Source organism: Streptomyces sp. AC602_WCS936 (assembly GCF_019049125.1).
In the GTDB taxonomy this organism is placed as follows: Bacteria; Actinomycetota; Actinomycetes; order Streptomycetales; family Streptomycetaceae; genus Streptomyces.
Genome location: NZ_JAGMUF010000003.1, coordinates 1 through 57,096 on the forward strand (window position 1 = coordinate 1; position 57,096 = coordinate 57,096).

A 57,096-nucleotide genomic window follows, 5' to 3' on the forward strand; every position below is an offset into this window, starting at 1 on the left:
CCCCCCCCCCCCCCCGAGCCCGACCCCGCCTGTCACCTCGGTCAGGCCGTCGCCGCGCCGGTCGCCGGCGGGGTCAGGTGCCGGGCCAGCCATGTCGGCACCCCGCCCAGCAGCCGGAACAGGCGTCGTGCCTCCTCTCGGAGCCGGGACGCCTCCGGTTCCGACTCCGCGTCGGCGAGCGACACCAGTGCCGGTGCCGTACCGACGAGGTAGCCCAGTTCCTCGCGGATGCGCAGAGACTCGGTGAAGCCGTGCCGGGCCTCGGCCAACTCCCCTTCCCGCAGGGCGAGTCCGGCCAGGTGCCGCCAGGTGAAGGACTGCAGGAGCGGGTCGGTGTGCGCGGTCGCGCCGGCGTGGGCCCGCCGGTACGCCGCGCGGGCGGCCTGCGGCGACCGGGTCAGGTTCTCCGCGAGCAGCCCGCGCCGGAAGTCCAGCAGCGCCCGCCCCGCCGCCCCCGGAGGGATGAGCGCCGCCGCCCGGCCCAGCGCGGCCCGCGCCTCGTCGGAGCGGTCGCGCACCCCGTGCACGGTCGCGGCGTACGCGAGCTGACCGCGCTCGCAGGCGGCGGCGCCGCGTTCGTCGTCGCTGTGGGCCAGCGCCTCGGCGGTGCGCAGCGCGTCCTCGGCGTCCGCCCAGCCCTGCTCGGTGTACAGACACCGCTCCACCAGCAGCGCCGTGCGCTGCAGCGCGGTCGCCGCCGTCGCCGGCTCCAGCAGTGCCGCCGCGTCGGCCCAGCAGGCGCGCGAACGCAACCGCCACACGGCCGTCTGGAGCGGATCGTCACCTTCGGTCGTTCCCCAACCAGAACCAGCCATGGCGGAATGCGCCACGTCGCCCTCCCCTTAGCACGCCATCGAGCTCTCGAGTGGTGGCGGCATCTCAGCACGGATACGGCGGCCCGGCCAAGGGGGTGGGTGAAAGATTTCACAAAGTCGTGGGACTTCCCGGCGCCGAGGTTTGGCGCCGGGAAGGGGCGTCGTGCGGCTCGCGCCTCAGCTCATGCGCAGGGCGAGGAAGAAATCCAGCTTGTCCTCGAGGCGCGACAGGTCACGCCCCGTCAACTGCTCGATCCGGCCGACGCGGTAGCGCAACGTGTTGACGTGCAGGTGGAGCCGGGTGGCGCAGCGCGTCCAGGAGCCGTCGCTGTCGAGGAAGGCCTCCAGCGTCGGGATCAGCTCGGCGCGGTGGCGGCGGTCGTAGTCCCGCAGCGGGTCCAGCAGCCGGGCGGTGAAGGCCCGTCGGACGTCGTCGGGGACGAAGGGCAGGAGCAGGACGTGCGACGCCAGTTCCTGGTGGCCGGCCGCGCAGACCCGGCCGGGGCGCGCCGCGGCGACCCGGCGCGCGTGCCGGGCCTCCTCCAGCGCGCCGCGCAGCCCTTCCGCCGAGTGCACGGCCGCGCTGACACCGAGGGTGACCCGCCCGTCGCCGTCCAGCCCGGCCGACAGCGGTTCCCGTACGGACTCCAGCAGCGCGTCCGCGAGGATGCCGGTCTCCGAGCCGTCGTGCTCGGTGGAGACCGCCGGCAGCGGCACCAGGGCGACGGCCTCGCCGCCGGTGTGCGCCACCGCGATGCGGTCGGAGTGCTCGGGGCCGGTGGCGAGCGGGTCGACGAGGATCTCCTCCAGCAGCGTCTGGGCGACCGCCCCGGTCTCCGCGTCCTCCTCCTCCCACTCGACGCGGGCCACGACCACCTGCCAGTGCGGGGCCGCGCCCAGGCCCGGCAGCAGCACCGGCGCCGCCACCCGCAGCCGGGCCGCGATCTCGGCCGGCGCCGCGCCCGTCTGCACCAGCTCCAGCACCTCCTGCGCGAGGCGCCGCCGCACCGTGCGCGCCGCGTCCCGCCGGTCCCGTTCGACGGCGATCAGCTGGGTGACGCCGTACAGCAGGTCGAGCCGTTCCTCGGCCCAGTCCCCGGCGTCCGCCTCCACCACCAGCAGCCAGTCGGAGAGCACCGTCTCCCGCACGTCCCGCCCGGGCACGGCCGCCTGCGGCGCGCGCCCCGCGGCGGCCGTCGCCGGGGGGTGCCCCGAGCCGCGCACCGGGAAGAGGCTGTACGTCGTCCCGCCCAGCGGCACCCGGTGCGGCGCCCGCCGGCCCGCGCGGGTGGCGGCGAGATGCTCCGCGGCCAGCTTCGCGCACACCTCGGCGGGCAGGGCCGGGCCCGCGTCCTTCGGTCCGGCCACCGGCCGCCCGGTCGGCGACAGCACCCAGGCACGCAGGTCCAGGTCGGAGCCGAGCAGGTCCAGGACCACGTCCGGGCCGCCGCCCGCCGGGCCCGAGGTCATCATCCGGCGGTGCCGGTCCACCACGGCCGCCAGGTCCCCGGCCCGCTCGCCCGAGACCTGCCGGACCACGTGCTCGGTGATGGTCGCGAAGGCCACCGACTCGTTCACCGCGAACAGCGGCAGCCGGTGCCGCGCGCACGCCGCCACCAGGTCCTCGGGCACGCTCCCCAGCTCCGCCTCACCGGCGGCGAGCGCGGCCACACCGGCCTGCACCAGGATGCGCACGAAAGGCTCGGAGTCGTCGGCGTCCCGGCGCCAGGCCAGGCCGGACAGGACCAGCTCGCCGCCCGACAGGTAGCGGCTGGGGTCCCGCAGGTCGGTGGTCATCACGCCCCGCACGGAGCGGTCCAGCTCGCCCTCGCCGCCGAGCAGCTTGAGGCCCAGCGCGTCGGTGTCCAGCAGTGCGCGCAGCCGCATTCTCGTCGCCGCCGTTCTTTGTCTCGAAGTGTTCCAGGTCACGCGGCTGTGTCGCCCGTTTCCGGAGGAAAGCGAGGAGGTTTCCGAGAGCCTCCGTTCATACGAATCTACAAGATGACCTCCCTGGCCAGCCAACTCCTTCAGTGTTTCTGCGACTGACCCTGGTGGAGCAGCGGGCGGTGTACTGGGCCCATTCCACGTGAACAGCACATGAACGAGCCGGGCCCGCAGCACAGGGATTGGCTTGATCCGTACGACCCGCCAGACGACGATGAAGAGAGCCGGTCATGGACTTCCTTCGCCCCGCCAGCTGGGAGGAGGCGCTCGCCGCGAAGGCCGAGCACCCCACCGCTGTGCCGATCGCGGGTGGCACCGACGTGATGGTGGAGATCAACTTCGACCACCGCCGGCCCGAGTACCTGATGGACCTGAACCGCGTCGGCGACCTCTTCGACTGGGAGGTCGGCGAGGACTCCGTACGGCTCGGCGCCTCCGTGCCCTACACCAGGATCATGGAGGACCTGCGCGCCGAGCTGCCGGGTCTCGCCCTCGCCTCGCACACGGTCGCCTCCCCGCAGATCCGTAACCGCGGCGGCGTGGGCGGGAACCTCGGCACCGCCTCCCCGGCCGGCGACGCCCACCCCGCGCTGCTCGCCGCCGGGGCGGAGGTGGAGGCGGAGTCGGTGCGCGGCAGGCGCATGATCCCGATCGACGCCTTCTACACCGGCGTGAAGCGCAACGCTCTGGAGCCCGACGAGCTGATCCGCGCCGTGCACGTGAGGAAGGCCGACGGGCCGCAGCAGTTCTCCAAGGTCGGCACCCGCAACGCCATGGTCATCGCCGTGTGCGCCTTCGGCCTCGCCCTGCACCCGGAGAGCCGCACCGTGCGCACCGGCATCGGCTCGGCGGCGCCCACCCCGTTCCGGGCGACGGCCGCCGAGGAGTTCCTGACCGCGGCGCTCGACGAGGGCGGCTTCTGGGACAACGGAAAGGTCGTCGCCCCGGCCGTCGCCAAGCAGTTCGCCGACCTGTGCTCGGCCGCCTGCAACCCGATCGACGACGTCCGCGGCACCGCGGACTACCGCCGCCACGCGGTCGGCGTCATGGCCCGCCGGACGCTCACCTGGACCTGGGAGTCGTACCGCTCCACCCGCCGCACCACGGAAGGAGCCGCGTGATGCGCGTCAACCTCACCGTCAACGGACGGCCGCAGGAAGCCGACGACGTGTGGGAGGGCGAGTCCCTGCTGTACGTGCTGCGCGAGCGGCTCGGCCTGCCCGGCTCCAAGAACGCCTGCGAACAGGGCGAGTGCGGCTCCTGCACGGTCCGTCTGGACGGCGTCCCGGTGTGCGCCTGCCTGGTCGCCGCCGGCCAGGCCGAGGGCCGCGAGGTCGTCACCGTCGAGGGCCTGGCGGACCACGCCGGGCAGCACTCCGAGGGCACCGGACTGGCCCCCGTACAGCAGGCGTTCATCGACGCGGGCGCGGTCCAGTGCGGTTTCTGCACGCCGGGTCTGCTGGTCGCCGCCGACGAGATGCTGGAGCGCAACCCGAGCCCGTCCGACGCGGACATCCGCGAGGCGCTCTCGGGCAACCTCTGCCGCTGCACGGGCTACGAGAAGATCATGGACGCGGTCCGCCTGGCCGCCGCCCGCCGGTCCGAGGGGGTCTGAGCATGGCTGCCAACGGCGCGCCCACCACGATCACCCAGGGCTCACGGACCAGGGGCGGCATCGGCGAGTCCACGCTCCGCCCGGACGGCGTCCTCAAGGTCACCGGCGAGTTCGCGTACTCGTCCGACATGTGGCACGAGGACATGCTCTGGGGCCAGATCCTGCGCTCCACCGTCGCGCACGCCGAGATCGTCTCCATCGACACGAGCGAGGCGCTCGCCACCGCGGGCGTGTACGCCGTCATGACGTACGACGACCTGCCGACCGGCGTGCGCCACTACGGCCTGGAGATCCAGGACACCCCGGTCCTCGCCCACGGCAAGGTCCGCCACCACGGCGAGCCGGTGGCGATCGTCGCCGCCGACCACCCGGAGACCGCCCGCCGCGCCGCCGCCAAGATCAAGGTGGAGTACCGGGAGCTGCCCGTCGTCACGGACGAGGCCTCGGCGACCGCCGACGGCGCGATCCTCGTCCACGAGAACCGCACCGACCTCCACTCCGGCCACGTCCCGCACCCGAACATCGTGCACCGCCAGCCGATCGGGCGCGGCGACGCCGACGAGGCCGCGAAGCGCGCGGACGTCATCGTCGAGGGCGACTACTACTTCGGCATGCAGGACCAGGCCTTCCTCGGCCCGGAGTCCGGCCTCGCGGTCCCCGCCGAGGACGGCGGCGTCGACCTCTACATCGCCACCCAGTGGCTCCACTCCGACCTGCGCCAGATCGCCCCCGTGCTCGGCCTGCCCGAGGACAGGGTGCGGATGACGCTGTCCGGCGTCGGCGGCGCCTTCGGCGGGCGCGAGGACCTGTCCATGCAGATCCACGCCTGTCTGCTGGCCCTGCGCACCGGAAAGCCCGTCAAGATCGTCTACAACCGCTTCGAGTCCTTCTTCGGCCACGTCCACCGCCACCCGGCCAGGCTCCACTACGAGCACGGCGCCACCCGCGACGGCAGGCTCACGCACATGAAGTGCCGGATCGTCCTGGACGGCGGCGCCTACGCCTCCGCCTCCCCGGCCGTCGTCGGCAACGCCGCCTCACTGTCGGCCGGCCCGTACGTCATCGACGACGTGGACATCGAGGCGCTCGCCCTCTACTCCAACAACCCGCCCTGCGGCGCCATGCGCGGCTTCGGCGCGGTCCAGGCGTGCTTCGCCTACGAGGCGCAGATGGACAAGGTGGCGGGGGAACTCGGCATGGACCCGGTGGAGTTCCGCCGGATCAACGCCATGGAGCAGGGCACGCTCATGCCGACCGGCCAGCCCGTCGACTCACCGGCCCCGGTCGCCGAACTCCTGCGCCGCGTCAAGGCGATGCCGATGCCGCCGGAGCGCCAGTGGGAGTCCAGCGAGGGCGCCGACGTACGGCAGCTGCCCGGCGGCCTGTCCAACACCACGCACGGCGAGGGCGTCGTACGCGGCGTCGGCTACGCGGTCGGCATCAAGAACGTCGGCTTCTCCGAGGGCTTCGACGACTACTCCACCGCCAAGGTCCGCCTGGAGGTCCTCGGCGGCGAGCCGGTCGCCACCGTGCACACCGCCATGGCGGAGGTCGGCCAGGGCGGCGTCACCGTCCACGCCCAGATCGCCCGCACGGAGCTGGGCGTCACCCAGGTGACCATCAACCCGGCCGACACCCAGGTCGGCTCGGCCGGCTCCACCTCCGCCTCCCGGCAGACGTACGTCACCGGCGGCGCGGTGAAGAACGCCTGCGAGCTGGTCCGCGACAAGGTCCTGGACCTCGGCCGCCGCAAGTTCGGCACCTACCACCCGGCCTGGGCGAGCGCCGAACTCCTCCTGGAGGGCGGCAAGGTCGTCACCGACGGCGGCGAGGCCCTGGCCGATCTCGCGGACGTCCTGGAGGACGAGGCCGTCGAGGTCGAGGAGGAGTGGCGGCACCGCCCGACCGAACCCTTCGACCCGCGCACCGGCCAGGGCAACGGCCACGTCCAGTACTCCTTCGCCGCGCACCGCGCCGTCGTCGAGGTGGACACCGAGCTGGGCCTGGTCAAGGTGGTCGAGCTGGCCTGCGCGCAGGACGTGGGCAAGGCGCTCAATCCGCTCTCCGTCCTCGGCCAGATCCAGGGCGGCACCGTCCAGGGCCTGGGCATCGCCGTGATGGAGGAGATCGTCGTCGACCCGAAGACCGCCAAGGTGCGGAACCCCTCCTTCACGGACTACCTGCTCCCCACGATCCTCGACACGCCGACGATCCCGGTCGACGTGCTCGAACTCGCCGACGACCACGCGCCGTACGGGCTGCGCGGCGTCGGCGAGGCCCCCACCCTGTCGTCCACCCCGGCGGTCCTCGCGGCCATCCGGGACGCGACCGGGCTGGCGCTCGACCGCACGCCGGTACGGCCGGAACACCTGACCGGTACGGCGTGAACAGACCTCCGGGCGGCGCACGGAACGTCACACACTCCGCGCCGTCCGGAGCACAACCCGGGTCCGCACCGCTCGCGGGCCCAGCAGCACCACACCATGCGTTCGTCTCGGGCCGTCCCCCGGGTCGTCGTGCACATCCCAAATCCCGCGGCCGCCCCAGCGGCTCGCGCGGGTGCCCCTATGAACCTTGGGAGACGGCCCCATGACCCAGCAGTCCGTGGAGCCCAAGACCACCGCCGAGGACGCGGGCGCGGGTTCCCGCGTCCCCTCCGGCCGGTCTTGGCTCGACCGGTACTTCCACATAACCCACCGGGGATCGACGGTCGCGCGTGAGGTGCGCGGCGGCATCACCACCTTCATGGCGATGGCGTACATCGTCCTGCTCAACCCCATCCTGCTCGGCGGCGAGGACGTCGCGGGCGACACGCTCAGCCAGAAGGCCGTGATCACCGCGACGGCGCTCGCCGCGGCGGTCACCACGCTCCTCATGGGCTTCATCGGCAAGGTGCCGCTCGCCCTGGCCGCCGGACTCTCGGTGTCCGGAGTGCTCGCCGGCCAGGTCGTCCCCCAGATGACCTGGGGGCAGGCCATGGCCATGTGCGTGATGTACGGCGTGGTCATCATGTTGCTCGTGGTCACCGGGCTGCGCGAGATGATCATGAATGCGATCCCGCTGGCGCTCAAGCACGGCATCACCATGGGCATCGGTCTGTTCATCGCCATCATCGGCTTCGTGAAGGGCGGTTTCGTCCACGCCGGCAAGGCGACCCCGCTCCAGCTCGGCCCCGTCGGTGAGCTCGCGGGCTGGCCCGTGCTGCTCTTCGCGGGCACCCTGCTCCTGATCTTCATGCTCCAGGCGCGGAACACCCCGGGCGCGATCCTGATCGGCATCGTCGCAGGCACCATCGTCGCCGCCCTGCTCAATGCCACCGGCGTCATCGACCCGAAGCAGTGGGCCAACGGCGCGCCCGAGCTGCACGGCAGCGCGGTCTCCATGCCGGACTTCTCGCTCTTCGGCGAAGTGGAGTTCAGCGGCTGGGGCGACGTCGGCGCGATGACGGTCGGCATGATCGTCTTCACGCTGGTGCTGGCCGGGTTCTTCGACGCGATGGCCACCATCATCGGCGTCGGCACCGAGGCCAAGCTCGCCGACGAGAAGGGCCGCATGCCGGGCCTGTCCAAGGCGCTGTTCATCGACGGCGCCGGCGGTGCCATCGGCGGTGTCGCGGGCGGCTCCGGCCAGACCGTCTTCGTGGAGTCCGCGACCGGCGTCGGCGAGGGAGCCCGCACCGGGCTCGCCTCGGTCGTCACCGGCCTGTTCTTCGCGGCCTGCCTCTTCTTCACGCCGATCACCGCGATCGTGCCGCAGGAGGTCGCCTCGGCCGCGCTGGTCGTCATCGGCGCGATGATGATGATGAACGCCCGGCACGTGGACTGGGCCGACCGGGCCACCGCGATCCCGGTCTTCCTGACCGTCGTCCTGATGCCGTTCACGTACACCATCACGACCGGTGTCGCCGCCGGTGTCATCTCCTACGTCGCCATCAAGGTCGCCCAGGGCAAGGCGCGGGAGATCGGCGCGTTCATGTGGGGCCTGACGGTGATCTTCATCGTCTACTTCGCCCTGAACCCGATCGAGAGCTGGATGGGGGTGCACTAGCCGCCGCGGCGGGAACCCTTCCACCACCGCCGTACGAGCAGTACGAGCAGTACGAGGAGACCGACGGATGCTGGACATCGCCGAAGAGCTGAACCGGTGGGTCGAGCAGGGACGCGACTTCGCCGTGGCCACCGTGGTGGCCGTCGACGGCAGCGCCCCGCGCCTGCCCGGCGCCGCCCTCGCGGTGGACGCCGACGGCACGGCGGTCGGCTCGGTCTCCGGCGGCTGCGTGGAGGGGGCCGTGTACGAGCTGTGCCGGCAGTCCCTCCAGGACGGCCGGACCGTGCTCGAGCGTTTCGGATACAGCGACGAGGACGCCTTCGCCGTCGGCCTGACCTGCGGTGGGGCCGTCGACATCCTGGTCGTGCCGGTGCGGGCGGACGATCCCGTCAGGCCGGTGCTCGCGGCCGCGCTGTCCGCCGCCGCCCGGTCGGAGGCGGCGGCTCTGGCGCGGATCGTGAGCGGTCCGGCGGAGCTGACGGGCCGCGCGCTCGTCGTCCGTCCGGACGGCTCCCACGAGGGCGGTTTCGGCGCCCACCCGGAGCTGGACCGCACGGTGGCCGCCGAGGCGGGCGCCTACCTGGACGCCGGCCGCACCGGCACGCTGGAGATCGGGGAGCGGGGCTCGCGCTGCGGCGCACCGCTCACCCTGCTGGTCGAGTCCTCGGTCCCAGCTCCCCGCATGATCGTCTTCGGTGCGATCGACTTCGCCTCCGCCCTGGTACGGGCCGGCAAGTTCCTCGGCCACCACGTCACCGTGTGCGACGCCCGCCCCGTCTTCGCGACGCGGGCCCGTTTTCCGGACGCGGACGAGATCGTCGCCGAGTGGCCGCACGAGTACCTGGCGCGCACCCCCGTGGACGCCCGTACGGTGCTGTGCGTCCTGACCCACGACGCCAAGTTCGACGTACCGCTGCTGAAGCTGGCGCTGCGGCTGCCGGTGGCGTACGTCGGCGCGATGGGCTCCCGCCGCACCCACCTGGACCGGGAGGCACGCCTGCGGGAGGTCGGCGTGAGCGACCTGGAGCTGGCCCGCCTCAGGTCCCCGATCGGCCTCGACCTCGGCGCCCGCACCCCCGAGGAGACGGCCCTGTCCATCGCCGCCGAGATCGTCGCGGCCCGCCGGGGCGGCACGGGCGCCTCACTGACCGGCGCCCACACCGCCATCCACCACGACGGTCCGTCGTCCCCGGCGGGCCGCATCGGCTCGGTGGCCTGAACCGGCCCGTCAGTCCCGCCCCGGTCCCCTCCTGCTGAGGGACACGTCCGCGACCACCGGCCGGTGGTCCGAGGCCACCGCTTCCTCCGGCACGGCGGCGTCCCGCACCCGCACGCCCTCGCCCACCGCCACGTAGTCGATCCGCTTCACGGGAGCCGCGGCCGGATACGTGCCGCCGGTTCCGGTCCCGGCGTCGTCCAGCTCCCGCCACAGCGGCCGGAGTTCCGGCGCCGACGGCTCGGCGTTGAAGTCGCCGAGCAGCACCTGCCGGGCACCTGGCAGCTCCGCCCGCTCCCGCGCCATGATCCGCCGCGTGTCGGCGACCTGCGCCACCCGCACCGCCGGGTCGGCCCGGTAGTCGAGGTGCGTCACGAACACCTGCACCGGCACCCCGCGCACCTTGAGGGTGACCTCCCCGAAACCGGGCGCCGGGGCCGGCACCGGGTTCTCGTCCTGCGTGGACAGGCGGGTGATCTCGTGGTTCTCCGCGGAGCGGACCGGGAAGCGGGACAGCACCGCCACGCCGTACTCGCGCCGCGGGCCGCCGGCCTCCACCGGGTCGAGGCTGTAGATCGGCGCGAAGGACACCCGCATGCCGAGCCGCCGCGCGAGCTCCTCGGCGACGTCGAGGTCCTGACTGCGCGCACCCCAGTGCACGTCGACCTCCTGGAGGCCGATCACGTCCGCGTCGAGGGCACGCAGCGCGGCGGCCTGACGGTCGAGGTCGAAGACGCCGTCCGAGCCCGTCCCGGCGTGGATGTTGTACGTGGCGATGCGCAACGGCACGGCGTGCCCCTGTCCGGCCGAGGCGGGCGGCGCCGCCACCGCCAGGCTCAACAGGGCACCCGAGAGAGACAGTTGGACGCAAGTGCGCGCTCTGAGAGACATGCCGGCACGGTACGCGGGAAACGGCCGTCGCGGGGCGTGCGGCGCCGTTCCGACCGCGTTCCGTCCCCCATACGCAATCAGTGGTTCACGGGTGCCGCAGCAGCCGGTTCACCGTGCGGCCGAAGACGTAGCGTCCCGCCCGGCCCAGGACACCGTCGAAGGCGGACGGAAGGAGACGGACCGTCAGCTCCTCGCGCCACACGACCCGGCTGCGGCCGCCTGGCCCCGGCCGCACCTCGATCTCCGCCCAGCCGCCGACCAGCCGGCCGCGCTTGTCCAGCCGGCACCGGCCGGGGGAGTCGTCCTCCGGCGGCTCCCAGACGGTCACCTCCATCCGGTCGTCGAAGGCGAGCGGGCCGGCGCCCGTGCGGGCCACGATCACCGTGCCCGCTCGGGTGGGGCCGGGCGTGGCGACGGTGACGCGGGTCAGCGGCACGGAGTCGCCGTGCCGCTGCCACGCGGTGAGCCTGCGCCAGGCCTCGTCCAGCGGGAGCGGGGCGGTGCGTTCGATCGAGAAGGTGACCACGCGACGATCGTAGGGAACGCGACCGGCGAACCTGGGCCCTGTCCGGCGTGCCCTACCGGTAGACCTTGCCCGGTTCGGCCTTCCCGGGCGCCAGCAGCTGGGGCACCGTCACGAACACGTAGCCCCGCTCCTTGAGCGCGTCGATGATCCCGGGCACCGCCGGAACCGTGCCGTCGTAGATGTCGTGCAGCAGGATGATGCCGTCCCGGGACGACTGGTCCAGCACCCGCTCCGTGATCAGGTCGGAGTCGTTCGTCTTGTAGTCCTTGGCGGTCACGCTCCACAGCACCTCCGCCAGCCCCAGCTCGCGGCAGATCTCGTGGACCGTGTCGTCCGTGCGGCCCTGCGGCGGGCGCATGAGGGTGGGGCGTTTCCCGGTCAGGCGCTCTATCTCCTTGTTCGGGCGCTCCAGTTCCTCACGTATCTCGTCCGGCTCGGCGTCCGTGAGGATCTTGTGGGTCCAGGTGTGGCTGGCCACCTCGTGACCCTCGTCAGCCATGCGCCTGACAAGTTCGGGATAGGTGTCGATGTGCCGCTTGCCGAGCAGGAAGAAGGTCGCCGGGACCTGCTTCTCCTTGAGTATGTCGAGCAGCCTGGCGGAGTTCTCGCTCGGTCCGGCGTCGAAGGTCAGCGCGATGCACTTGGTGTGGCGGCAGTCGACGGTGCCGAATTCGGCCGCCCGCGCCTGAGCGCCGGCCGCGCCCCGGACGGAGCTGGGCGAGGTCGTCTCGAGTTTCGTGCAGCCGCTCAGCGCGAGCGTCAGTGAGGCGGCTGCCGCGAGGGTCACGGCGGCACGCAACCCGGTCCCCGTTTTCGTCATCTTCCTGGTCAGCGAAAGCATGCGAGGACTATACACAGCGTGTATATACGCGGTTTATAGTGGCCCTCTCGAATGCGTATTCGAGGTAGTGGGGGTCCTCACCGGGTTACTCAGCCGACACGCAAGTGACGCTGAGAGTGAGGAGGACCCCGTGAGCGAGAGCCCCTTGGGCGACAGCCCCCTGAGCGGACGCGTCTGGCGCCGGGCCCTGGTGACCGGCGGCGCCGGATTCGTGGGGTCCCACCTGTGCGGCCGGCTGCTCGACTCCGGCACGGACGTCGTGTGCCTCGACAACCTGGCCACCGGCTCCCGGGCCAACGTGGCCGACCTGGAGCGGCACCGCGGCTTCCGGTTCGTCCACGCCGACGCGACCGACCCGGCCGCGCTGCGCCGCCTGCCCGGACGCTTCGACCTGGTCCTGCACTTCGCCTGCCCGGCCTCGCCCGCCGACTACCTGCGGCTGCCGCTGGAGACCCTCGACGTCGGCAGCACCGGCACCCGCAACGCCCTGGAGCGGGCTCGCGCCGACGGCGCCCGCTTCCTGCTCGCCTCCACCTCCGAGGTCTACGGCGACCCGCTGGAGCACCCGCAGCGCGAGACGTACTGGGGCAACGTCAACCCGATCGGCCCGCGCAGCGTCTACGACGAGTCCAAGCGCTTCGCCGAGGCCCTGGTCACCGCCCACCGCCAGGTTCACGGCACCGACGCCGCCATCGTCCGCATCTTCAACACCTACGGCCCCCGCATGCGCACCGGCGACGGCCGCGCCGTGCCCACCTTCGTCGCCCAGGCCCTGGACGGCATGCCGCTCACTGTCGCCGGCGACGGCGGCCAGACCCGCTCCCTGTGCTACGTCGACGACACCGTCGAGGGCGTCCTGGCCCTCGCCGCGTCCGGCGAGACCGGGCCGGTGAACATCGGCGGCGCCGACGAGATCACCATGCTGGAGCTGGCCCGTCGCGTCGTCGAGCTCACCGGCTCCGGCTCCCGCATCCGCTTCGTCGACCGCCCCGTGGACGACCCCGGCCGGCGCAAGCCCGACACCACCCTGGCCCGGGACCGGCTCGGCTGGCAGCCGCGGGTCGGGTGGAGCGAAGGGCTGGAGCGGACCATCGGCTGGTTCGCGCACTCCGTCGCCGCATAGCCCCCGAGAGCGGACCCGCAGACCATCACACTCCGTGATATGTCCGCTCATTCCTGGAACTGAGTTGTCTCCAAGTGTTTGACCCAGCTGCACTGCGGCACCCGCGAGACCGGAGTGACCACAGAAGCCGGAGAGCCCCCAGCAGTCGCCCGGGACGGAGCACCACCCATGCGCATCCTTGGTATCAACGCCCTGTTCCACGACCCGGCCGCCGCACTCGTCGTCGACGGCCGGACCGTCGCGGCCGCCGAGGAAGAGCGTTTCAGCCGCCGCAAGCACGGCAAGCGGCCGGTGCCGTTCTCGGCGTGGGAGGTGCCGGAGCTGTCGGCGCGGTGGTGCCTGGAGCACGCCGGGGTGCGGCCCGAGGAGCTGGACGCCGTCGCGTACTCCTTCGACCCGGGGCTCGCCCGGCCCGCCCGGGACATGGGCCTCGACGACCCCTGGGACCCGCTGCGGCTGGAGTACGCCCGCCGGGCGCCCGAGTTCCTCGCCGAGGCGCTGCCCGGACTCGACCCCGACCAGGTGGTCTTCGTCCCGCACCACGTGGCGCACGCCGCCTCCGCCGGACCGGCCTCACCGCACCCCGACAACGACGTCCTCGTCCTCGACGGACGCGGCGAGTCCGCCTCCCACCTGGCCGGCCGCTACCGCGACGGCAAGCTCGACACCCTCGCCACGCAGGCGCTCCCGCACTCGCTGGGCCTCGTCTACGAGGAACTGACCGAGCACCTCGGCTTCCTGCGCAGCAGCGACGAGTACAAGGTGATGGCCCTCGCCTCCTACGGGAAACCCCGGTTCGTGGACCGACTGCGCGAGCACGTCCACGCCACCGGCGACGGCGGCTTCCGCGCCCACGGCGTCGACTGGGCGGCCCTCGCGCCGCCGCGCGCCAAGGGCGAGGACTGGACCAGGGACCACGCGGACCTCGCCGCGAGCACCCAGGCCGTGCTGGAGGAACTGCTCCTCGAACTCGTCCACTGGCTGCACCGCGAGGCCGGCGGCCAGGCGCTCACCATGGCCGGCGGTGTCGCCCTGAACTGCGTCGCCAACTCGAAGATCGCCGCGCGCGGCCCGTACCGCCACGTGTGGGTGCAGCCCGCTGCCGGTGACGCGGGCACCGCCCTCGGCGGCGCCCTGCACGTCGCCGCCGCCCAGGAGGGCGCCGCCCCCGAGCCGATGCCCGGCGCCGATCTCGGCCGCGGCTGGAGCGACGACGAGATCCGGGCCTGGCTGGAGACGGCCGCGATCCCGTACGAGGAGCCGGACGACATCGCCGAGACGGTCGCCGAGGAACTGGCCCGGGACGGCGTCGTCGCCTGGTTCCAGGGCCGCAGCGAGTTCGGCCCGCGCGCCCTCGGGCACCGCTCCCTGATGGCCCACCCGGGCCGCGCCGAGAACCTGGAACGCCTCAACCACGTCAAGGGACGCGAGGAGTTCCGGCCCGTCGCGCCGATGGTGCTGGCCGACCGCGCCGCCGACATCTTCACCGGCCCGATCCCCAGCCCGTACATGCTCTTCGTGCACGACGTCGCCCCCGCCTGGCGGGACCGCATCCCGGCCGTCGCCCACGTCGACGGCACCGCCCGCATCCAGACCGTCGAGGAGCGCCGCGAGCCGCTGGTCGCGCGGATGCTGGCCTCCTTCGAGAAGCGCACCGGACTGCCCGTCGTCGTCAACACCAGCCTCAACACCGCCGGGCGACCCATGGTCGACGACCCGCGCGACGCCCTGGAGTGCTTCGGCTCCGCGCCCGTGGACCTGCTGGCCATCGGCCCGTTCGCGGTGCGCCGGGGGAGGGCGTTCGGATGAGCGGCGATCCCGTGACCGGTGGCGCCATGACGGGCTACGCCGTGGTCGTCCCCACGCTCGCCCGCGCGACGCTGGCCGACTGCCTGGCCGCGCTCGCCGCCGCGACCGGCCCCGGCCCCGACGAGATCGTCCTCGTCGACGACCGGCCCGGCCCCGACGCCGACCCGCAGGCGCTGGAACACGCCCTGACCGTCCTCGGCGACCTGCGCGAGCGCACGGTGGTACTGCGCAGCGGGGGCCGGGGCCCCGCCGCCGCCCGCAACACCGGCATCCGCGCGGTGACCTCGCCCTGGACCGCCTTCCTCGACGACGACGTCCAGGTCGGCCCGCACTGGTGCGACCAGCTGGTGCAGGACCTCGCCGAGGCGGCCCCCGACACCGGCGCCGTGCAGGGCGTGATCGCCGTGCCGCTGCCCGGCGAACGCCGCCCCACCGACTGGGAGCGCGGCACCGCCGGCCTCGCACAGGCCCGCTGGATCACCGCCGACATGGCCTACCGGACCGACGTGCTGAAGCAGGTCCGCGGCTTCGACGAACGCTTCCCCCGCGCCTTCCGCGAGGACGCCGACCTGGCACTGCGCGTCCTCGACGCGGGCTGGCGCATCCGGCGGGGCCGCCGCACCACCCGCCACCCCGTGCGCGACGCCTCCCGCTGGGTGTCCCTCAAACAGCAGCGCGGCAACGCCGACGACGCCCTGATGCGGCGGCTGCACGGCCCCGACTGGTGGGCCAAGGCGGTGGCGCCCCGGGGCCGCATCCGCCGCCACGCGGCGATCACCGCCGCCGGCCTCACCGCCCTCGCCCTCGCCGCCGCCGGCCGCCCCCGGGCCGCCGCGGTCGCCGGGCTCGGCTGGGCCGCGGGCACCGCCGACTTCGCCTGGGCCCGCATCGCCCCCGGACCGCGCACCCGCGACGAGGTCGTCACGATGCTGGCGACCAGCGCCCTCATCCCGCCCGCCGCGACCTGGCACCGGCTGACCGGCGAGTGGCGGCACCGCCAAGCCCCCGCCTGGCGGGAGGTGGCGGCATGAGCCCCGTCAAGGCCGTCCTCTTCGACCGCGACGGCACCCTCGTCCACGACGTGCCCTACAACGGCGACCCCGACCTGGTCCGGCCCGTCGACGGCGCCCGCGAGGCGGTGGCGCTGCTGCGCGACCACGGCATCCGTGTCGGCGTCGTCACCAACCAGTCCGGCGTCGCCCGCGGCCTGATCACCGACGCCGACGTCCGCCACGTCAACCGGCGGATCGACGAACTCGTCGGCCCCTTCGACGTCTGGGCCGTCTGCCCGCACGGCCCCGACGACGGCTGCCACTGCCGCAAGCCGCAGCCCGGCATGATCCTCTGGGCCGCCGGCCGCGTCTGCGCAGGCCCCGCCGACTGCGTCGTCATCGGCGACATCGGCGCCGACATGGAGGCCGCCGAACGCGCCGGCGCCCACGGCATCCTCGTCCCCAACGACCGCACCCGTCCCGAGGAGACGAGGACCGCCGCCCACGTCGCCCCGGACCTCCTGACCGCGGTACGCGCGGTACTGGCCGGCCCACCCACGGGCCGCGACCTGACGGACGAACGCCCCATCGAGGCGGCGTACGACGCGGGCGCGGACGGTGGGCTGACGGCCTGCGAGGCCGCCCCGGGAACCGACGGCCATGAAGGCGTCCCGGGGACCGGTGGCCCCGACCGGAACGGCCGACGCCCCGGTCGCCGCTCGCACAGCGGCGGAGCCCCGGGCACCCCGGGCTCCGGTCAGGAGCCCCGCCGGGAGGCCGCCGGCGCCGAGGCGGCCGGGACGCGTGCTGCCGTGGACACCCGTGGGAGGCCGCGATGAAAGCCCTGGTCACCCGGCTCGACAGCTTCGGCGACGTGCTGCTCGCCGGGCCCGCCGTGCGCGCCGTCGCCGCCCGCGCCGGTCACGTCACCATGCTGTGCGGATCGCGCGGCGCGCCCGCCGCCCGCCTGCTGCCCGGCGTGGACGAGGTGCTGGTCTGGGACGCGCCGTGGGGCGGGTTCCGGCCGCCCGACGTCGACCGGGCCGACATCGACGCGCTGGTGGAACGGATCGACGCCGACACGGCACTCGTCCTCACCTCCTTCCACCAGTCCCCGCTGCCCACCGCCCTGGTGCTGCGCCTGGCCGGCGTCCGCCGCATCGCCGCGGACAGCGTGGACTACCCCGGCTCCCTGCTCGACCTGCGCCACCAGCGCGCCCCGCACGCCCACGAGGCCGAGGCGGCGCTGGACCTCGCCGAGGCGGCGGGCTTCCCGCGGCCCGACGACGGACGGCTGCGGGTACGCACACCGCCCCGCACCGACGACCTGACCGGCCCCGGCCCGTACGTCGTCCTCCACCCCGGCGCCAGCGTCCCCGCCCGAGCCTGGAGCGCCGAACGCAGCGCCGAGGCGGTGCGCGAACTGGCCGCCGCCGGGCACCGCGTCCTGGTCACCGGCGGCCCCGACGAACGCGACCTCACCGCCCACGTGGCCGGTGAGCACGGCACCGACCTCGGCGGCCGCACCGAGGCCCCGGAGCTGTCCGGCGTCCTCGCGGGCGCGTCCGTCGTCGTCACCGGCAACACCGCGCCCGCCCACCTCGCGGCGGCCGTCGGCACCCCGGTCGTGTCCCTGTTCGCCCCCGTCGTACCGGCGGAGCGCTGGCGGCCGTACGGCGTCCCGTACGTCCTGCTCGGCGACCAGGGCGCGCCCTGCGCCGACAGCCGGGCCCGGGACTGCCCCGTCCCCGGCCACCCCTGCCTGAACACCGTCACGGCCACCGACGTGGCGGCCGCCGTCGAGAAACTCCTGGGGGAGGCATGAGGATCCTCATCTGGCACGTGCACGGGTCGTGGACCACGGCCTTCGTGCAGGGCCCGCACACCTACCTCGTCCCCGTCACCCCGGACCGCGGACCCGACGGCCTCGGCCGCGCCCGCACCTGGGACTGGCCCGGCTCCGTGGTCGAAGTACCGCCGGAGCGGCTGCGGGACGAGGACATCGATCTGGTGATCGTCCAGCGGCCGCACGAGATCGCCCTGGTCGACCAGTGGCTGGGACGTCGGCCGCCGATCGTGTACCTGGAGCACAACGCCCCCGACGGCGACGTGCCCGACACCCGGCACCCCGCCGCAGATCTTCCCGGCGTCACCCTCGTCCACGTCACCCACTTCAACCGGCTGATGTGGGACGCGGGGACGGCCGAGACGACCGTCATCGAGCACGGCATCGTCGACCCCGGCCACCGCTGGACCGGCGAGCTGGAACGCGCCGCCGTCGTCGTCAACGAGCCGATCCGGCGCGGCCGTACGACCGGCACCGACCTGCTCCCCGCCTTCTCCCGCGCCGCCCCGCTCGACGTCTTCGGCATGCGCACCGAAGGCCTCGCCGAGCACATCGGCGTCGACCCCGAGCGCTGCCGCACCCAGGACGTCCCCCAGAGCGACCTGCACACCGAACTGGCCCGCCGCCGCGTCTACCTCCACCCCGTCCGCTGGACCTCCCTCGGGCTCTCCCTCCTGGAGGCCATGCACCTGGGCATGCCCGTGGTCGCCCTCGCCACCACCGAGGTCACCGAGGCCGTGCCCCCGGGCGCCGGAGTGGTCTCCAACCGCATCGACGTACTGACCGACGCCGTACGCGACTTCCTCGCCGACCCGCTGCACGCGCGGACCGTCGGCGACGGTGCCCGTGCGGCGGCCCTGTCCCGCTACGGGCTGTCCCGCTTCCTGGACGACTGGGAGCGGCTGCTGAAGGAGGTGACCCGATGAGGATCGCCATGGTGTCCGAGCACGCGAGCCCGCTCGCCGCGCTCGGCGGCGTCGACGCCGGTGGACAGAACGTCTACGTGGCCCGCCTCACCGAGGAGTTGGCCAAGCGCGGCCACGACGTCACGGTCTACACCCGCCGTGACGCCACCGACCTGCCCGACCGGGTGCCGCTGCCCGGCGGCGCGGTCGTCGAGCACGTGCCGGCCGGACCGCCCGCGGCCGTCCCCAAGGACGAACTCTTCCCGCACATGCCCGCCTTCGGCGCCCACCTGGCCCGCGCCTGGGCGCGGGAGCGCCCCGACGTCGTGCACGCCCACTTCTGGATGTCCGGCATGGCCTCCCAGATCGGCGCCCGCCCGCTCGGCGTCCCGCTCGTGCAGACCTTCCACGCCCTCGGCACCGTCAAGCGCCGCCACCAGGGCATGCGGGACACCAGCCCCTACGAACGCATCGGCATCGAACGGCAGATCGGCCGCTCCTGCGAACGGGTCCTGGCCACCTGCACCGACGAGGTCGTGGAACTCGGCGACATGGGCGTACCGCCCCGCCAGGTCTCCGTCGTGCCCTGCGGCGTGGACGCCGAGCACTTCAGCCCGACCGCCGACACCGGCCGCACCCCCGACCGCAAGCAGCGCCACCGGCTGCTCGCCTGCGGCCGGCTCGTGCCGCGCAAGGGCTACGACCAGGCCATCCGTGCACTGGCCGACGTCCCCGACACCGAACTCCTCATCGCGGGCGGCCCGCCCGCCGGCGGCCTCGACGCCGACCCCGAGGCCCAGCGCCTGACCGCGCTCGCGCACCGCACCGGCGTCGCCGACCGGGTCCGGCTCCTCGGCGCCGTCGACCCCGAGGACATGCCGGCCCTGCTCCGCAGCACCGACCTGGTGCTGTGCACCCCCGTCTACGAACCCTTCGGCATCGTGCCGCTGGAGGCGATGGCCTGCGGCGTGCCCGTCCTCGCCACCGACGTCGGCGGTCACCGCGACTCCGTCGCCGACGGCACCACGGGCCGCCTCGTCACCCCGCAGGACCCCGGCGCCATCGCCGAAGCCGCCCGCGAACTCCTCGCCGACGAACGGCTGCGCCGCCAGTACGGCAGGAACGGCCGCGAACGCGTCCTCAGGCACTACACCTGGGCGCGCGTCGCCGACGGCGCGGAACAGGTGTACCGCCTGACCCTCGCCGACCACGCACTGTCGAAGGAGGTGGCGTGATGACCGTGCACCCGCCCGTCGTGGGGCACTGCGACGAACTCCAGGACGCGCTGGGGGCGTTCCGCGCCTCCGCGCACGTCACCCAGCGCTGGGGCGACCGGCTCGCGGCCGTCCTGAGCGGCGGCGGCCGGCTGCTGGCCGCGGGCAACGGCGGCAGCGCCGCCCAGGCCCAGCACCTCACCGCCGAACTGGTCGGCCGCTACCGCGACGACCGGCCCCCGTTCTCCGCCATCGCCCTGCACGCCGACACCTCCTCCACCACCGCCATCGCCAACGACTACGGCGTCGACGAGGTGTTCGCCCGCCAGGTCCGCGCCCACGGCCGCGAAGGCGACGTCCTGATGCTGCTGTCCACGTCCGGCGCCAGCGCCAACCTGCTGTCCGCCGCCGACGCGGCCCGCGCGGCCGGCGTACGGGTGTGGGCGCTGACCGGCTGCGCGCCCAACCCGCTGATGGCGGGCAGCGACGAGTCGCTGTGCGTGGACGCCGCCTCGACGGCCACCGTGCAGGAGATCCACCTGGTCGCCGTCCACATGATCTGCGCGGCCTTCGACGCCGCCCTGGAACGGGGCGCGGGCGGAAAGGGGACGGGAAGGTGACACGACGGATGACGGGACGCACGACCGGCAAGGCGCCCCTGGTCGTGGTCGGCGACGCCCTGCTCGACCGCGACCTTTCCGGCTCCGCCGACCGGCTCGCCCCCGACGCGCCGGTCCCGGTGGTCGCCGAGTGCGCGGAACGCGTACGGCCGGGCGGCGCGGCCCTCGCCGCGTACCTCGCCGCCCGCGACGGCCGCGACGTCACGCTGATCACCGGCCTGGGCGACGACCCGGCCGGCCGGGCCCTGCGCGAACTGCTGGAACCCTGGCTGACGCTGATCCCGCTGCCCCTGACCGGCACCCTGCCCGAGAAGACCCGGGTCCTGGCGCAGGACCGTCCCGTCGTCCGCCTCGACCGCGGCGGCGGCCGGGTCCGCGAGGCCACCGACGAGGCCCGCGCGGCGCTGCGCTCCGCCCGGGCCGTCCTCGTCTCCGACTACGGCCGCGGCGCCGCCGACGCCCTGCGGGACGTACTGGCCGAGCGGCCGCCGCTGGTCTGGGACCCGCACCCGCGCGGGGGCCCGCCGGTGCCCGGCACCCGGCTGGTGACACCCGCCGAGAAGGAGGCGCACGGCTTCGCACCCCGCGACGGCCACCCGGGCGGCGGCCTGCGCGCCGCCGCGCAGCACGCCGCCGCCCTCGTACGGGACTGGCGGGTGGCCGCGGTGACGGTGACCCTCGGTTCCCGCGGCGCCCTCCTCTCCTACGGCGAACACCCCCTCCTCGTCCCCGCGCCCGCCGCCCACCACGGCGACTCCTGCGGCGCCGGCGACCGCTTCGCCGCCACCGCCGCCGGGCTGCTCGCCGACGGGGTGCTGGTGGGGGAGGCCGTCGAGGGCGCGGTCGCCGCCGCGACGGCGTTCGTCGCCGCCGGCGGCGCGGGCGCCCTGCCCCCCGCCGCCGACGGCCCGGCGGCCGCCGCCCCCGACACCGACGACCCGCACGCCCTGGCCGACCGCGTCCGCGCCCAGCACGGCACGGTGGTCGCCGCCGGCGGCTGCTTCGACCTGCTGCACGCCGGACACGTCGGCCTCCTCCAGGCCGCCCGGCGGCTCGGCGACTGCCTGGTCGTCTGCGTCAACTCCGACGCCTCCGTCCAGCGCCGCAAGGGCGACGGCCGCCCCGTCAACCCCCTCGCCGACCGCGTCCGCGTCCTGCGCGCCCTCGCGTGCGTCGACGCGGTCGCCGTCTTCGACGAGGACACCCCCGAACGCCTCCTCGGCGACCTGCGCCCCGACGTGTGGGTCAAGGGCGGCGACTACGCCGGCGCGGACCTCCCCGAGGCCGCCCTCCTCCAGGAATGGGGCGGCCAGGCGGTCCTCCTGCCCTACCTGGACGGCCGCTCCTCGACGGCCCTGATGGCCCGCGCGGCGGAGGGCGTGCGATGACCCACGGCACGCCGGGCCGGGCCCGCGCCGCCGCCCCGCCACCGCCGCGGTCCGCCGAGGCACCGACGCCGGGTGCCCGTGCCCGCCCCGACAGGACCGGCACCGAACCCGCCCGGCGGGCGAAGACTCCGGCACCCGGCGGCGCGCCGGTGGCCGGGGCGGTCGGGGCGGTGTCCGCCGGATCGCTGCCCGCGTCCGCGAGGCTCGGGCTCACGGCCTTCGCCGGCGGTGCGGCCACGGCGGAGGGGCCGGTGTTCGCCGGTCCGGTGTCCGCCGACGGCCCCGCGACCGGGGACCCCGTGCACCCGCCGCCCGGCGGGACGGCCCGCCCGCCCGACCCGCGCCCCCCGGCGCCGGACAGCACACCGGGCCGGAGCGCGACGGACGCCGTTCCGGCGCACGGAGCCGCCGGCGCCACGCGGCCCCGGGTGCTCGTGCTGCGGGCCCTCGGGCTCGGGGACCTGCTCGCCGGGGTGCCGGCGCTCCGGGCGCTGCGGCGCGCCTACCCCGCGCACGAACTGGTGCTGGCCGCCCCCGCCGAGCTGGCGCCCGTGGCCGCCGCGACCGGCGCCGTGGACCGGCTGCTGCCCGCCGCCGAGCCCGGCCGTGCCGTCCCGCGCTCCCTCGACTGGACCGGCCCGCCGCCCGACGTCGCCGTGGACCTGCACGGCAACGGACCGCCCAGCCACCGCCTGCTCATGGGCCTCGGCCCACGGAGACTGCTGGCCTTCGCGCACCCGGAGACGCCGGAGGTCGACGGGCCGCCCTGGTACGCCGAGGAACACGAGCGGGACCGGTGGTGCCGGCTGCTGGAGGCGTACGGCATCGAGGCCGACCCGGCCGACCTGCGCCTGCCCCGACCGCAGGCACCGTCCCCCGCCCCCGGCGCCGTCGTCCTGCACCCCGGTGCCGGCGCCCCCTCCCGCTGCTGGCCCGTGGACCGGTACGCGGCCGTCGCGGAAGCGCTGCGCGCGCGGGGGCGGCGGGTCGTCGTCACCGGGGGAGCGGACGAGGGCGACCTCGTGGCCCGGCTGGCGAAGCTCGCCCACCTGCCCGACACGGACGTGTTCGGCGGCGGCCTGCCCTACGACCGGCTCTCCGCCCTGGTGGCGGGCGCCCGCGCCGTCGTCAGCGGGGACACCGGCATCGCCCACCTCGCCGTGGCCCACGCCACGCCCTCCGTCACCCTCTTCGGCCCCGTACCGCCCAGCCGCTGGGGACCGCCCGGCCACCCCCGCCACCGCGCCCTGTGGCACCCGGGCCCCGACGGCGACCCGCACGGCCACGACACCGACCCCGCGCTGCTGCGGATCGGCACCGACGACGTCCTGCACGCGCTCGACGCCCTGGGAGAGGCACCATGAACCACGCCACCGGTCACGGCCCCTCGACCACCCGTGAACGAACCCGCGCCGACCGCACCGAAGCCGCCCCCGTCGGCGTCGTCATCGCCACCCGCGACCGCTCGGCGAGCCTCGCCGTCACCGTGCGGAACCTGCTCGCCCTGCCCGAGCGGCCCCAGGTCCTCGTCGTCGACAACGCCTCCACCGACGACACCACCGCCATGCTCGCCCGCGACTTCCCGCAGGTCCGGGTGGTGTCCCTGCCGTTCAACCGCGGCGCCCTCGCCCGCACCCACGGCGTCCGCGCCCTCGACACCCCGTACGTGGCGTTCAGCGACGACGACTCCTGGTGGGCACCCGGCGCCCTCGCCGCCGCCGCCCGGCACTTCGACGCCCACCCGAGGCTCGGCCTGCTCTCCGCCCGCACCCTCGTCGGGCCCGGCGACGACGCGGACCCCCTCAACGACCTGCTCGCCGACTCCCCCCTCGGCACGGCCACCGACCTGCCCGGCACCCAGGTGCTCGGCTTCCTCGGCTGCGCCGCCGTCGCCCGCCGCACCGCCTACCTCGACGCCGGCGGCTACCACCCGCTGCTCTTCTTCGGCGCCGAGGAGACCCTCCTCGCCTACGACCTCGCCGCCCGCGGCTGGGGCGTCACCCACTGCCCCGACGTCACCGCCCACCACCACCCCGACCCCGGCCCCCGCACCGGCCGCCCCGCCGTCGTACGCCGCAACGAACTCCTCACCGCCTGGCTGCGCCGCCCCCTCCCGCACGCCCTGGCCCGCACCCGCGACCTCGCCGCCGACGCCCGCCACGACCCGCACGCCCGGCGCGCCCTGCGCGAGACGCTCACCCGCCTGCCCGCCGCCCTGCGCGCCCGCAGGCCCCTGCCCCCGCACGTGGAGCGCGCCGCCCGCCTGCTGGACACGGCGAACGGAGCCACCTCATGACGGACACCCGCACCACCGTCGTCGTCATCACCCACAACCGGCGCCCCGAACTCCTGCGCACCCTGGACCGCCTCGCCGAACTCCCGGAGCGGCCCCCGGTGATCGTCACCGACAACGCCTCCACCGACGGCACCGCCTCCGCCGTCGCCCGCCACCACCCGCAGGTGAAACTCCTGCGCCCCGGCCGCAACCTCGGCGCCGTGGGCCGCAACCTCGCCGTCCGCCAGGTCCGCACCCCCTACGTCGCCTTCTGCGACGACGACTCCTGGTGGGCGCCGGGCTCCCTGGCCGGGGCCGCCGACCTGCTCGACCGGTATCCGGCCGTCGGCTCGGTCACCGCCCGCATCCTCGTCGAACCGGACGGCACCGAGGACCCCATCGTCAAGGAACTGCGCGACTCGCCCGTGCCCCGCCCCGACTGGCTCCCGGGACCGGCCCTCGGGTCGTTCCTGGCCGCCGCGACCGTGCTGCGCACCGACGCCTTCCGCGCCGCGGGCGGCTTCCACCCCCGGCTGTGGCTGGGCGGCGAGGAGGAACTGCTCGCCGCGGACCTGGCGGCGGACGGCTGGTGGCTGACGTACGCGGACGACCTGGCGATCCATCACCACCCGTCCGTCGTACGGGACTCGACCCTGCGACGGGCGCACGGCATCCGCAACACCCTGTGGTTCACCTGGCTGCGCCGCCCGGCCGGCCCCGCCCTGCGCCGCACCCTCCACCTGGCCCGCACCGTCCCCCGCGACGCCGCCTCCCTGCGCGCCTTCGCCGAGGCGACGGCCGCCCTGCCGTGGGTGCTGCGCGAACGCCGGGTACTGCCGCCGGAGGTCGAGGCACGCCTGCGCTCACTGGAACCCGCCCAGCGCGACTCGAAGGCCCGCAGCTACACGGGCTGACCAGCCGGCCGCCACCGCCGCCGGCCACCACACGGGCCGGCCCCGCGCCGAGGGGACGTGGGGCCGGTTCCGGGGCTCGTGGGGGGCAGGCGGGTGGATGCACTAACCCTCCGTCCACCTGCACAGCAGCCGGAACGACGCGAACAGCGTCACCGGCCACACCGCGGCGAACGCCCAGATCACGCCGGGCGCGGACGTGACGATGCCGGTGACCAGCAAGGTGACCGACAGGACGAGCAGCAGGAGGACGGTCAGGGTGCGCGGGCGGTAGGACAGCAGGCGGGTGGGGTCGGGGCGGCGGCTCAGTCGCAGGGTGCGCAGGCGCCGGTCCAGCCGGCGGTCGCGGCTCAGCGCCCGCTCCACCTCGTCGAGTATGCGTTGCTCGTGCTCGGGGAGTCGGCCGATGCTCACGATGTCTCCTCCCGGCGGCGGACCGACGGCCACCGAGTGCCCCCGGGGGCCGGCGGCTAACCGACCGGCCGAGCCACCTCCAGCGCCGTCACGAGACCGTCCGCGGCGTCCCCGGCCGCGTCCGCCGCGCGGAATCCGGCGCCGATCCGCCCGGCCTCCTCCCGCCCGCCGGTCAGGCACCAGTCCCACCAGTGCTCCAGCACCCCGTCCGTCAGCTCTTCGGCGGCCACCAGCGCCGGCCAGCCGCAGGCGCGGGCCTGCGCCGTCACCTTCGCCCCGCCCGCGACCGGGTCCACGGCCAGCACCGGTGTCCCGGCCCGCAGCGCCAGCACCAGCCCGTGCAGCCGGTCGGTGACGACCAGGTCCAGCCGGGCCAGTACGGCCTCCAACTGGGCCGGCGTGCCGCACAGCCGCCAGTCGTGCGCGTCGAGCCGGGTCTCCAGCTCCAGCCGGGCGCAGTCCTTGCCGGCCAGCCAACCGGTCAGCCCGGCGGCGACCTCCTCGTGCCGCCGCTGACCGCCGTACTCGTGCTGGCCGTGGGTGAGGACGACCCCGACCACGGGCCGGGCGGGCAGGGCGGGCGCGCGGGCGGCGAGGTCCAGGGTGGGAGCGCTGCCGGCGGCGTCGCGGGCCAGCACCCGGTGGAAGCCGGTGACGGCCGGGGAGCCGGGGTCGACCACGGAGACGCCGACGGCGATCCGCAGGCAGTGCGCGAACCGCCGGTGCAACTCCTCGACCTGCGGTCCGTGCGCGGGCCCGCACACGAAGACCAGCCGGGAGTACGCCGCCGGCTCCACATCCGCGAAGTGGAGTCCGTCCGCTCGGAAACCGGGGCTCCACACCACGTCGTACGGGAGCCCGGCGCCCCCCAGCACCTCCTCCACCCGCCGCAGCGCCAGCACGTCCCCGGCGGTCGCCTCCCCGTGCAGGAAGCTGAACCAGCCGGTCACCAGGATCCTGTCTCGTCCGTGCACAGTGCGCACGGGTGCCCCGGGGCGGGCGCTTCACACGGCGCCGGTGACGGTGACCGTCACCTGCGCGCCGGGTGCCGTCCGGGCCAGCGCGGCGCTCACCGCGTCGCGGACGGCGCGGGCGACGGTCAGGGCGCGGTGGCCGCGGCGGACGACGAGCTGCACGTCCACCTCCCACGGGCCGGTCCCGGAGCCCCGGGTCACCCGCACCCCGGCGGGCGTCCGTCCGGCCGCACCCGGGGTGCCGGTCCGGGCGGAACCGCGGATCAGCTCGGCGAGTCCCGGCCGCAGGAACGCGACACCGGGTACCTCGGCGGCGACCCGCGCGACGGTGCCGGCGAGCGCGTCACGGCCGGTGGCGGCAGCGGTCACGGTCGTACCTCTCCTTCTTCTTCCGCTTCTTCCTCCGTGGTGTCGACCACGTCGGTGATGTGTACGTCCACGTGCTCCACCGGCAGCCCGAGGGCGTCGTCCGCCGCCCCGCGCACCCGCCGGCGGATCTCCTCCGCCAGCTCGTGCAGCCCCGGCACGAGCGGCACCACGACCTCCAGCCGCACCCGGACCGGCCCGCGCGTGGGCGCGCCGCCCCGCTCGCCGGGCCGGACGCGGCACGAACCCGCGCGCACACCGGGGACGGTCTCGGCGGCGGCCCGCAGCGCCTTGGCGGCCATCGCCTCGCGCACCCACAGGTCCTCCTCCCGCTCCCCGAGGGGCAGCGGCCGCCCGGGCCGCAGCTCCAGCCGGACCACGTCCATGACCCGCTCGGTCAGCGCCCCGGCGTCCCACTCGGGCTCCCGTTCACCGCGCGACGCCTCGCGCACGGCCGCGCCGAGCAGGTCCAGCTGCCGCACGGCCGCCGCGCAGTGCGGGCAGGCGCTCAGGTGCGGGTCCTCGCTCCCGTCCTCCCGGCTCTCCCACACCTCGGACAGCAGCCGTCCGCAGGCCAGCCGTTCGTCGTCGTCGGCGGCGTTGCCGTCCGCGCCGCCGGGTCCGGCGCCGGACCCGGGCAGCTCCGCCCCGGTGTTCATCGCCATGCGGTCATCGCCTCCGTCAGGCAGCGTCGTGCGCGGAACACCCGGCCGCGGGCAGCCTCGGCGCTGATCCCGACCGTCTCCGCGATGGTCTCGTACGACAGGCCCTCCAGCTCTCTGAGCACCCAGCACACCCGCTGCTCCGCGGAGAGCGCGGACAGCGACCGCCCCAGCTCCGCCGCGGCGGCGTGCGACTCGGCGGCCCGGGAGGGGGAGGCGACGTGGTCCGGCGCGACGGGCTCGGGCACGCTGTCCAGGTCCGCCACGGGACGCCGGGCACGCAGCATGTTCAGGCAGCGGTTGACGACGATGCGATGCATCCAGGTGGTGAAGGCCGACTGCCCGCGGAACTCCGGGAGCCTGCGCCAGGCGCTGACGAACGCGTCCTGCACGGCGTCCTCCGCCTCGGACGGGCTGCCCAGCATGCGCCCCGCGAGCCGCAGCAGCCCGGGTGCGTGCCGGCGCACGAGCGCCTCGAAGGCGTCCTCGTCGCCCTCGGCGGCCCGCACCGCGAGCAGTTCGTCGTCCCCCGGCACGCGCGCTCCCTTCCTCGTTCCCACGGTCCCCGGGCGGGTTCCCCGGTTGGACACGCCGGCCACCGCGGGCGTTACGCGAGGACACGGAGAAAGAAATCTCCCTGAACCGCGTAACGCCGTACCGCCACCCGTGTCCAACGTCCAGAAGCACCAAACGACCAACGGTTCACGGAGGACACCATGACGACGACACCGCAGGCGGTCACGACGGAGAAGCGCAACGGCAGCGCGCAGGGCGGCGGCGCGACCACCGTGAGCGGCGGCTCCACCGGGGCCACCGAACCGGCCGGCACGCGGGGCCGCACCTCCATCGCGGACGTCGTGGTCGTGAAGATCGCGGGCATGGCGGCGCGGGAGATCCCCGGCGTGTACGACATGGGCGGCGGCCTGTCCCGCACCATCGGCGCGGTCCGCGACCGGGTGCCCGGCGGCCGGCCCAACGTGGGACGCGGCGTGAAGGTCGAGGTCGGCGAGCGGCAGACCGCCATCGACCTGGACCTGGTCGTCGAGTACGGCGTTCCCATCGCCGACCTCGCCCGGGACGTGCGGGAGAACGTGATCGACGCGGTCGAGCGGATCTCCGGCCTGGAGGTCGTCGAGGTCAACATCACCGTCAACGACGTGCACCTCCCGGACGACGAGGACTCGGAGAGCCCCGCCGAGGCGCGCGTGGAATAAGGGACGGGCGGGTTCGCGAAGGCGGAGGTGCGTGATGAACAGAGCGGCGATCGGCATGCTGGCGGGCATGGCGCTGGCCTTCGCCGGCTGGTTCGGCGGCTTCGGCGCTTTCCTGCTGGTGGCCGCGCTGGGCGCGGTCGGCGGTGTGGTGGGGCGCCTGATGGACAACGGCACGGACTGGCGCGAGTTCCTGGCACCCGGCGACCGGAGGACGCGGTGAGCGGGGCGCAGGCTCCCGACGGCGGGTCCGATCCGGTCGGCGCGGGGACGGCGTCCGGTGGTGGGGGCGGTGCGGTGGTGGCGGGGCCCGTGGTGGTGGGCTCCGGTGCCGGGACCGGATCGGCGCCCGTGCCCGGAGGTGCGGCGACCCGCGCCGTACCGGTGCCCGCCGGTCCCGCCCGCCCCGGCGGCACGGCGCCCGTCGACCGGGGCCGGACCGTCGTCGCCGAGCGCGCCGTGCGCCGGATCGCGGAACGCTCGGCGACCGAAGCCGACCTCGCCGGGAGGCGCGCCCAGGTCGCGCACGGCGCGGCGACGGTCCACGGACGCGGTGCCGAAGTCCTGGTCGACGTGCGGCTGCCGTACCCGGCGTCGCTCGGGGAGGCGGGGGAGCGGGTCCGCGGCCGGATGGCGGACCGGGTCGCCGAGCTGAGCGGCCTCACCGTGCGGACGGCGACCGTCCGCGTCCAGTCGCTGGCGGCGGAACGGGCGGCGCCGCCACCGCCCCCGGGCGACCGGGAACGGCCGTCCGGCCGGGCCCGGCGCCCCTGGTCGGCACGGCGGGCCCCGGCCGCGCTGGTGTCCCTGGCCGCGGCGGCCGGGTGCGCCGTCCTCCTGACCGACCTGCTGTCCGTGCACCTCGCCGGCCGGCGCCCCGCAAGGTGGCGCACGGGCGCGGTCGACTGGCTGGCGGCACACGGCCCCGGGGACGGCGCGGTCGTCGCGGGCGGCGCCGTCGCCGCCGTCCTGGGCGCCTGGCTGCTGTGGCTGGCGCTCACCCCGGGCCTGCGCGGCGTCCTCCCGATGGCCCCGGCGACGGGGGACACCCGGCAGCGGGCAGTGCTCGACCGGTCGGCCGTCGCCGAACTCCTGCGGGACGCCGCCGCCGCGGTGCCCGGCGTGACGGACGTCCGGGTGCGCTGCGGCAGACGGCGCGTGCGCCTGCGCGCCCGCCTCGGCTTCGGCGACCGGGACACGGCCCACACCGCCGTCCGCGCCGCGACGGACACGGCCCTCTCGGGTCTCGGCCTGACCAGGCCCCTGAAGCCCCGCGTCACCCTGCGCACCGAGCCCTACTGGCGCCCGCCGGGACCGGCGCCCGCCCGAAGCGATCGCCCGACGCGGGGCAGCCGTACGACGGACACCGTGCAGCCATGAAGGAGACCGACTCGTGAACTCGTCGCGCACCGCCGCCAATCGCACCCTGCTCGCGCTGACCGGCGCGGCCCTGCTGGGCGGCGGCGGATGGCTGGCCGCCACGGCCGGTCCCGTCGCCGAGCGGCTGCCGGGACGGTGGCCCGGCCCCGCCGCCACGGGCACGGCGCTCCTGGACCGTGCGGGCCTCGCGGACCTCCGCGACCACGGCTGGTGGACCCCGGTGGCCGTCACCGGCACGGCCTGCGCACTCCTGCTGTGCCTCACCTGGCTCCTCACTCAGGTCCGTCGCGGCGGCCACCGCCGGCTGCCGCTGGCCGGCCCGCGCCTCACCCTGCGCGCCCGCGCGCTGGCCGATGCCGTCGCCCGGCGCGCCGAGGCCACACCCGGCGTCGCCCGCGCCCACGTGACGCTGCCCGCGGGCGCGAAACGGTCCCGGGCCCGCGTACGCCTGCTGCTGGAGCCCGGCGCCGCGCCCGGACCGGTACTGGAACGCCTCACCCACGGCGCCCTCGACGAGGCCCGCCGCTCCCTGGCACCGCACCCGCTGGAGACGCACGTCCGGATGGGGGTCCGGCCCCGCCGTGAACGGCGTGCCCGATGACCTCCTTCCCCGGGGAGCCGCCTGGTCGGACACCTACGCCAGGCCGTACGGCTCCCGGACGTGCCCCGACCCGGCGGCTCCCCGCCCGCGCGACCGCATCGCGGACAGAAGCCGTCCGCGACCACGGCTACCGTGCACGGCATGACGCCCAAGGCACGTACGACGAACGCCCCCGTTCTCGGCCTCCGCGCCCTCAACCGGGCCACCCTGGCCCGGCAGTTGCTGCTGCGCCGCGCGCCGCTGTCCGCCGAGGCGGCCGTCGCACACCTCGTCGGGGTCCAGGCCCAGAACGTGAAGCCCCCGTACTACGCGCTCGCCGCCCGCCTCGACGGCTTCACGCCCGACGCCCTGTCCGCGCCGATGGCCGACCGGCGAGTCGCCCGCCTCGTCACCATGCGCTCGACCATCCACACCCACACCGCCGACGACTGCCTCACCCTGCGCCCGCTGGTCCAGGCCGCCCGCGACCGGGAACTGGGCAACTTCCGCAAGGGACTCGTGTGCGTCGACCTGGACCGGCTGACCGTCCTCGCCCGTGAACTGGTCGAGGCGGAGCCGCGCACCATGGGGCAGCTGCGCGAGGCGCTGCTCGCCGAGTGGCCCGACGCCGACCCGCAGGCCCTCTCGGTCGCCGCCCGCTGCCGGCTCCCGCTGGTGCAGGTGACACCGCGCGGCCTGTGGGGGAGGAGCGGTCAGGTCACGCTCACCACCGCCGAGCACTGGCTCGGCCGCCCCGCGACGCCCGCCCCGGCCCCGGACGGGACGGTGCTGCGCTACCTCGCCGCCTTCGGGCCGGCCTCCGTGAAGGACATGCAGACCTGGGCGGGCCTGACCCGCCTGAGGGACGCCTTCGAACGGCTCCGTCCCCGCCTCGTCACCTTCCGGGACCCGAACGGCACCGAGCTGTTCGACCTGCCCGACGCGCCCCGTCCCGACCCAGACACGCCCGCGCCGCCGCGCTTCCTGCCCGAGTTCGACAACCTGCTCCTCTCCCACGCCGACCGCACCCGCCTCGTCCCGCCCGAGTACAAGGGCCGCACCTGGAAGGGAAACCTGGCCCACCGCGTCCTGCTCGTCGACGGCTTCGTGGCCGGACTGTGGAAGCTGGACGACGCCCTCGTCGTCGAACCCTTCGGCCGTCTCACCGGCGCACAGCGCGACGAGGTCGTGGCGGAGGGGAAGCGGATGCTGGCGACGATGCACCCGGAGGGTGGGTACGGCATCCGCTTCGGGACGGTGCGCGGCTGACATGGAGAGGGGGCGTTGCGGGCCGCTCGTGGAGGCCCGCAACGCCCCCCGGTCTGTCACCTGAGGGTTACTCAGGAGCCTTGCGCGGTCGGCACACTGCGGGCGGTCCCGCCGGGCAGGCGCGCGACGGCGGAGGGAGCGGTGGATCCGGTGCGGACGAGCCCGAACATGAGTCTCCTCAAGTTTTGCCGGTGGGGGGTCGCACGGGCGTGGGGGGTTGCACGGGAGTCTCGGGACAGACCCCCGTATGCCCGGGCGAGCGGCACGTGCACACGCTAGAACCGGCGGCGGAGACCACCCAATGAGGGAACCCCCTAGGTGAGCCCGGCAGGGAAAACCCTCGGTCGGCGCGCGCCAAACCCCGGCCGGTCAGCCCCTCCGGGTCACTCCTCCCGCCGGCCCGCCGCCAGTCTGACGATGTCGACCCGGGACCGGATCCCCAGCTTGCGGTAGACCCGGGTCAGCGTCGCCTCGACGGTCTTGACGCTGACGAACAGGCGGCCGGCGATCTCCCGGTTGGTGGCACCCTCCATGACCAGGGCCGCCACCTGACGCTCCATCGAGGCGAGCCCCGCCAGCGCGTCGGGAACGGCGGGCGGCGCCGGGAGCGGCTCGGCCGTCCGGGCCGCCACCGCCGCCTCCACCTGCCGCAGCCAGGGCAGCGCCCGGCAGCGCCGGAACAGCCGGGCAGCCTCGTCGTACGCCCCCGCCCCCGCCCCCGCCCCCGACCCCGCCGCCCGTCCCGGCCGGTCCGCCCGCAGTTCCGCCAGCGCGAAGGCGGCCCGCGCCTCCTCCAGGCCGTAGCCCAGCCCGGCGAGCCGTTCCCGCGCCGACACCAACCGCGTGACGGCGGACCGGTGTTCGCCGCGCGCCGCCCGCACCAGCGCCTCGGCCCGGTCCAGTACCGCGAGCACACTCCCGCGCCCGAGCCGCAGCGCGTGCGCCCGCGTGACCTCGATGACGTCCAGGGCCTCGGCCGGCTCCCCGGTCCGCACCAGCGCCTCGGCGAGGTCGCCCTGCCACCGGCCCCGCGCCGGGTCGGTGATGCCCGCGCCCGCCTCCAGCTCCCGTACCCGGCGCAGCGCCCGCACCGCCGCCTCCGCGTCGCCCGCGACGAGGCTCGCGTGACCCAGCGCGGCCAGCGCCCGCGACAGGTACACGGCGTCGCCGTCCTCCTCGGTCCGCCGCACCGCCTCCCGCGCCAGCGTGACCGCCCGCCGCACGTCCCCGCCGGCCGCCTCGGCGAGCGCGGCCTGCATCGCGCCCGCGCCCTCCCCGATGCCCGCGTCGCGGGCCAGCGTGAGGCTCTCCCGGGACAGTTCCAGGGCCCGGCCGCAGTGCCCGGAGTGCAGCTCGGTCTCGGCCAGGAAGCGCAGGTAGTGGACCTCGCTCTCGGCCATGCCGCGCCGGCGCACCTCGCGCAGCAGCCCGGTGACGGCGGTGCGCGCCTCGGCCAGCCGGTCGTTCATCACCAGCCACCGGAACCGGGAGGAACCGGCCCCGTTGTGATGGCAGGCCACCCGCGGGTCCTGCGGCTCCGCCAGGGCCCGCCCGATGGTCGCCGGGGCGCCCGGATGCCCCATCAGCGTCTCGGCCTGCGCCTGGAACGCCAGCGCGAGCAGCTCGGTGCGCCGGTCCCCGGCCTCGGCCGCCAGCCGGGCGGCGTGCGCGGCCTCCTCGCGGCCCTGCGCGAAGTCGCCCTGCACCACCAGGGAGCGCCACGCCAGCTGGTAGTGGACCAGGGCGAGCAGGCGCGGGTCGTCGCCCGCGTCGGCGAGGGCCTGCGGGAAGGCGGCGTCGACGTCGCCGATCGCCTGCCCGGCGGCCTCGATCACCACCATCCAGGCCCGTACCCGCTCGCCGGGCGCGCCGGCCCGGGTCAGCACCTCACGGGCGATGTCCCGGGCGAGGTCCGGCTCGCCCGCGGTGATCGCGTCCTCGGCGGCCGTGAGCCGGCGCTCGTCCGGGCCCGGTGCGCTGTCCGGCGGGGTGTGCCGGGCCGCGAGCAGCCCCAGCGACGCGGCCACCGACGGCGCCCCGCGGTCCCGGGCCAGCGCGGCGGCCTCGGCCAGCCGGGCCGCCACCTCCGGGTCGGTGCCGGTGGTGGCCAGGGCCAGGTGCCGGGCGCGCTCGATCGGGTCGGAGGCCGCCGTGGACAGCGCGGCGTGCGCGGCCCGCCGCTCCGGCGCCGGCGCCTCCGCGTACAGCGCGGCCGAGATCAGCGGGTGCGCGAACCGTACGGCGGGTCCCTCCGGGTCGGTCGCCAGCAGTCCCAGCGTCGCCGCCTGCGCCGTCTCGGCCTCGGCGTTCTCCCGGCCCGCCGCGTGCAGCAGCGCCGGGGTGGGACGGGCGCCGGCGCTCGCGACCAGGAGGGTGCGGCGCGCCTCGTCCGACAGCATCCCCAGGCGGGTCAGGACCAGGGCGCGCAGCGAGGTCGGCACGGGCAGCGGCTCACCCGGCCGGGGCGGGGTGGGGCTCTCGGCCAGCGCCCGGCCCAGCTCCAGCGCGAACAGGGGGTTGCCGCCGCTGGTGCGGTGGATGTCGCGGACCGTGGAGCGGGGCAGGCCCGAGTAGCCCCGTTCGTCGAGCAGCGCCGACACCTGCGCGCGGGTCAGCGGGCCGAGCCGTACCGCGCGGGTGTCCGGCGGGGACGCGCGCAGGTGGCGGTCGTACTCCGCGCCCTCCGCCCGAGGCTCCTCGGTGCGCACCGCGCACAGCAGCCGTACGGGGGTGTCGCCCAGGCGGCGGGCGGCGAAGCCGAGGAGTTCGGCGCTGGCCGGATCCAGCCACTGCAGGTCGTCGGCGACGACCAGCACGGGTCCCTCGGCGGCGAGGGCGCGCAGGGCGGAGAGCACGGCCAGGCGCAGCGCCAGCCCGTCGCGCTGGAGCGTGGACTCGCCGCGGCCGGTGAGCGCCGACTCCAGGGCGGTGCGCTGGGCGGTGGGCAGGGCGTCGGAGACCTGGTCCAGGACCATGCCCAGGAGGTCGGCGAGGGCGAGGAAGGGGAGGTGGGACTCGGATTCGGTGGCGGAGCACCGCAACACCGTGGGCGTGGTGCGGGCATGTTCCGCGGCCAGCGTCCGCAGCACGGTCGACTTCCCGATTCCGGCGGGCCCGTGCAACAGCACACTTCCGCCCCGGGCGAGCTGCTCGCGCGCCGCGCCGAACGACTCCTCCCGCCCGATGACCAGGTCGGAACGGCGCCCCGCAGACTCCGCGAAGTCCCGTCGCACGGTGACCGCTCCCTCCGCATGTCGTGTCCCGGGCAATGTTAGGCAACGTCCCGTGCCTGACGGCGGGGCGACGAGGTGAGGGAAATAACAAGGCGGCAAAACCGAGTACGGCGTACGGCGAAGGGAGAGCCGACGGGCCATGCCGCGAACGGCACCGAAGCGCTACGGCGTCTTGCCGCGAACGGCACCGCAGCGCTACGGCGTCTCGCCGTGAACGGCGCCACGCCGCGAACGGCGCTGTCCCGCTGCCCGCCACGGCGTCACGGCAGCCGGCCCGACCGGCGCGCGGCGGCGACGGCCTCGCCGCGGGTCCGCGCCCCAAGCTTGCGCATGGCCGAGCGCAGATAGCCCTTGACGGTCTCCGGGCCCACCCCGAGCCGTTCGGCCGCCACCGCGTTCGTCGCCCCCGCCGCCACGCAGGCCAGCACGTCCACCTCGCGCGGCGTCAGCCGCACCTCGGGCGCACCGGGCCCGGTCCCGGGCGCCAGCAGCCCGCACGCCCGCAGCAGCTCGTCCCGCAGCGCCGGGTCGTCGATCCGGGGCGCCAGCGCCCGCAGCGCCGCGTGCGCCTCCCGCACCTGCTCCCAGGCGGCGGCGGAACCCGCGGGCTCGCGCACCGGCTGCGGCCGGGCCGCCGCCAGCAGCTCGCCCGCCTCGTCCCGCAGCACCAGCGACTGCTCCACGTCCCGCGCCACCGCCACGGCCGCGCCCAGCGTGCGCTCGCCCAGCGGCTGGGCCGAACGCAGGGCTCCGTACAGCACGCCGCGCACCCGGCGCCGTACGACCACCGGCACCGCCACCACCGAGCGCAGGCCCTCGGCGGCGACGTGAAGGTCGTACTCGTGGCTGATCTGCCGGGAGACGGAGTAGTCGGTCACCGCGCAGGGCCGCGACAGCGCCACCGCCTTGCCGCCCAGGCCGTTGCCGGAGGTCACCGCCAGGGCGCTGAGCGCGGCCGTCGCGGTGCCGCTCAGCTCGCTGATCCGCACCTGCCGCCGCCCCGACTCAACCAGCCCGCCGAAGGCGACCGGCAGCCCGGTCGTACGCCGCAGCCGCACCAGCGCGCTGCGGATCTCCACCCCGTCGGCCGCGTCCACCGCCACTCGTTCCGCCTTCCCCGCGCCCGTCCCGGGGCGCACACCCCCGTTCGGGGGTAGTGAGACCTGCATCACGGATTACACGATGGCAGAGAGCCGCCCGGCAAGGTCCGGCACGAAGGAGGACAGATGACGACGGCCACGGAGCTGTTCCGCAGCGCACGGGACTTCCTGCTGGAGCACCGCGAGGACTACACCGCCGCCTACGAGGGGTTCACCTGGCCCCGCCCCGAGCACTTCAACTGGGCGCTGGACTGGTTCGACGCCATCGCCGAGGGCAACGGGCGCACCGCGCTGCACATCGCCGAGGAGGACGGCTCCGAGGTCCGGGTCTCCTTCGCCGAGATGTCCGCCCGCTCGAACCGGGTCGCCAACCGGCTGCGCGAGTGGGGCGTCGGTCCCGGGGACCGCATCCTCGTCATGCTCGGCAACCAGGCCGAACTGTGGGAGACCGCGCTCGCCGCGATGAAGCTGCGCGCCGTCGTCATCCCGGCCACCCCGCTGCTCGGCCCCGCCGACCTGCGCGACCGCGTCGACCGGGGCCGGGTGCGGCACGTGATCGTGCGCTCCGAGGACACCGGCAAGTTCGCCGACGTGCCCGGCGACTACACGCGCGTCGCGGTCGGCGGGACGACGGAGCCGGGCTGGCGACCCTACGAGGAGGTGTACACGGCCTCCGACGCCTTCGCCCCCGACGGCCCCACCGCCGCCGGCGACCCGCTGATGCTGTATTTCACCTCGGGCACCACCGCCCGCCCCAAGCTGGTCGAGCACACCCACGTGTCGTACCCCGTCGGGCACCTGGCGACCATGTACTGGATCGGGCTCAAGCCCGGCGACGTGCACCTGAACATCTCCTCGCCCGGCTGGGCCAAGCACGCCTGGTCGAACCTGTTCGCGCCGTGGAACGCCGAGGCGACCGTCTTCCTGTACAACTACACGCGGTTCGACGCGACCCGCCTGATGGCCGAGATGGACCGAGGCGGCGTCACCACCTTCTGCGCCCCGCCGACCGTGTGGCGGATGCTCATCCAGGCCGACCTGGCGCAGCTCGCCACTCCGCCCCGCGAGGTCGTCGCGGCCGGTGAGCCGCTCAACCCCGAGGTGATCGAGCAGGTCCGCCGGGTGTGGGGCCGGACCGTCCGGGACGGCTTCGGCCAGACCGAGACCGCCGTCCAGGTCTCCAACAGCCCCGGCCAGGTGCTGAAGACCGGCTCGATGGGCCGCCCCAGCCCCGGCTACCGCGTCGAACTCCTCGACCCGGTGACCGGCGCGCCCGGTGCCGCCGAGGGCGAGATCGCCCTGGACCTCGCCGAGAGCCCCGTCGGCCTGATGACCGGCTACCACGGCGACCCCGACCGCACGGCGGAGGCGATGGCCGGCGGCTACTACCGCACCGGCGACATCGGCGCCCGCGACGAGGACGGCTACCTCACCTACGTGGGCCGGGCCGACGACGTGTTCAAGGCCAGCGACTACAAGATCAGCCCCTTCGAGCTGGAGAGCGCCCTGCTGGAGCACGAGGCGGTCGCCGAGGCGGCGGTCGTACCGGCCCCGGACGAACTGCGCCTGGCCGTGCCGAAGGCGTACATCGTGCCGGCGGCGGGCTGGGAGCCGGGCCCCGACACCGCGAAGGTGCTGTTCGAGCACTCCCGCCAGACCCTCGCCCCCTACAAGCGCGTCCGGCGCCTGGAGTTCGGCGAGCTGCCCAAGACGGTCTCCGGCAAGATCCGCCGCATCGAACTGCGCGAGGCCACGGCGGCCGGCTCCCAGGACGAGTACCGCGAGGAGGACTTTCGGTGACCGAGCCACAGCAACTCTCCTACGCCCACGGCACCAGCACCACCCCGCTCCTCGGCGACACCGTCGGCGCCAACCTCGACCGCGCCATCGCCGCCCACCCGGGCCGCGAGGCCCTGGTCGACGTACCGTCCGGACGGCGCTGGACCTACGCCGAGTTCGGCGCGGACGTCGACGAGGTGGCGCGCGGGCTGCTGGCGAAGGGCGTCGCCAAGGGCGACCGGGTCGGCATCTGGGCGGTCAACTGCCCCGAGTGGGTCCTCGTCCAGTACGCCACCGCCCGCATTGGCGCGATCATGGTGAACGTCAACCCCGCCTACCGGGCGCACGAGCTGGAGTACGTCCTCAAGCAGTCCGGCATCACCGTGCTGGTCGCCTCCCTCGCCCACAAGAGCAGCGACTACCGGGCGATCGTGGACCAGGTCCGCGGCCGGTGTCCGGAGCTGCGCGAGACCGTCTACATCGGCGACCCGTCCTGGGAGGCGCTGACGGCGGCCGCCGCCTCCGTGCCGCCGGAGCGGCTGACCGCGGCGGCGGCCGGGCTGAGCTGCGACGACCCGGTCAACATCCAGTACACCTCCGGCACGACCGGCTTCCCGAAGGGCGCCACCCTCTCCCACCACAACATCCTCAACAACGGCTACTGGGTGGGCCGTACGGTCGGCTACACCGAGCAGGACCGGGTGTGCCTTCCGGTGCCCTTCTACCACTGCTTCGGCATGGTCATGGGCAACCTGGGCATCACCTCCCACGCCGCCTGCATCGTCATCCCCGCCCCGTCCTTCGATCCGACGGCGACGCTGGAGGCGGTGCAGCGGGAACGGTGCACGTCCCTGTACGGCGTACCGACCATGTTCATCGCGGAACTGAACCACCCGGACTTCGCGTCCTACGACCTCACCTCCCTGCGCACCGGCATCATGGCGGGCTCGCCCTGCCCGGTGGAGGTGATGAAGCGGGTGGTCGCCGAGATGCACATGGCGGAGGTCTCCATCTGCTACGGCATGACCGAGACCTCTCCGGTCTCCCTCCAGACCCGGATGGACGACGACCTCGAACACCGCACCGGCACCGTCGGCCGCGTCCTGCCCCACATCGAGGTGAAGGTCGTCGACCCGGTGACCGGCGTGACCGTGCCGCGCGGCGAGGCCGGTGAACTGCGCACCCGCGGCTACAGCGTGATGCTCGGCTACTGGGACGAGCCCCGGAGGACCGCCGAGGCCATCGACGAGGGCCGCTGGATGCACACCGGGGACCTGGCGGTGATGCGCGAGGACGGCTACGTCGAGATCGTCGGCCGCATCAAGGACATGATCATCCGGGGCGGCGAGAACATCTACCCCCGCGAGGTCGAGGAGTTCCTCTACGGCCATCCGAAGATCGCGGACGTCCAGGTCGTCGGCGTACCGCACGAGCGCTACGGCGAGGAGGTGCTGGCCTGCGTCATCCCGCGCGACGCGGCCGACCCGCTCACCCTGGAGGAACTGCGCGCCTACTGCGCGGACCGGCTGGCCCACTACAAGGTGCCCAGCCGCCTGCAGCTCCTCGACACCTTCCCGATGACCGTCTCGGGGAAGGTACGCAAGGTGGAGCTGAGGCAGCGGTACGGCGGCTGACGGGCCCGGCCCTCACTGGATGAGTTCGAGGTGCGGGTGGTCCGCGGACACCGGGCAGGCGTGGAGCTGCAGGCTGTGGCCGCCGGCGATGACGGTACGGGTGTAGTTGGCCGGCGGAACACCGGGGGGAAGCGGGTCGCGGGCCCCGTCCCCTTCGGGGGCCCAGCTCTCGGTGCCGCTGTTCCATTCGGTCGAGGCGATGGTCAGCAGCGGCTCCAGCCCCGCGCCGCACGCGGAGCAGGTCCGGGGCACGGGATCGGTGAGACCCCACCGGGACCAGCCTCCCACCTTCCAACCGGGGGAGACGGACAGCTTGTTCGTGTAGAACGAGTCCGGGGCCACGGCGTAGGAGGCGTCCACCGCCGCTCCGGCCGCCTGCCACCTGTCCCAGTCCGCCAGCTGCTCCTGGAGTTCCTTGCCCAGCTCCGGGAAACCGGGGTACTCGGTGACTTCCTCGGGCGAGAGCAGGCACGGCTGGGGAAGGTAGCCGGGGAACTCGACCGCGGGCGGTTCGGGGGGTGCTTCGAGGACATCGGTGACCGTGGCGGCGGACCGCCAGAACAGCGCGGTCCTGGGGTGCTCCGGGTGGTCGAAGGGACACCACAGCACCTGGAGCAGATCGGCCTCGACCTGCCCGGGCGGGCGCAGCGAGGGGATGTCCCGCAGGTACAGCTGGGCCACGGGCAGCATGGCGATCGGCCCTCCGGGCCACGGCTGGTCGCCGTCGGCCAGGTCCTCGAACGCCCAGTCGTCGGCCTCGTGCTCGTCGTACTCGTCGTGGTCGTCCTGTCGCGTGCCCGGCGCCACGATGCCCCGGTCCTCCCGCTCCCCTTCCAGGGAGAAGGCGGCGCCCACCTGGTCGCAGGTGTGCGGGCCCTCGCAGAACGGCCAGGGTTCGTCGGCGGGCCACAGCAGCGGCCCGCCGACCGAACTGTCGTGCCGGGAGGGCGACCCGGCCCGAGGGTGCAGCCGGGTCGCCGTGCGCGCCAGGGGGGCCAGTTGAGGGAAGAGCGCGGTGACGACGAGCGGCCGCGGCGGGGTGGTGCGACTCATACTGGCTCCCGGTGGCGTGAATCGGCTGGTTTAGTTTCCGAGGTTGTACTTCCCGGTCTTGCCCTTGGTGTTGGGAATGTAGACGTCGGGGAACAGCGGCTGCGACGTTCCGTCCGCCCGCTGGATGGTAGCGGTCATCGTGACCCCCATCGGGATCGTGCTGGTGGCGTCCTGGTAGTCGGGCGTGACCTGGTACAGGATCGCGTCGTTCGGTCCGAAGGCGCTGTTGGCCACCGCCTTCTGGGCCGCGAACTCGTAGGTTCGCATGCTGGGTGTTCCGGTGTTCATGCCCACCTGCCAGCACGGGGTGAGGTTGTCCGGACCGCCGTCCGTGCGCCCGCCCTTTCCGCCGAGGATGTTGGCGATCAGGTGACACCGGGCGAGCCCGGTCGTGGGGAAGTGCTGGTCGCGGTACAGCCGTGCGTCCTCCCAGCCGGTGATGTCCCCCTCGGCGTCGCTGCCCGTGCCGAGCTGCTTGCCGATGCACGCCTGGGCCGTGGACGCCCGGGTACCCGCCGGACCGAGCGGGTTGGTGGTCTTGTTGGTGTGTGGGACCGGTTCGGTGGTGTTCTTGATCCACCCGTTGCCGGAAGGCAGTGCCCCGGTCGACCAGTTCTTGAGGCAGTCGCCCTGCGGCTCGGGTGCCGACGCGGTGATGTTCACCATGAACTGCTCGGCCTCCAGCACTCGCTGGTTCGCGAAGCCGTCGGAGAGCTGCTGCTCGGCGGACCGGTTGTCCGCGAGCGGGACGTGGGCGCGCACGCAAGGGCTGCCGGTGCCGCCGTCCAGTACGTAGACGTCCCACCCTCCGCTGCTGTAGTTGGGGATGACCTCGGTGCACTGAGCGCCGTCGGTTCCTCCTTCGTGGGTGGCCGCGAAGGGGAACTCGCCGCAGCTGTCGCCCGGGATGTCCGTCCGGGCCTGGAACGGCTTCGAACTCCCGCTTCCGCAGGTCCTGCTCGTGCGGTCGGCGATGCCGCTCTTCGCCCGGGTCAGCGGCTTGTCACGGCCCCAGCCGTCGGCGAGGTTCCGCTGCGCCCACAGGTAGGCGCCCGCCGCGGCACTCGAGCTCGACGTCGCGCTCATGTCGACGACCGCCATGTACGAGGGCACGACGCAGCCGGGACCGGGCGTGCCGGTGGAACTGGTGGTGTCACGGACGGCGTCGTCGCAGCGGATCTTCCTCGGGTTGCTCCATGAGGCGTTCGGGTCCGTGATCTGGGCGCCGGGAGAGGTGACGTACAGCTGGTAGGATGTCGTGAACTCGGCCGCCTTCCCGGCGCCCGGGGAGGAGGAGTAGGTCACGTAGCCGTTGACGGACTTGCCCTTGACCAGGTCGCCTCCCCACCACGGGGCGGGCTTGGTCACCTTGCAGCCGGTCGTGCACGCGGCTCTGAGTTTCGCGGTCAGGGACGTGACGGCCCCGGTCGCGCCGGTCATGGCCACCGTGACGTACTCGTTCCACTTCGGTTTCGCGAGTTCGGCGGGCAGGAGGGCACTCGTCGCGACGCTCAGCGTGCCGGTGCCCAGCTGCTTCCCGGTGCTGTCCTTGAGCACGTACAGCACGGTCAGGCCACTCACGCAGTAGCCGAAGCGGCTGTAGTTCCACTGCCCGGGGTTGGTGATCTCGCAGGTGGCCTCGTTGGCGGCGGCGGCCGGGGCCGACTGCTGCGCGGCGGCGAGGGGCTGCCGGCCGGTTCGCGTCACCGGCGTGGTGCTCATGGTGACGCAGGCCTCCACCGCACCCGCCCTGCGCTCGCGGGAGCCGGCCGGCGTGGGCCGGCAGTGCTCCCCGGGAGTCACCGGGACCGGCTCGGTCTCGACGGGGGCGGAGGTGTCCGGCAGGTCGGCGAGGTCGATCCGGTCGACCTGGCGCCCGAGCTGCTCCGGCGCCTTCGGCGTCTCCTGCGCCGGGGCCATGGCCGTCGTGGTGGCGCCCAGCGCCATGACGGCCAGCAGGGAGAGGACCACGCGCCGGGACCGGGTTGCTCGGGCCGCCCGGGAGCGCCGTGGTCGCGGCGGTCTGAAGCGCGGTATTCGGGACGACGGTCTCATCGTGCGACTGTCCTTTCAGGGGTGACGGGCCGGCCGTCATGGCCGGCCCGTCGTCCGTCAACTGCCGGGAAGCGCAGGCCGGTCAGGCCGCGAGGACGTAGATGATGTCGGAGACGAGCTCCTTGCCCTCCTCGGCGACCTTGCTGATCACCGGCTTCGCCTTGTTGATGACCGGCTTCAGCAGGCTGCCCCGGCCGAGGGTGGCCAGGTTCAGGGCGGACATCCCCAGGGAGCTGATGAACTCACCGCTGGTGAAGCCGTACTCGATGCCGGTGAAGAGCGTGCCCAGCCCGCCGGCGACCACGGACACCCCGGCGAAGAACGCCGCGCCCACCGCCAGCGGGGGGAAGGCCAGGGAGGCCAGACCGAGACCGGCGGCGATCAGACCCGACGCGGTGCTGACCGTGTTGGCGGCGTCGGCCCACCAGCCGGCGTCCGACCACCAGTCCTCCTTCTCCTCACCGGTGCCGTTCGGGTTCACCTGGTCGTTCTTCTCGTTGTCGGCCGGGTTCCTCCCCTCCTCGCGCTGACGCTGCGCCTCCTCGGCGGCCTCCTGGGCCGCCTGCCTGACCTCGGCCTCGCGCTTCTGCACCTCGATGCGGCGCGCCTCACTGGCCGCCGCCGCGGCGGTGGCCTTGTCCCTGCCCGCCTCCAGCGCGGACTGGCGGGCACTCGCGGCGGAGGCCTGGGCGTTGTAGGCGGACTGCTGTGCCGAACGGGCCGCGTCGATGGCCTTGTTCGCGGAGTAGTTCGCCGACCGGGAGGCGTTGCGCGCGGTCGCCGCCGCCGACGTGGCCCGGTTCGCCGAGGCCTGTGCCGCCGCCGCCGACTTGTCCGCGGCGGCGGCGTTGTTCTTCGCCTGGTCGGCGTAGTCGTCCGCCGTGCTCGCCGCGTCGACCGCCTTGTCGGCCCACTCCTGGGCCTCGCTCGCGGCCTCGCGGGCGTTCGCCGCCGCCTTGGACGCCAGCGCCGCGTTCTCCTGCGCCTTGTAGGCGATCTTGGCCGCGGCCGCGATCGCCCCGCGGACCGCCGCGACGTGGGTGGCCGAGTCGTGGTCGAGCTGCGCCGCCTTGTACTGCACCTTCTGCACGAAGTTCCGGCGCATCCAGGTGGGGCCCTCCAGAGCCACCTCCCCGTGGGACTTGACGTACTCGCCCCCGTTGGCGATCGCCGTGGCGGTGGCCACCGCGTCGTCCTCCCGCATGGCCTCGGGGTAGGTGCGGTCGAAGAAGTCCTGAAGTGCCTCCGGGGTGTTCTTGTCCAGCGCGTCGTTGGCCGCCCGGACGACCGCCTTGCCCGGGTTCTGGCCGATGATGCGGGAGATCTGCACCCGGTTGTCGTCCTGCGAGGCCCGGATCACTCCCGAGGTGAGGAAGTCGCCCACCGCCGTGGAAGTGGAGCTCGCCAGCGCCGTGTGGGCCGCCTCCGCGATGGCGGGGCTGGATATCTGGGCGATGTAGAGGACGGTTTCGCGGTCGTCCTGGTGCTGGGCGAGGGCCCGGTCGAGGTCGATCCAGGAGAGCACCTCGTTGTCGCCGCCGGCCAGCGCGAACCGGGCCGCCTCCCGCGTCCACGAGCCCTTGGCCTCCAGCAGGCCGGTGGCGGCCCGGCGTCCCAGCGTGACGGCGAGCGGCAGGTCACCGGTCTCGTACAGGGCCTTCTCCGCCGCCGCGATGAGGTCCTTGACGGCCTGCTCGGTCTGCTCCTCCTGCTTCCTCTTGTCCTCGAACTCGGCCTGTTCCTCGGCCTCGATCCGGGACAGCAGCCGGGCCTCGTCCATGGCCTGCAGCTTGTCCTGCTCCAGACGGGCCAGTTCCGCCTCCCGGGCGGCCTTCTCCACCGCCAACGCGTCCTCGACCGCCTTGGTGGCGTTGTTCGCCGCCTCCAAGGCCTTGGCCGCGTGCGCGGTGGACTTGTTGGCGTAGTCGACGGCCTGACCCGCGTACTTCACCGCCTCCTCGGCAGCCTCGGCCGCGTTCTCCGCGTGTGTGGCGGCGGAGTTGGCGGCGTCGCGTGCCGTGCGTGCCGCGGCGGCGGCGGTGTTCGCGAGGGCCTGGGCGGTGGAGGCGGCGTTGGTGGCGCGGTTGGCGGCGGTCGTCGCGATCGAGGCCTGGCGCTTGGCCTCGGCGGCCTCGGACTGCGCGGCGCCGGAGGCCGCTGCGGCCTGCGCGGCGGCGTTGGCGGCCGCGGCGGAGTTCCGGGCGGCGTTGGCGGCCGAGTGGCCGGCGTTCGCGGCCTGCGCGGTGGCGGCCGCGGCGTAGTCGGCGGCCTTGGCCGCGGACCGGGCCTTCGCGGCCCCGTTGCGGGCGGCGATCGCCGCGTTCTTGGCCGCCTCGGTGTTGTCGGCGTCCCGCGAGGCGGCGATGGCGGCGTTGTAGGCGCGCGAGGCGGCGTTGCCGGCTGTCGCGGCCGCCTGGGACGCCGCCGCCGCGGCCCAGGAGGCACGGCGCGAGGCGGTCACGGCGGCGTTGGAGGCGGCGATGGCGTTGCGGGCGGCGTTCGCCGCGCCCTTGGCGGCGCTCGCCGCCTTGCGGGCCGCCGCGGCGGACCTCTTCACGTCCTCCTTGGCGGCGGCCGCCTCCGCGACGGCCTTCTCGGCGGCTTCCTTGGCCTTCGCGGCGGCGGTCTCGGCGCGCGCGGCGGCCTCGACGGCCTGGTCGGTCTGCGCCTGAGCCCGCTTGCCCTCCCGTTCGACGACCGCGACGAGTTCCGCGATGGTGGCCGACTCCTGGTCCCGCGCCCGGGCGATGTGCTGGCCGGTGTCGAGGAACCACTCGATGTCCGTCGCCGTGCCGCTCAGGGCCCGGCCCGCGTACTTGCGCACCTCGGGCCCGGCGTCGACCAGCATCGCGGTGACCTGGACCCTGGCGTCCTCCAGGCGGGCCTCGTACTGGCCGTCGACGAGGAACGCCTCGAGCGCCTCCCGGGTGCCGCTCTCCAGAGCGGCCGAGGCCTCCCGCCGGACGGCCCTCTCACCGCTCGCCAGCACGGTGGACGTCGCCACGCTCAGGTCCTCGAGCAGCGCGTCCTTGAACCCCTCGTCCAGGAAGGCCGCGATGGCGGCGTCCCCGTTGTCGAGGGCGGTGCCCGCCTCGCGGCGCAGACCCTTGCCGGAGCGGGCGAGGTACCGGGTGACGGCGACCCGGTTGTCCTCCGTCCTGACCCTGGGCAGGGTCTCGGTGAGGAACGCCTGGACCTCGGCGTCGGTGCCGTGGAGCACGTACTCCGCCGCCGCCCTGGTGGCCCGGCCGCCGGTCAGCCAGGCCTTGACCACCTTCGCGCGGTCGGTGTCCGGCAGAGTGAGCGAGTCGGCCGGGTCCGCGTCCGCGGCCGAGGCGCGCGTGGGCAGGGCGAGCGACAAGGGAGTGGAGGCCACGGCGGCCACGGCGGCGGCCGTCGTCAGGAGCCGTCTGCGGCTCCAGAACATCGTCTGCATAAGAAGGTCGTCCTCGTCGTCTGTGGTGAGCAACAGCGAATGTGAGTTCGAGCTGAACCCATTCAAGGGGGCCGCGAATGGGAAATCAATGTCACCGGGAGGGAGTTGAGGAAGTGTCAGGTGCGCGGGGCGGCCGCACCGCCGGCTCTGCATGAGACCTTCACATTTGGGCGCACAACCTTCCCGGAAGATGGCGGAAGTCACACGCCTTCTTCAAGTGAGGCCCGCTTTGCGGTACTTCAGGCGGTGGACGCGACCGCCGGGTGGGCGGTCTCATGGCAGGGACCAGCGAAACCGGTACCTCGAACGCCGGCGATTTCCGGAAGGTCTTCGACGAATTCGGGGCAGGGGGAATTCGAGGGCGGCTTCACGGCGATCGACGGTGGTGAATAGCCCGGCGGTCGTTTCCGGGCGGTATTCCGAGTTTCAGCCGGCCGTGGCGTCCAGCGCCACGGCCGGCGCGTTGACGGGGCGCGGCACACCGGCCGGGTCGAGGACGAAGAGCGGCACGCCCAGCAGGTCGGCGCGGGCGCGGGCCTGCTCGGCGTACCCGGCCAGGGAGAAGTAGACGGGGGCGGCGGACTCCGCCATGGCCGTCAGCCACAGGCACTCCACGTCCCGCGCCGAGGCCGGGCCCACCGTCGGGTCCACCTGGACCACGAGGCCGGGCGCGGCCAGCCCGATGCCGGCCACGGGCCGCTGGTCGGCGCGCCGGACGTCCCGGTGCCCCAGCCCGCGCAGATACAGCACCGCGGCGGTGACCGCGTCGCGCGCGGTACGGATCGGCACGGACCGGTGGGCCGGCACCCGGGAACCCGGCGTGCGCCCGGACCGCCCCGCGGCCGCCGGGTCCACCGGCACGCGCAGCACCGTCCCGCACGGACAGCCCAGCTCCGGGCGCGGCCACCGGCTCTGCGCCCCGCAGGCCGCGCAGCGCAACCCGATCCACTCCTCGTCCCAGCTCCGGTGAGTGACGGGGGTGGCGGCCCGGCACGGATCGAGCTCGGGGGTGACGGGCTCCCCGCACGCACAGGGGTACGACGGTGCCGTGTAGCGGTGCCGGCGCCCGCAGGCGGTGCAGCACACCGAGACGGTCTCGGACATGACGCCCATCGTCCTCCCTTGACGGCCTTCGGCTGCCCACTTACATTACTTCCAGATCGTAGAAATCAATTTCCATCATACGGAAAACTGGAAATTCTCAGTAAGTCGCTACGGAAGAGCTCACCGCGGGGCGCGACGGGAGTGCGAATCCGACAGCCGAAGCAGGAGTACTCGATGGCTCGTATGACCGCTGCCCGAGCGGCAGTTGAGATCCTCAAGCGCGAGGGCGTCACCGACGCGTTCGGTGTGCCGGGCGCGGCGATCAACCCCTTCTACGCGGCGCTCAAGGCCTCCGGCGGCGTCAACCACACCCTCGCCCGGCACGTCGAGGGCGCCTCGCACATGGCCGAGGGCTACACCCGCACCCACCCGGGCAACATCGGCGTCTGCATCGGCACCTCCGGGCCGGCCGGCACCGACATGATCACCGGCCTCTACTCGGCGATCGGCGACTCGATCCCGATCCTGTGCATCACCGGCCAGGCGCCGACCGCGGTGATCCACAAGGAGGACTTCCAGGCCGTCGACATCGCCTCCATCGCCAAGCCGGTCACCAAGATGGCGGTGACCGTCCTGGAGGCCGCACAGGTCCCCGGCGTCTTCCAGCAGGCCTTCCACCTGATGCGCTCCGGCCGCCCCGGCCCGGTCCTGATCGACCTGCCGATCGACGTCCAGATGACGGAGATCGAGTTCGACCCGGAGACCTACGAGCCGCTGCCGGTCTACCGCCCGGTCGCCAGCCGCGCCCAGATCGAGAAGGCCATCGGCCTGCTCAACGCCTCCGAGCGCCCGCTGATCGTGGCCGGCGGCGGTGTCATCAACGCCGACGCCGCCGACCTCCTCGTCGAGTTCGCCGAGCTGACCGGCACCCCGGTCGTGCCCACCCTGATGGGCTGGGGCCTGCTGCCCGACGACCACGAGCTGAACGCCGGCATGGTCGGCCTCCAGACCTCGCACCGCTACGGCAACGCGACCTTCCTGGAGTCGGACTTCGTCCTCGGCATCGGCAACCGCTGGGCCAACCGCCACACCGGCAAGCTGGACGTCTACACCGCCGGCCGCAAGTTCGTCCACGTCGACGTCGAGCCGACCCAGATCGGCAAGATCTTCGCCCCGGACTACGGCATCGCCTCCGACGCCAAGGCCGCGCTGGAGCTGTTCGTCGAGGTCGCCAAGGAGCTGAAGGCGGCCGGCAAGCTGCCCGACCGCACCGCGTGGTCCGCCTCCGCCCAGGAGCGCAAGGCCACCCTCCAGCGCCGTACGCACTTCGACGACATCCCGATCAAGCCGCAGCGCGTCTACGAGGAGATGAACAAGGCCTTCGGCCCGGAGACCCGGTACGTCTCCACCATCGGCCTCTCGCAGATCGCCGGCGCCCAGATGCTGCACGTCTACCGCCCGCGGCACTGGATCAACTGCGGCCAGGCCGGCCCGCTCGGCTGGACCGTCCCGGCCGCGCTCGGCGTCGCCAAGGCCGACCCGGAGGCCCAGGTCGTGGCGCTCTCCGGCGACTACGACTTCCAGTTCATGATCGAGGAACTGGCCGTCGGCGCGCAGCACAAGATCCCCTACGTGCACGTCCTGGTCAACAACTCCTACCTGGGCCTGATCCGCCAGGCGCAGCGGGCGTTCGACATCGACTTCCAGGTCAAGCTGGAGTTCGAGAACATCAACTCGCCCGAGCTGGGCGTCTACGGCGTCGACCACGTCAAGGTCGCCGAGGGCCTGGGCTGCAAGGCGATCCGGGTCACCGACCCGAACGAGCTGGGCGCGGCCCTGGAGCAGGCCAAGAAGCTCGCCGCCGAGCACCAGGTGCCGGTCGTCGTCGAGGCGATCCTGGAGCGCATCACCAACATCTCCATGTCGGGCACCAACGACATCAGCAACGTCATGGAGTTCGAGGAGCTGGCGACCGAGCCGGGGCACGCCCCGACGGCCGTCAAGACGCTGAAGGTCTGACCCGTACCGGAAGCAACGAGGGCGGTCCGTCATCCGACGGGCCGCCCTCGCGCATGTCCGGGACCGGTCGGTCCGCTCAGTCCCCGCCGCCACCGCCTCCGCCGCCCGAGCCACAGCCGCCCGAGTGGTCCCCGTGGCCCGTGCCCCAGCCGCCCGAGACCGAGTCCTCGTACGCGTCGCGCCACCTCAGGAACCTGCCCCGGCCCAGCGAGAAGCGCACTCCTTCGGCCGGGGCGCCCCGGTCCATCAGCCCGGCGCGCAGCGCGAAGCGCGGCAGGAGCAGGCGCAGGGCGGCGTCGCCGTGCAGGGCGACCGCGAGCAGCGTGTCGTCGTCCGACAGCCCGTGCCGGACCGCCGGCAGCGGGTACCGCTCCCGCCAGAACGCCACGCGCCGGCGGGCGCCGCGGGTCGGCCCCAGACCGGGGTAGCGCAGCAGCCCGTCCTCCGCGAGCGGAATGCGCGCCAGGGCCAGCGCGAGGCGCGTATCCGGGTGCCGGACCAGCTCCCGCGCGGTGAGCGGCTCGCGCAGACAGTCCAGGAGGGTCCCCTCGAAGGGTCCCAGTCCGTCCGGTTCCGGCCCCGTCGCGCACAGCGTCCTGCGCGGGCCGGTCTCGACGGCGCCCCGCAGGTGCAGGGCGACCACCGCCACCGTGACGGCGGCTCGCGGCCCGCCGCCCAGCAGCGCGACCTCGTACGGCTCCCACCCGGTCCCCGTGCCACCGTCCATCGCCTCACCCCCGTGTGTCCGGGGATGTGCCCGCCGGCGGGGACGCCTACGCCCGCTTTCAGTCCTCGTGGTGCGCGTGCAGCCCCGGCCAGTCGTCCGGGCCGCCGCCCTGCCACTCGACCAGGTCGCTCTCCTCGACGTCGGTCACGTACAGGTCGGCCAGCCGCAGCAGCTCGGCGACGTCGTCGGTGTGCGAGGCGACACCGAGGGTCTCGTCGCCGGAGGTGACCCGGCGCGATCCGTCCAGGGCGGGGGCGTGGACGACGATGTGCGGATGCTCGGATGGGTGTGCCGTTGCCATGCCTCCAGGCTGCTGCGCGGGCCGGGAATCCGCACCCGGTGAAGTCCGGGAATCGCGGGCAAACGCCGAGAAGCGCCGGATGCGGGACCGTCCGCATCCGGCGCTTCTCAGCCGGTGAAGGTCTTCACGTGATGTCACGTCATATCACGTGGTGTCCGTCCGACAGCGCGAGGCTGGGCGCGACAGGTCGTTCGCGCCGCCGGACGGAGTTTTCGGGGCCCCTGCGAAGGGGCGGGTGGCTGGGACCGCGGCGGTGCGACGGGTCCGGGACGCCGCTCCCCTCAGGTCGTAGGAGAAGCGTCCGGGCCTTTCACCACCGCACTGGCTCGCAGGCCGCCGCGGTCCTCGCCCTGCCCGTGCCGGCCCCGGGCGGCCACCCCTCATCCGGGCCGCTCCGGTGCCTTCACGGGCCGCGCACGGTCCCGGCCTCCCCGCCGGGGTCCGTACGCGAGCTGGTGGATCAGTCCTCGCGCAGGGCGCGGACCGCCTCCTCCACGCGCTTGCCGTACTCCGTGTCGGCAGCGTGGAAGTGCGCGAGGTTCTTCTCGACCACGTCGTTGCGGGAGACCTGGGACAGGCCGCCGGCGATGTTCGCGATCAGGCGCTTCTTCTCGTCCTCGGACATCAGGCGGTACAGCTCACCGGCCTGGAAGAAGTCGTCGTCCTTGGTGTGCTGCGGGGCCTCGTGGGTGCCGGTGTGGCCGGACACCGCGAGCGGGGCGGCCAGCGGGCGGCCGGTCTCGACCGGGCCGTCGTACGAGTTCGGCTCGTAGTTCTTGGCGCCGCGGCCCTGCGAGTTGGCGGCCATCAGGCCGTCGCGGCCGTAGTTGTCCGCGCCGCCGGGCACGGCCTTCGGGGCGTTGACCGCGAGCTGGGTGTGGTTGACGCCCAGGCGGTAGCGGTGCGCGTCCGCGTAGGCGAACAGGCGGCCCTGGAGCATCTTGTCGGGGGAGGGGCCGATGCCCGGAACGAAGTTGTTCGGGGAGAACGCGGCCTGCTCGACCTCGGCGAAGACGTTGTCCGGGTTGCGGTCCAGCACCAGCCGGCCCACGCGCTTGAGCGGGTAGTCGGCGTGCGGCCACACCTTGGTCACGTCGAACGGGTTGAAGCGGTAGTTCGCCGCGTCGGCCACCGGCATCAGCTGCACGTGCAGCGTCCAGGACGGGTAGACGCCCCGCTCGATGGCCTGCACCAGGTCCGTCTGGTGCGAGGTCGGGTCCTCGCCCGCGAGCTTCGCGGCCTCGTCGGCGGTCAGGCAGCGGATGCCCTGGTCCGTCTTGAAGTGGTACTTGACGAAGTACGACTCGCCCTTGGCGTTCGTCCACTGGTAGGTGTGCGAGCCGAAGCCGTCCATGTGGCGGTAGGACGCCGGGATGCCGCGGTCGCCCATCAGCCAGGTGATCTGGTGCGTGGCCTCGGGGGAGTGCGCCCAGAAGTCGAAGACGTTGTCCGGCTCCTGGCGGCCCGAGAACGGGTCGCGCTTCTGCGAGTGGATGAAGTCGGGGAACTTGATCGGGTCCTTGATGAAGAACACCGGGGTGTTGTTGCCGACGAGGTCGTAGTTGCCCTCTTCGGTGTAGAACTTCAGCGCGAAGCCGCGCGGGTCGCGGACCGCGTCCGCACCGCCGAGCGAGTCGGCCACGGTGGAGAAGCGCAGGAAGACCTCGGTGCGCTTGCCGACGGTGTTCAGGAAGTCGGCGTGCGTGTAGTCGGTGACGTCGTCGGTCACCTCGAAGTGGCCGTAGGCACCGGAGCCGCGGGCGTGCACCACGCGCTCCGGGATGCGCTCGCGGTTGAAGCGGGCCAGCTTCTCGATGAGGTGCTGGTCCTGGATCAGGAGGGGGCCGCCGATGCCGGCGGAGGCGGAGTTCTGGTTGTCGGCGACCGGGGCGCCGGACTCTGTCGTGAGCACGCGCTGCGACATCGGGGACCTTCCGTGCGAGGGGTCAGCGGAAAACTGTTTCCGCTTCGTGGAGCCTAAGTTCGGGTGACATGCACGTCAACAGTTTGTTGAAGTGGTTCCGGGCGGCGCCGCCGCTCGGGCGCGACAGGACAGGTGTCAGCGACGGCGCCGCCCGGAGGTCTGGTTGACCGCGAGGTCAGACCTGGGCGCCGGACAGGCGCTCCACGGCCCGCAGCAGGGCCGAGTGGTCCAGGCCGCCGTCACCCTGGGCGCGCAGCGAGGCGACCAGCTGGGCGACCACGGCGCCGACCGGCAGCGCGGCGCCGACGTTGCGGGCGGCGTCGGTGACGATGCCCATGTCCTTGTGGTGCAGATCGATGCGGAAGCCCGGCTTGAAGTCGCGGCCCAGGAAGTTGTCCTTCTTCCGCGTCAGCACCGTCGAGCCGGCCAGGCCGCCGTTGAGGACGTCGAGGGCGGCCTTGAGGTCCACGCCCGACTTCTCCAGGAAGACCACGGCCTCGGCGCACGCCTGGATGTTCACGGCGACGATGAGCTGGTTGGCGGCCTTCACGGTCTGGCCCGAACCGTGCGGACCGCACAGCACGATGGTCTTGCCCAGCGCCTCCAGCAGCGGCTTGGCCTCGTCGAAGTCGGCCTGCTCACCGCCGACCATGATGGACAGCACGGCCTCGATGGCACCGGCCTCGCCGCCGGAGACCGGGGCGTCCAGGACGCGGACGCCCTTGTCCTTGGCGGCCTTCGCCAGGTCGATCGAGGTCTGCGGCGTGATCGAGGACATGTCGACCAGCAGCGCGCCGGACTTGGCGTTCTCCAGGATGCCGTCGGGGCCGTAGGCGATGGCCTCGACCTGCGGCGACGCGGGCACCATGGTGACGATGACGTCGGCGTCGCGCACGGCCTCGGCGATCGAGCCGGCCGCGGTGCCGCCGGCGGCGGACAGGCGGTCCAGCTTCTCCTGCTCCAGGGTGAAGCCGGTGACCTGGTAACCCGCCTTGATCAGGTTCTCGGACATGGGGGAGCCCATGATGCCGAGACCGACCCAGGCGACCTTGGGGAGCGTGCTCATGATGGGTACCTCTCTGAAAATCTGTGGAGAATTCCTGCGGGGTGGCGCTCAGCGGGCCGCGCGGGCCTCGGCCGGCAGCCAGGAGAAGGCCTCGGCGCTGGGGTTGTCGCCCGGCTTGTACTCCAGGCCGACCCAGCCGTCGTAACCGGCCTTCTTCAGCTGGTCGAGCAGCTCCTGGAGCGGGAGGGAGCCCGTGCCGGGGGCGCCGCGGCCCGGGTTGTCGGCGATCTGCACGTGGCCGGTCTTCGCGGCGTACGCGTCGATCACCTGCGGCAGGTCCTCGCCGTTCATGGACAGGTGGTAGAGGTCCATGAGGAACTTGGCGTTGCCGAGCCCGGTGGCCTCGTTGACCTTGTCGACGACCTCGATCGCGGCCGGCGCCGACACCAGCGGGTACAGCGGCGACTCGGGCTTGTTGAGCGCCTCGATCAGCAGGATCGCGCCGATCCGGTCGGCCGCGCGGGCGGCGAGGACCAGGTTCTCCAGCGCCAGCTTGTCCTGCTCGGCCGGGTCCACGCCCTCGACGCGGTTGCCGTACAGGGCGTTCAGCGCCGTGCAGCCCAGCGACTTCGCGAAGTCGGCGGCCACGTCGATGTTGGCGCGGAAGCGGTCCGACTCCTCGCCGGGCACGGACAGGGCGCCGCGGTCGGGGCCCGGGAGCTGTCCCGCGTAGAAGTTCAGTCCGGTGAGCTGGACGCCCGCGTCCTCGATCGCCTTCTTCAGGGCGTCGAGCTCGGACCGCTCGGGGGTGGGGGAGTCGATCCACGGCCACCACAGCTCGACCGCGGTGAAGCCGGCCGCGGCGGCGGCCGCGGGACGCTCCAGGAGCGGGAGTTCCGTGAAGAGGATCGACAGGTTGACGTTGAAGCGCTGATCTGCGAAGCCCATCGGGTGCCGCGCTCCCTTCCGTTTCGTTCGTTGTTCCGCATTACGGAAGTTCGTTTCTGCGTAATGGAAGATTGCCGGTGGAGCTCCGCACTTGTCAAGAGGGGGCGGCGTAAAACGGTCACCGCGCGTTAGGTTGACCGGGTGCGATTGAGAGTGGAGTTCACGACCGAGCCCTTCGACCTGGACGAGGCGCCCGCGCACGCGGTGGTCGCCCGTGAGGTCGTCGAGGCCGCCGAGCTGGACGAGGTGGACGTCGGCCCGTTCGGCAACACCGCCGAGGGCGGCGCCGACGCGGTGCTCACCGCCGTGGACGCGCTGCTGCGCCGGTCCCTGGAGGCCGGGGCCACCCGGATCTCCCTCCAGGTCAACGTGGTCGGGCAGGACGCCGAAGGGGAGGACGAGCGGTGAGCGGACCGGGGGAGGAGCCCTTCATCGCGGCCGTGAAGCCCCTGGTCGACTCCATCGGGGGTGAGATGCTGCCGCCGGACGAGGCGGGCCAGGACGACGTCGTCCTCGCCTGGGAGGGTGCCGACGTCGTCGCCGTGCGCCTGCCGCAGCTCGCCGACTCCCTGGACCACATCCTCGCGGCCATGGAGCGCCGGCAGGGCAGGCCGCTGGCCGAACTGGACCGGCGCGCCAAACAGGAGGTCGTACGCACTCTTGAGGCGCGCGGCGCCTTCTCCGTGCGGCACGGCGTGGAGACCGTCGCGGGCGCCCTCGGCGTCAGCCGCTTCACCGTCTACAACTACCTCAACCGCGAGAAGGACTCCTGACCTGCACGGGAGCCCCGCATCACGAGCCGCCGTCCGGTATCCGGACGGCGGCTTTCGTCACAGCGAATTTTCAACAAAGTGTTGACGCGTTGTTTCCGAGGGCGTTAGCTATCGGCACGCCCGTTCAGCACAAGGCCACGGAGGCTCCCGTGACGTCCACTTCCGCGTCGGGCCTGGCCCGTTTCAACGCCCTCGAGGAGTCCGCGGCACTCGCGGAACTCCACGAGGCGTGTGCCTCGACGGCGTGGGCCCGGCACCTGCTCGCCGCCCGCCCCTACGCCACCACCGAGGACCTGTACGCCGCGAGTGACGCCGCCATGGCCGAGCTGACGGCGGACGACCTCGCCGAGGCGATGGCCGGGCACCCGCCCATCGGCCGCCCCAAGCCGGGCGACCCGACCTCCTCGCGCGAGCAGGCCGGAATGGCCGGCGCCTCCGAGGAACTCAAGGCGGAGATGCTCGAACTCAACCTGGCCTACCAGGACAAGTTCGGCCACGTCTTCCTCATCTGCGCCACCGGCCGGACCGGCGAGCAGATGCGGGACGCGGTCAAGGAGCGGATCGGCAACTCGCCCGAGCAGGAGCGCGAGATCGTCCGCACCGAACTGGGGAAGATCAACCGTATCCGCCTTTCCCGACTCGTCGAACAGGACGCCTGACCATGAGCACCAGCACCACCGCCTCCGTGTCCACGCACATCCTGGACACCAGCGTCGGCCGCCCCGCCGAGACAGTCGCCGTCCAGCTCGCCGCCCGCTCGGGCAGCGACGCGGACTGGCAGACGCTCGGCGGCTCCGCCACCGACGCCGACGGCCGGTGCAAGGACCTCCCGGCCCTGCCGGAGGGCACCACACACGTACGGCTCGACTTCGACACCGAGACGTACTTCGCCAAGAAAGAAGCCGCGGCCCAGCAGGACGCCCCCGCGCTCCGGGACAGCGAGAACGGCCGGCCGGTGTTCTTCCCCGAGGTCACCATCACCTTCGCGGTGGTGCCCGGGGAGCACTACCACGTTCCGCTGCTGCTCAACCCGTTCGGCTACTCCGTTTACCGAGGGAGCTGACCGAATCATGACCCGTTTCGTCCTGGGACAGAACCAGTACGGCAAGGCAGAGAACCGCGTCGTCAAGATCACGCGTGACGGCGACACGCACCACATCAAGGACCTGAACGTCTCCGTCGCCCTCTCCGGCGACATGGAGGAGGTCCACCGCAGCGGGTCCAACGCGAACGTCCTGCCGACCGACACCACCAAGAACACGGTGTTCGCCTTCGCCAAGGAGCACGGGATCGAGAGCGCCGAGGACCTCGGCGTCAAGCTCGCCCGCCACTTCGTCGACAACAACGAGCCCATCCACCGGGCCCGCATCCGCGTCGAGGAGTACGGCTGGGAGCGGATCGAGACCTCCAAGGGCGGCGCCCGCTTCGTCGGCTCGGAGGAGATCGCCCACTCCTTCGTCCGCACGGGCCAGGAGACCCGCGTCGCGGAGATCACCTACGACGGCCACGGCATCCAGGTGCTCTCCGGGTTCAAGGACCTCACCGTCCTGAACTCGACCAACTCCGAGTTCTTCGGCTACCTGAAGGACAAGTACACCACCCTCAAGGAGGACTACGACCGGATCCTCGCCACCACCGTCTCCACCTGGTGGCGGCACAACTGGGACGGCGTCGACTCGCACGCCCCGGACTGGGACCGCTCGTACAACGGGGTGCGCAAGCACGCGCTCCAGGCCTTCGCCGAGACCTACTCGTACTCGCTCCAGCAGACCCTCTTCGAGATGGGTGTGCGGGTGCTGAACTCGCGCGACGAGGTCGACGAGATCCGCTTCTCGATGCCCAACAAGCACCACTTCCGCTCGGACCTGTCGCCGTTCGGGATCGACAACGAGGCCAAGGACGGCGCCGTGTACTACGCCGCCGACCGCCCCTACGGCCTGATCGAGGCCACCATCCTGCGGGACGGCGCCGAGCAGCTGATCCCGGTCGACATGACCAACCTCTGACGCGGGACGCGCGCCACCGGCCCGGCCGCTCGGGCCGGTGGCGCGCCACACCGGAGGGAACACCATGGCACAGCCTGCAACGGAGCCGGCGAAAGGCTCAAGTTCCACCCCGTCACCGGAGCACACGAAGGACGCCGTCACGTCCGTGCACCCGGTCGACGAGAAGCTCCACCCCTCGCGGCTCGTCCCCGCCGCGCTCCAGCACATCGCCGCGATGTACGCGG

At 73.9% G+C, this 57,096-nt stretch carries 50 protein-coding genes and 2 pseudogenes (1 of these 52 only partly in view); 31 read left to right on the plus strand and 21 right to left on the minus strand.

What is annotated here, in order from left to right; all coding sequences use genetic code 11:
• Positions 1-41: 41 nt before the first annotated feature.
• Both KUM03_RS00965 and KUM03_RS00970 read right to left on the minus strand, forming a co-directional pair.
• The gene (locus KUM03_RS00965; protein ID WP_217244898.1) at positions 42-830 is read right to left on the minus strand and encodes a hypothetical protein; all 789 of its coding nucleotides are present in this window, start codon (positions 828-830) and stop codon (positions 42-44) included.
• Between the two features lie 162 nt (positions 831-992).
• The gene (locus tag KUM03_RS00970) at positions 993-2,702 is read right to left on the minus strand and encodes a PucR family transcriptional regulator ligand-binding domain-containing protein (RefSeq protein ID WP_217244899.1); all 1,710 of its coding nucleotides are present in this window, start codon (positions 2,700-2,702) and stop codon (positions 993-995) included.
• 287 nt (positions 2,703-2,989) lie between these two features.
• Here KUM03_RS00970 and KUM03_RS00975 point away from each other — a divergent pair, with 287 nt between their 5' ends.
• From KUM03_RS00975 to KUM03_RS00995, 5 genes are all read left to right on the plus strand, one after another.
• Positions 2,990-3,880: a xanthine dehydrogenase family protein subunit M gene (locus KUM03_RS00975; RefSeq protein ID WP_217244900.1), complete on the plus strand. Its 891-nt coding sequence runs from the start codon at positions 2,990-2,992 to the stop codon at positions 3,878-3,880.
• Complete coding sequence (locus tag KUM03_RS00980; protein WP_217244901.1) at positions 3,880-4,374, plus strand: (2Fe-2S)-binding protein; 495 nt, start codon at positions 3,880-3,882, stop codon at positions 4,372-4,374. The genes KUM03_RS00975 and KUM03_RS00980 overlap by 1 nt, the downstream gene beginning before the upstream one ends.
• Positions 4,375-4,376: 2 nt before the next feature.
• Positions 4,377-6,761, plus strand: coding sequence for a xanthine dehydrogenase family protein molybdopterin-binding subunit (locus KUM03_RS00985; protein WP_217244902.1), 2,385 nt, complete (start codon positions 4,377-4,379; stop codon positions 6,759-6,761).
• Positions 6,762-6,963: 202 nt separating this feature from the next.
• Entirely contained in the window at positions 6,964-8,421 is a 1,458-nt protein-coding gene (locus KUM03_RS00990) for an NCS2 family permease (RefSeq protein ID WP_217244903.1), read from the plus strand.
• A gap of 67 nt (positions 8,422-8,488) precedes the next feature.
• Positions 8,489-9,640, plus strand: coding sequence for an XdhC family protein (locus tag KUM03_RS00995; RefSeq protein ID WP_217244904.1), 1,152 nt, complete (start codon positions 8,489-8,491; stop codon positions 9,638-9,640).
• 9 nt (positions 9,641-9,649) lie between these two features.
• On the opposite strand, the gene KUM03_RS01000 is transcribed toward KUM03_RS00995, so the two are convergent.
• From KUM03_RS01000 to KUM03_RS01010, 3 genes are all read right to left on the minus strand, one after another.
• Positions 9,650-10,528, minus strand: a complete 879-nt coding sequence (locus KUM03_RS01000) for an endonuclease/exonuclease/phosphatase family protein (RefSeq protein ID WP_217244905.1) — start codon at positions 10,526-10,528, stop codon at positions 9,650-9,652.
• A gap of 85 nt (positions 10,529-10,613) precedes the next feature.
• Positions 10,614-11,054 carry an SRPBCC family protein gene (locus KUM03_RS01005; protein ID WP_217244906.1) on the minus strand — a complete coding sequence of 147 codons (441 nt, stop codon included), beginning with the start codon at positions 11,052-11,054 and terminating at the stop codon, positions 10,614-10,616.
• A 52-nt stretch (positions 11,055-11,106) separates the two neighbouring features.
• Complete coding sequence (locus KUM03_RS01010; RefSeq protein ID WP_374225242.1) at positions 11,107-11,895, minus strand: polysaccharide deacetylase family protein; 789 nt, start codon at positions 11,893-11,895, stop codon at positions 11,107-11,109.
• Between the two features lie 130 nt (positions 11,896-12,025).
• On the opposite strand from KUM03_RS01010, the gene KUM03_RS01015 reads away from it, so the two are divergent.
• The 12 genes and pseudogenes from KUM03_RS01015 (at position 12,026) to KUM03_RS01070 (ending at position 24,981) form a co-directional block, all read left to right on the plus strand.
• Complete coding sequence (locus KUM03_RS01015) at positions 12,026-13,018, plus strand: UDP-glucuronic acid decarboxylase family protein (RefSeq protein WP_217244907.1); 993 nt, start codon at positions 12,026-12,028, stop codon at positions 13,016-13,018.
• 168 nt (positions 13,019-13,186) lie between these two features.
• On the plus strand, positions 13,187-14,827 hold the full coding sequence (locus KUM03_RS01020) for a carbamoyltransferase C-terminal domain-containing protein (RefSeq protein ID WP_217244908.1): 1,641 nt from the start codon (positions 13,187-13,189) through the stop codon (positions 14,825-14,827).
• Positions 14,824-15,858 (plus strand): glycosyltransferase, encoded by a 1,035-nt coding sequence (locus KUM03_RS01025; RefSeq protein ID WP_254398640.1) that lies wholly within the window; start codon positions 14,824-14,826, stop codon positions 15,856-15,858. The genes KUM03_RS01020 and KUM03_RS01025 overlap by 4 nt, the downstream gene beginning before the upstream one ends.
• A pseudogene (locus KUM03_RS01030) lies at positions 15,855-16,427 on the plus strand (D-glycero-alpha-D-manno-heptose-1,7-bisphosphate 7-phosphatase); the annotation flags it as partial. The gene KUM03_RS01025 and the pseudogene KUM03_RS01030, both read left to right, overlap by 4 nt.
• A 227-nt stretch (positions 16,428-16,654) precedes the next feature.
• On the plus strand, positions 16,655-17,644 hold the full coding sequence (locus KUM03_RS01035; protein WP_217244909.1) for a glycosyltransferase family 9 protein: 990 nt from the start codon (positions 16,655-16,657) through the stop codon (positions 17,642-17,644).
• A complete protein-coding gene (locus KUM03_RS01040) occupies positions 17,641-18,591 on the plus strand; it encodes a glycosyltransferase (protein ID WP_217244911.1) in 951 nt (316 codons plus the stop codon). Before KUM03_RS01035 ends, KUM03_RS01040 begins: the two co-directional genes overlap by 4 nt.
• Entirely contained in the window at positions 18,588-19,805 is a 1,218-nt protein-coding gene (locus tag KUM03_RS01045; protein WP_217244913.1) for a glycosyltransferase family 1 protein, read from the plus strand. Before KUM03_RS01040 ends, KUM03_RS01045 begins: the two co-directional genes overlap by 4 nt.
• Positions 19,805-20,404: an SIS domain-containing protein gene (locus tag KUM03_RS01050; RefSeq protein WP_217244914.1), complete on the plus strand. Its 600-nt coding sequence runs from the start codon at positions 19,805-19,807 to the stop codon at positions 20,402-20,404. Before KUM03_RS01045 ends, KUM03_RS01050 begins: the two co-directional genes overlap by 1 nt.
• A gap of 8 nt (positions 20,405-20,412) precedes the next feature.
• On the plus strand, positions 20,413-21,792 hold the full coding sequence (rfaE2, locus tag KUM03_RS01055; RefSeq protein WP_217244916.1) for a D-glycero-beta-D-manno-heptose 1-phosphate adenylyltransferase: 1,380 nt from the start codon (positions 20,413-20,415) through the stop codon (positions 21,790-21,792).
• A 428-nt stretch (positions 21,793-22,220) separates the two neighbouring features.
• Positions 22,221-23,156 carry a glycosyltransferase family 9 protein gene (locus KUM03_RS01060; protein WP_308406226.1) on the plus strand — a complete coding sequence of 312 codons (936 nt, stop codon included), beginning with the start codon at positions 22,221-22,223 and terminating at the stop codon, positions 23,154-23,156.
• Complete coding sequence (locus tag KUM03_RS01065; protein WP_217244917.1) at positions 23,153-24,088, plus strand: glycosyltransferase family 2 protein; 936 nt, start codon at positions 23,153-23,155, stop codon at positions 24,086-24,088. Before KUM03_RS01060 ends, KUM03_RS01065 begins: the two co-directional genes overlap by 4 nt.
• Entirely contained in the window at positions 24,085-24,981 is an 897-nt protein-coding gene (locus KUM03_RS01070) for a glycosyltransferase family 2 protein (protein ID WP_217244919.1), read from the plus strand. The genes KUM03_RS01065 and KUM03_RS01070 overlap by 4 nt, the downstream gene beginning before the upstream one ends.
• A 102-nt stretch (positions 24,982-25,083) precedes the next feature.
• On the opposite strand, the gene KUM03_RS01075 is transcribed toward KUM03_RS01070, so the two are convergent.
• From KUM03_RS01075 to KUM03_RS01095, 5 genes are read right to left on the minus strand one after another with little or no spacing between them, the layout of a single operon-like run.
• A complete protein-coding gene (locus tag KUM03_RS01075) occupies positions 25,084-25,392 on the minus strand; it encodes a DUF3040 domain-containing protein (RefSeq protein WP_217244920.1) in 309 nt (102 codons plus the stop codon).
• Positions 25,393-25,448: 56 nt separating this feature from the next.
• Complete coding sequence (locus tag KUM03_RS01080; protein ID WP_217244921.1) at positions 25,449-26,342, minus strand: polysaccharide pyruvyl transferase family protein; 894 nt, start codon at positions 26,340-26,342, stop codon at positions 25,449-25,451.
• Between the two features lie 54 nt (positions 26,343-26,396).
• A complete protein-coding gene (locus tag KUM03_RS01085; protein WP_217244923.1) occupies positions 26,397-26,735 on the minus strand; it encodes an Asp23/Gls24 family envelope stress response protein in 339 nt (112 codons plus the stop codon).
• Positions 26,732-27,397, minus strand: coding sequence for an Asp23/Gls24 family envelope stress response protein (locus KUM03_RS01090; RefSeq protein ID WP_217244925.1), 666 nt, complete (start codon positions 27,395-27,397; stop codon positions 26,732-26,734). The genes KUM03_RS01085 and KUM03_RS01090 overlap by 4 nt, the downstream gene beginning before the upstream one ends.
• Positions 27,388-27,930 carry an RNA polymerase sigma factor gene (locus tag KUM03_RS01095; RefSeq protein ID WP_217244927.1) on the minus strand — a complete coding sequence of 181 codons (543 nt, stop codon included), beginning with the start codon at positions 27,928-27,930 and terminating at the stop codon, positions 27,388-27,390. The genes KUM03_RS01090 and KUM03_RS01095 overlap by 10 nt, the downstream gene beginning before the upstream one ends.
• Before the next feature lie 180 nt (positions 27,931-28,110).
• Here KUM03_RS01095 and KUM03_RS01100 point away from each other — a divergent pair, with 180 nt between their 5' ends.
• The 5 genes from KUM03_RS01100 to KUM03_RS01120 all read left to right on the plus strand — a co-directional run bounded on the left by KUM03_RS01100 (position 28,111) and on the right by KUM03_RS01120 (position 31,834).
• The gene (locus KUM03_RS01100; protein WP_217244928.1) at positions 28,111-28,608 is read left to right on the plus strand and encodes an Asp23/Gls24 family envelope stress response protein; all 498 of its coding nucleotides are present in this window, start codon (positions 28,111-28,113) and stop codon (positions 28,606-28,608) included.
• 34 nt (positions 28,609-28,642) lie between these two features.
• Positions 28,643-28,828, plus strand: a complete 186-nt coding sequence (locus KUM03_RS01105; RefSeq protein ID WP_217244930.1) for a hypothetical protein — start codon at positions 28,643-28,645, stop codon at positions 28,826-28,828.
• Positions 28,825-29,985 carry a DUF6286 domain-containing Asp23/Gls24 family envelope stress response protein gene (locus KUM03_RS38975; RefSeq protein WP_217244931.1) on the plus strand — a complete coding sequence of 387 codons (1,161 nt, stop codon included), beginning with the start codon at positions 28,825-28,827 and terminating at the stop codon, positions 29,983-29,985. Before KUM03_RS01105 ends, KUM03_RS38975 begins: the two co-directional genes overlap by 4 nt.
• A gap of 13 nt (positions 29,986-29,998) precedes the next feature.
• Positions 29,999-30,586, plus strand: coding sequence for a hypothetical protein (locus KUM03_RS01115; protein ID WP_217244932.1), 588 nt, complete (start codon positions 29,999-30,001; stop codon positions 30,584-30,586).
• A 141-nt stretch (positions 30,587-30,727) separates the two neighbouring features.
• A complete protein-coding gene (locus KUM03_RS01120) occupies positions 30,728-31,834 on the plus strand; it encodes a winged helix DNA-binding domain-containing protein (protein WP_217244933.1) in 1,107 nt (368 codons plus the stop codon).
• 383 nt (positions 31,835-32,217) lie between these two features.
• On the opposite strand, the gene KUM03_RS01125 is transcribed toward KUM03_RS01120, so the two are convergent.
• Positions 32,218-35,067 (minus strand): AAA family ATPase, encoded by a 2,850-nt coding sequence (locus tag KUM03_RS01125; RefSeq protein WP_217244935.1) that lies wholly within the window; start codon positions 35,065-35,067, stop codon positions 32,218-32,220.
• Positions 35,068-35,327: 260 nt separating this feature from the next.
• On the minus strand, positions 35,328-36,170 hold the full coding sequence (locus KUM03_RS01130) for a helix-turn-helix transcriptional regulator (RefSeq protein WP_217244937.1): 843 nt from the start codon (positions 36,168-36,170) through the stop codon (positions 35,328-35,330).
• A 123-nt stretch (positions 36,171-36,293) separates the two neighbouring features.
• Here KUM03_RS01130 and KUM03_RS01135 point away from each other — a divergent pair, with 123 nt between their 5' ends.
• Both KUM03_RS01135 and KUM03_RS01140 read left to right on the plus strand, forming a co-directional pair.
• Positions 36,294-37,967, plus strand: coding sequence for an AMP-binding protein (locus tag KUM03_RS01135; RefSeq protein ID WP_217244939.1), 1,674 nt, complete (start codon positions 36,294-36,296; stop codon positions 37,965-37,967).
• Entirely contained in the window at positions 37,964-39,580 is a 1,617-nt protein-coding gene (locus KUM03_RS01140; RefSeq protein WP_217244942.1) for an AMP-binding protein, read from the plus strand. Before KUM03_RS01135 ends, KUM03_RS01140 begins: the two co-directional genes overlap by 4 nt.
• A gap of 12 nt (positions 39,581-39,592) precedes the next feature.
• Here KUM03_RS01140 and KUM03_RS01145 read toward each other — a convergent pair whose 3' ends face one another.
• From KUM03_RS01145 to KUM03_RS01160, 4 genes are all read right to left on the minus strand, one after another.
• Complete coding sequence (locus KUM03_RS01145; protein WP_217244943.1) at positions 39,593-40,633, minus strand: hypothetical protein; 1,041 nt, start codon at positions 40,631-40,633, stop codon at positions 39,593-39,595.
• Between the two features lie 30 nt (positions 40,634-40,663).
• Positions 40,664-42,604 (minus strand): DNA/RNA non-specific endonuclease, encoded by a 1,941-nt coding sequence (locus KUM03_RS01150; RefSeq protein WP_308406219.1) that lies wholly within the window; start codon positions 42,602-42,604, stop codon positions 40,664-40,666.
• A gap of 166 nt (positions 42,605-42,770) precedes the next feature.
• Positions 42,771-46,157: an ALF repeat-containing protein gene (locus KUM03_RS01155; RefSeq protein ID WP_254398642.1), complete on the minus strand. Its 3,387-nt coding sequence runs from the start codon at positions 46,155-46,157 to the stop codon at positions 42,771-42,773.
• Between the two features lie 393 nt (positions 46,158-46,550).
• The gene (locus KUM03_RS01160; protein WP_217244945.1) at positions 46,551-47,237 is read right to left on the minus strand and encodes a hypothetical protein; all 687 of its coding nucleotides are present in this window, start codon (positions 47,235-47,237) and stop codon (positions 46,551-46,553) included.
• 165 nt (positions 47,238-47,402) lie between these two features.
• Here KUM03_RS01160 and gcl point away from each other — a divergent pair, with 165 nt between their 5' ends.
• Positions 47,403-49,187 (plus strand): glyoxylate carboligase, encoded by a 1,785-nt coding sequence (gene gcl / locus KUM03_RS01165; protein WP_217244947.1) that lies wholly within the window; start codon positions 47,403-47,405, stop codon positions 49,185-49,187.
• A 76-nt stretch (positions 49,188-49,263) separates the two neighbouring features.
• Here gcl and KUM03_RS01170 read toward each other — a convergent pair.
• The 5 genes and pseudogenes from KUM03_RS01170 to KUM03_RS01190 all read right to left on the minus strand — a co-directional run.
• Positions 49,264-49,923 (minus strand): annotated as a pseudogene (locus KUM03_RS01170) (TIGR04222 domain-containing membrane protein); the annotation flags it as partial.
• A 49-nt stretch (positions 49,924-49,972) separates the two neighbouring features.
• Entirely contained in the window at positions 49,973-50,215 is a 243-nt protein-coding gene (locus tag KUM03_RS01175; RefSeq protein ID WP_217244950.1) for a hypothetical protein, read from the minus strand.
• Positions 50,216-50,675: 460 nt separating this feature from the next.
• Positions 50,676-52,139, minus strand: coding sequence for a catalase (locus tag KUM03_RS01180; protein ID WP_217244951.1), 1,464 nt, complete (start codon positions 52,137-52,139; stop codon positions 50,676-50,678).
• 175 nt (positions 52,140-52,314) lie between these two features.
• Positions 52,315-53,205: a 2-hydroxy-3-oxopropionate reductase gene (locus KUM03_RS01185; RefSeq protein ID WP_217244952.1), complete on the minus strand. Its 891-nt coding sequence runs from the start codon at positions 53,203-53,205 to the stop codon at positions 52,315-52,317.
• Between the two features lie 48 nt (positions 53,206-53,253).
• Positions 53,254-54,093: a TIM barrel protein gene (locus tag KUM03_RS01190; RefSeq protein ID WP_217244953.1), complete on the minus strand. Its 840-nt coding sequence runs from the start codon at positions 54,091-54,093 to the stop codon at positions 53,254-53,256.
• Positions 54,094-54,234: 141 nt separating this feature from the next.
• Here KUM03_RS01190 and KUM03_RS01195 point away from each other — a divergent pair, with 141 nt between their 5' ends.
• The 6 genes from KUM03_RS01195 to KUM03_RS01220 all read left to right on the plus strand — a co-directional run.
• Positions 54,235-54,501, plus strand: coding sequence for a hypothetical protein (locus KUM03_RS01195; protein WP_073730385.1), 267 nt, complete (start codon positions 54,235-54,237; stop codon positions 54,499-54,501).
• A complete protein-coding gene (locus tag KUM03_RS01200) occupies positions 54,498-54,866 on the plus strand; it encodes a helix-turn-helix domain-containing protein (RefSeq protein WP_217244955.1) in 369 nt (122 codons plus the stop codon). The genes KUM03_RS01195 and KUM03_RS01200 overlap by 4 nt, the downstream gene beginning before the upstream one ends.
• Before the next feature lie 149 nt (positions 54,867-55,015).
• On the plus strand, positions 55,016-55,525 hold the full coding sequence (uraD, locus tag KUM03_RS01205; RefSeq protein ID WP_217244958.1) for a 2-oxo-4-hydroxy-4-carboxy-5-ureidoimidazoline decarboxylase: 510 nt from the start codon (positions 55,016-55,018) through the stop codon (positions 55,523-55,525).
• A 2-nt stretch (positions 55,526-55,527) separates the two neighbouring features.
• A complete protein-coding gene (gene uraH, locus KUM03_RS01210; RefSeq protein WP_217244967.1) occupies positions 55,528-55,929 on the plus strand; it encodes a hydroxyisourate hydrolase in 402 nt (133 codons plus the stop codon).
• Positions 55,930-55,936: 7 nt separating this feature from the next.
• Positions 55,937-56,872 (plus strand): factor-independent urate hydroxylase, encoded by a 936-nt coding sequence (gene pucL, locus KUM03_RS01215; protein WP_121749901.1) that lies wholly within the window; start codon positions 55,937-55,939, stop codon positions 56,870-56,872.
• A gap of 64 nt (positions 56,873-56,936) precedes the next feature.
• Positions 56,937-57,096, plus strand: partial view of a nucleobase:cation symporter-2 family protein gene (locus KUM03_RS01220; protein ID WP_217244968.1) — the 5' portion only. Its footprint extends 1,256 nt past the window's final position; the window shows 160 of its 1,416 coding nt (coding positions 1-160); it begins with the start codon at positions 56,937-56,939; its stop codon lies off the right edge, out of view.

Bases quoted from the DNA above. Each gene is read 5' to 3' on its own strand.
- KUM03_RS01145 (WP_217244943.1), bottom strand. From the start codon at position 40,633: ATGAGTCGCACCACCCCGCCGCGGCCGCTCGTCGTCACCGCGCTCTTC.
- gcl (WP_217244947.1), top strand. From the start codon at position 47,403: ATGGCTCGTATGACCGCTGCCCGAGCGGCAGTTGAGATCCTCAAGCGC.
- KUM03_RS01065 (WP_217244917.1), top strand. From the start codon at position 23,153: ATGAACCACGCCACCGGTCACGGCCCCTCGACCACCCGTGAACGAACC.
- pucL (WP_121749901.1), top strand. From the start codon at position 55,937: ATGACCCGTTTCGTCCTGGGACAGAACCAGTACGGCAAGGCAGAGAAC.
- KUM03_RS00985 (WP_217244902.1), top strand. From the start codon at position 4,377: ATGGCTGCCAACGGCGCGCCCACCACGATCACCCAGGGCTCACGGACC.
- rfaE2 (WP_217244916.1), top strand. From the start codon at position 20,413: ATGACGGGACGCACGACCGGCAAGGCGCCCCTGGTCGTGGTCGGCGAC.
- KUM03_RS01090 (WP_217244925.1), bottom strand. From the start codon at position 27,397: ATGGCGATGAACACCGGGGCGGAGCTGCCCGGGTCCGGCGCCGGACCC.
- KUM03_RS01040 (WP_217244911.1), top strand. From the start codon at position 17,641: ATGAGGATCCTCATCTGGCACGTGCACGGGTCGTGGACCACGGCCTTC.
- KUM03_RS01105 (WP_217244930.1), top strand. From the start codon at position 28,643: ATGAACAGAGCGGCGATCGGCATGCTGGCGGGCATGGCGCTGGCCTTC.
- KUM03_RS01020 (WP_217244908.1), top strand. From the start codon at position 13,187: ATGCGCATCCTTGGTATCAACGCCCTGTTCCACGACCCGGCCGCCGCA.
- KUM03_RS01050 (WP_217244914.1), top strand. From the start codon at position 19,805: ATGACCGTGCACCCGCCCGTCGTGGGGCACTGCGACGAACTCCAGGAC.
- KUM03_RS01185 (WP_217244952.1), bottom strand. From the start codon at position 53,205: ATGAGCACGCTCCCCAAGGTCGCCTGGGTCGGTCTCGGCATCATGGGC.
- KUM03_RS00990 (WP_217244903.1), top strand. From the start codon at position 6,964: ATGACCCAGCAGTCCGTGGAGCCCAAGACCACCGCCGAGGACGCGGGC.
- KUM03_RS01120 (WP_217244933.1), top strand. From the start codon at position 30,728: ATGACGCCCAAGGCACGTACGACGAACGCCCCCGTTCTCGGCCTCCGC.
- KUM03_RS01135 (WP_217244939.1), top strand. From the start codon at position 36,294: ATGACGACGGCCACGGAGCTGTTCCGCAGCGCACGGGACTTCCTGCTG.
- KUM03_RS01070 (WP_217244919.1), top strand. From the start codon at position 24,085: ATGACGGACACCCGCACCACCGTCGTCGTCATCACCCACAACCGGCGC.
- KUM03_RS01160 (WP_217244945.1), bottom strand. From the start codon at position 47,237: ATGGGCGTCATGTCCGAGACCGTCTCGGTGTGCTGCACCGCCTGCGGG.
- KUM03_RS00970 (WP_217244899.1), bottom strand. From the start codon at position 2,702: ATGCGGCTGCGCGCACTGCTGGACACCGACGCGCTGGGCCTCAAGCTG.
- KUM03_RS01100 (WP_217244928.1), top strand. From the start codon at position 28,111: ATGACGACGACACCGCAGGCGGTCACGACGGAGAAGCGCAACGGCAGC.
- KUM03_RS01190 (WP_217244953.1), bottom strand. From the start codon at position 54,093: ATGGGCTTCGCAGATCAGCGCTTCAACGTCAACCTGTCGATCCTCTTC.
- KUM03_RS00975 (WP_217244900.1), top strand. From the start codon at position 2,990: ATGGACTTCCTTCGCCCCGCCAGCTGGGAGGAGGCGCTCGCCGCGAAG.
- KUM03_RS01010 (WP_374225242.1), bottom strand. From the start codon at position 11,895: ATGCTTTCGCTGACCAGGAAGATGACGAAAACGGGGACCGGGTTGCGT.
- KUM03_RS01025 (WP_254398640.1), top strand. From the start codon at position 14,824: ATGAGCGGCGATCCCGTGACCGGTGGCGCCATGACGGGCTACGCCGTG.
- KUM03_RS01000 (WP_217244905.1), bottom strand. From the start codon at position 10,528: ATGTCTCTCAGAGCGCGCACTTGCGTCCAACTGTCTCTCTCGGGTGCC.
- KUM03_RS00995 (WP_217244904.1), top strand. From the start codon at position 8,489: ATGCTGGACATCGCCGAAGAGCTGAACCGGTGGGTCGAGCAGGGACGC.
- KUM03_RS01045 (WP_217244913.1), top strand. From the start codon at position 18,588: ATGAGGATCGCCATGGTGTCCGAGCACGCGAGCCCGCTCGCCGCGCTC.
- KUM03_RS01175 (WP_217244950.1), bottom strand. From the start codon at position 50,215: ATGGCAACGGCACACCCATCCGAGCATCCGCACATCGTCGTCCACGCC.
- KUM03_RS01035 (WP_217244909.1), top strand. From the start codon at position 16,655: ATGAAAGCCCTGGTCACCCGGCTCGACAGCTTCGGCGACGTGCTGCTC.
- KUM03_RS00980 (WP_217244901.1), top strand. From the start codon at position 3,880: ATGCGCGTCAACCTCACCGTCAACGGACGGCCGCAGGAAGCCGACGAC.
- uraH (WP_217244967.1), top strand. From the start codon at position 55,528: ATGAGCACCAGCACCACCGCCTCCGTGTCCACGCACATCCTGGACACC.
- KUM03_RS01180 (WP_217244951.1), bottom strand. From the start codon at position 52,139: ATGTCGCAGCGCGTGCTCACGACAGAGTCCGGCGCCCCGGTCGCCGAC.